This window comes from Streptomyces sp. NPDC054961 (assembly GCF_053609145.1).
This window is the reverse complement of record NZ_JBSGWY010000017.1, coordinates 1-46523: the sequence shown is the minus strand read 5'-3', so window position 1 is coordinate 46523 and position 46523 is coordinate 1. Positions and strand designations below refer to the sequence as shown.

42 protein-coding genes, 1 tRNA gene and 1 pseudogene are annotated in these 46523 nt (G+C 69.4%); 11 read left to right on the top strand and 33 right to left on the bottom strand.

From position 1 onward, the window contains the following. Positions 1-170 precede the first annotated feature (170 nt). From ACWF9Z_RS17390 to ACWF9Z_RS17380, 3 genes are all read right to left on the bottom strand, one after another. Positions 171-2666: an ATP-binding protein gene (locus ACWF9Z_RS17390; protein WP_453603005.1), complete on the bottom strand. Its 2496-nt coding sequence runs from the start codon at positions 2664-2666 to the stop codon at positions 171-173. Between the two features lie 193 nt (positions 2667-2859). Continuing rightward, positions 2860-3183 carry an STAS domain-containing protein gene (locus ACWF9Z_RS17385; RefSeq protein WP_030708167.1) on the bottom strand — a complete coding sequence of 108 codons (324 nt, stop codon included), beginning with the start codon at positions 3181-3183 and terminating at the stop codon, positions 2860-2862. Between the two features lie 194 nt (positions 3184-3377). After that, complete coding sequence (locus ACWF9Z_RS17380) at positions 3378-4226, bottom strand: 3-hydroxyacyl-CoA dehydrogenase family protein (RefSeq protein ID WP_453603003.1); 849 nt, start codon at positions 4224-4226, stop codon at positions 3378-3380. A 232-nt stretch (positions 4227-4458) separates the two neighbouring features. Here ACWF9Z_RS17380 and ACWF9Z_RS17375 point away from each other — a divergent pair, with 232 nt between their 5' ends. The 4 genes from ACWF9Z_RS17375 to ACWF9Z_RS17360 all read left to right on the top strand — a co-directional run bounded on the left by ACWF9Z_RS17375 (position 4459) and on the right by ACWF9Z_RS17360 (position 9266). Then, on the top strand, positions 4459-5031 hold the full coding sequence (locus ACWF9Z_RS17375) for a cob(I)yrinic acid a,c-diamide adenosyltransferase (RefSeq protein WP_453603001.1): 573 nt from the start codon (positions 4459-4461) through the stop codon (positions 5029-5031). 287 nt (positions 5032-5318) lie between these two features. Continuing rightward, positions 5319-6542: a sensor histidine kinase gene (locus ACWF9Z_RS17370; RefSeq protein ID WP_453602999.1), complete on the top strand. Its 1224-nt coding sequence runs from the start codon at positions 5319-5321 to the stop codon at positions 6540-6542. Next, positions 6539-7186, top strand: a complete 648-nt coding sequence (locus ACWF9Z_RS17365; RefSeq protein WP_453602998.1) for a response regulator — start codon at positions 6539-6541, stop codon at positions 7184-7186. The genes ACWF9Z_RS17370 and ACWF9Z_RS17365 overlap by 4 nt, the downstream gene beginning before the upstream one ends. 268 nt (positions 7187-7454) lie before the next feature. Further along, positions 7455-9266: a glycosyl hydrolase family 18 protein gene (locus ACWF9Z_RS17360; protein ID WP_453602996.1), complete on the top strand. Its 1812-nt coding sequence runs from the start codon at positions 7455-7457 to the stop codon at positions 9264-9266. A 122-nt stretch (positions 9267-9388) separates the two neighbouring features. Here ACWF9Z_RS17360 and ACWF9Z_RS17355 read toward each other — a convergent pair whose 3' ends face one another. The 25 genes from ACWF9Z_RS17355 to ACWF9Z_RS17235 all read right to left on the bottom strand — a co-directional run bounded on the left by ACWF9Z_RS17355 (position 9389) and on the right by ACWF9Z_RS17235 (position 35762). After that, on the bottom strand, positions 9389-9835 hold the full coding sequence (locus ACWF9Z_RS17355; protein ID WP_356649328.1) for a DUF2550 domain-containing protein: 447 nt from the start codon (positions 9833-9835) through the stop codon (positions 9389-9391). Between the two features lie 157 nt (positions 9836-9992). Next, positions 9993-10367, bottom strand: coding sequence for a F0F1 ATP synthase subunit epsilon (locus ACWF9Z_RS17350; protein ID WP_356649329.1), 375 nt, complete (start codon positions 10365-10367; stop codon positions 9993-9995). Positions 10368-10495: 128 nt separating this feature from the next. Further along, positions 10496-11938, bottom strand: coding sequence for a F0F1 ATP synthase subunit beta (atpD, locus tag ACWF9Z_RS17345; RefSeq protein ID WP_356649330.1), 1443 nt, complete (start codon positions 11936-11938; stop codon positions 10496-10498). Further along, a complete protein-coding gene (locus ACWF9Z_RS17340) occupies positions 11938-12855 on the bottom strand; it encodes a F0F1 ATP synthase subunit gamma (protein ID WP_453602994.1) in 918 nt (305 codons plus the stop codon). Before ACWF9Z_RS17340 ends, atpD begins: the two co-directional genes overlap by 1 nt. Before the next feature lie 20 nt (positions 12856-12875). Next, positions 12876-14471 carry a F0F1 ATP synthase subunit alpha gene (gene atpA, locus ACWF9Z_RS17335; RefSeq protein WP_453602992.1) on the bottom strand — a complete coding sequence of 532 codons (1596 nt, stop codon included), beginning with the start codon at positions 14469-14471 and terminating at the stop codon, positions 12876-12878. A 127-nt stretch (positions 14472-14598) separates the two neighbouring features. Further along, entirely contained in the window at positions 14599-15414 is an 816-nt protein-coding gene (locus tag ACWF9Z_RS17330) for a F0F1 ATP synthase subunit delta (protein WP_453602990.1), read from the bottom strand. Then, on the bottom strand, positions 15411-15923 hold the full coding sequence (locus ACWF9Z_RS17325; RefSeq protein ID WP_453602988.1) for a F0F1 ATP synthase subunit B: 513 nt from the start codon (positions 15921-15923) through the stop codon (positions 15411-15413). The genes ACWF9Z_RS17330 and ACWF9Z_RS17325 overlap by 4 nt, the downstream gene beginning before the upstream one ends. A 69-nt stretch (positions 15924-15992) precedes the next feature. After that, entirely contained in the window at positions 15993-16226 is a 234-nt protein-coding gene (atpE, locus tag ACWF9Z_RS17320; protein ID WP_030857147.1) for an ATP synthase F0 subunit C, read from the bottom strand. A 77-nt stretch (positions 16227-16303) separates the two neighbouring features. Next, positions 16304-17143 (bottom strand): F0F1 ATP synthase subunit A, encoded by an 840-nt coding sequence (gene atpB / locus ACWF9Z_RS17315; protein ID WP_453603133.1) that lies wholly within the window; start codon positions 17141-17143, stop codon positions 16304-16306. Positions 17144-17353: 210 nt separating this feature from the next. Further along, entirely contained in the window at positions 17354-17791 is a 438-nt protein-coding gene (locus ACWF9Z_RS17310; RefSeq protein ID WP_453602986.1) for a hypothetical protein, read from the bottom strand. A 274-nt stretch (positions 17792-18065) separates the two neighbouring features. Further along, positions 18066-19400: an MraY family glycosyltransferase gene (locus tag ACWF9Z_RS17305; protein WP_453603132.1), complete on the bottom strand. Its 1335-nt coding sequence runs from the start codon at positions 19398-19400 to the stop codon at positions 18066-18068. 101 nt (positions 19401-19501) lie between these two features. After that, on the bottom strand, positions 19502-20737 hold the full coding sequence (locus ACWF9Z_RS17300) for a serine hydroxymethyltransferase (RefSeq protein ID WP_453602984.1): 1236 nt from the start codon (positions 20735-20737) through the stop codon (positions 19502-19504). 103 nt (positions 20738-20840) lie between these two features. After that, the gene (locus tag ACWF9Z_RS17295; protein ID WP_453602982.1) at positions 20841-21500 is read right to left on the bottom strand and encodes an arsenate reductase/protein-tyrosine-phosphatase family protein; all 660 of its coding nucleotides are present in this window, start codon (positions 21498-21500) and stop codon (positions 20841-20843) included. Next, entirely contained in the window at positions 21497-22144 is a 648-nt protein-coding gene (locus ACWF9Z_RS17290) for an L-threonylcarbamoyladenylate synthase (RefSeq protein WP_356649338.1), read from the bottom strand. Before ACWF9Z_RS17290 ends, ACWF9Z_RS17295 begins: the two co-directional genes overlap by 4 nt. Before the next feature lie 58 nt (positions 22145-22202). After that, positions 22203-23048, bottom strand: coding sequence for a peptide chain release factor N(5)-glutamine methyltransferase (prmC, locus tag ACWF9Z_RS17285; protein WP_254384242.1), 846 nt, complete (start codon positions 23046-23048; stop codon positions 22203-22205). 67 nt (positions 23049-23115) lie between these two features. Continuing rightward, a complete protein-coding gene (gene prfA, locus ACWF9Z_RS17280; protein WP_453602981.1) occupies positions 23116-24195 on the bottom strand; it encodes a peptide chain release factor 1 in 1080 nt (359 codons plus the stop codon). 114 nt (positions 24196-24309) lie between these two features. Then, the gene (gene rpmE, locus ACWF9Z_RS17275) at positions 24310-24525 is read right to left on the bottom strand and encodes a 50S ribosomal protein L31 (RefSeq protein WP_453602980.1); all 216 of its coding nucleotides are present in this window, start codon (positions 24523-24525) and stop codon (positions 24310-24312) included. Between the two features lie 184 nt (positions 24526-24709). Further along, positions 24710-25813: an LCP family protein gene (locus ACWF9Z_RS17270; protein ID WP_453602978.1), complete on the bottom strand. Its 1104-nt coding sequence runs from the start codon at positions 25811-25813 to the stop codon at positions 24710-24712. A gap of 353 nt (positions 25814-26166) precedes the next feature. Beyond that, the gene (gene rho / locus ACWF9Z_RS17265) at positions 26167-28281 is read right to left on the bottom strand and encodes a transcription termination factor Rho (protein ID WP_453602976.1); all 2115 of its coding nucleotides are present in this window, start codon (positions 28279-28281) and stop codon (positions 26167-26169) included. Between the two features lie 460 nt (positions 28282-28741). Further along, entirely contained in the window at positions 28742-29668 is a 927-nt protein-coding gene (gene thrB, locus ACWF9Z_RS17260; RefSeq protein WP_356649343.1) for a homoserine kinase, read from the bottom strand. A 390-nt stretch (positions 29669-30058) separates the two neighbouring features. Then, positions 30059-31129, bottom strand: coding sequence for a threonine synthase (gene thrC, locus ACWF9Z_RS17255; RefSeq protein WP_453602974.1), 1071 nt, complete (start codon positions 31127-31129; stop codon positions 30059-30061). Positions 31130-31135: 6 nt separating this feature from the next. Further along, positions 31136-32440 carry a homoserine dehydrogenase gene (locus ACWF9Z_RS17250; protein WP_453602972.1) on the bottom strand — a complete coding sequence of 435 codons (1305 nt, stop codon included), beginning with the start codon at positions 32438-32440 and terminating at the stop codon, positions 31136-31138. Positions 32441-32565: 125 nt separating this feature from the next. Then, a complete protein-coding gene (gene lysA / locus ACWF9Z_RS17245) occupies positions 32566-33957 on the bottom strand; it encodes a diaminopimelate decarboxylase (protein ID WP_453602970.1) in 1392 nt (463 codons plus the stop codon). A 75-nt stretch (positions 33958-34032) separates the two neighbouring features. After that, positions 34033-35223, bottom strand: a complete 1191-nt coding sequence (gene nrtL, locus ACWF9Z_RS17240; protein ID WP_453602969.1) for an ArgS-related anticodon-binding protein NrtL — start codon at positions 35221-35223, stop codon at positions 34033-34035. A gap of 116 nt (positions 35224-35339) precedes the next feature. Next, on the bottom strand, positions 35340-35762 hold the full coding sequence (locus tag ACWF9Z_RS17235) for a response regulator (protein WP_453602967.1): 423 nt from the start codon (positions 35760-35762) through the stop codon (positions 35340-35342). Positions 35763-35914: 152 nt separating this feature from the next. Between ACWF9Z_RS17235 and ACWF9Z_RS17230 the strand changes: the two genes are divergently transcribed. Next, positions 35915-35986 (top strand) — tRNA-Arg (locus tag ACWF9Z_RS17230). Positions 35987-36121: 135 nt separating this feature from the next. Here ACWF9Z_RS17230 and ACWF9Z_RS17225 read toward each other — a convergent pair. The 3 genes from ACWF9Z_RS17225 to ACWF9Z_RS17215 form a co-directional block, all read right to left on the bottom strand. Next, the gene (locus ACWF9Z_RS17225) at positions 36122-36679 is read right to left on the bottom strand and encodes a hypothetical protein (RefSeq protein WP_453602965.1); all 558 of its coding nucleotides are present in this window, start codon (positions 36677-36679) and stop codon (positions 36122-36124) included. A 130-nt stretch (positions 36680-36809) separates the two neighbouring features. Then, entirely contained in the window at positions 36810-37097 is a 288-nt protein-coding gene (locus tag ACWF9Z_RS17220; protein ID WP_453602964.1) for a hypothetical protein, read from the bottom strand. 960 nt (positions 37098-38057) lie between these two features. Beyond that, the gene (locus ACWF9Z_RS17215) at positions 38058-38573 is read right to left on the bottom strand and encodes a hypothetical protein (protein ID WP_453602962.1); all 516 of its coding nucleotides are present in this window, start codon (positions 38571-38573) and stop codon (positions 38058-38060) included. A 464-nt stretch (positions 38574-39037) separates the two neighbouring features. On the opposite strand from ACWF9Z_RS17215, the pseudogene ACWF9Z_RS17210 reads away from it, so the two are divergent. The 6 genes and pseudogenes from ACWF9Z_RS17210 to ACWF9Z_RS17185 form a co-directional block, all read left to right on the top strand. Further along, positions 39038-39190, top strand: a pseudogene (locus ACWF9Z_RS17210) (helix-turn-helix domain-containing protein); the annotation flags it as partial. Positions 39191-39385: 195 nt separating this feature from the next. Next, positions 39386-40393 carry a DNA-binding protein gene (locus ACWF9Z_RS17205; protein WP_453603131.1) on the top strand — a complete coding sequence of 336 codons (1008 nt, stop codon included), beginning with the start codon at positions 39386-39388 and terminating at the stop codon, positions 40391-40393. A 41-nt stretch (positions 40394-40434) separates the two neighbouring features. Further along, positions 40435-41118 carry a RibD family protein gene (locus tag ACWF9Z_RS17200; protein WP_453602961.1) on the top strand — a complete coding sequence of 228 codons (684 nt, stop codon included), beginning with the start codon at positions 40435-40437 and terminating at the stop codon, positions 41116-41118. Beyond that, a complete protein-coding gene (locus tag ACWF9Z_RS17195) occupies positions 41115-41567 on the top strand; it encodes a deaminase (protein WP_453602959.1) in 453 nt (150 codons plus the stop codon). The genes ACWF9Z_RS17200 and ACWF9Z_RS17195 overlap by 4 nt, the downstream gene beginning before the upstream one ends. 337 nt (positions 41568-41904) lie before the next feature. Continuing rightward, on the top strand, positions 41905-42114 hold the full coding sequence (locus ACWF9Z_RS17190) for an effector-associated constant component EACC1 (protein WP_453602958.1): 210 nt from the start codon (positions 41905-41907) through the stop codon (positions 42112-42114). A gap of 4 nt (positions 42115-42118) precedes the next feature. Then, a complete protein-coding gene (locus tag ACWF9Z_RS17185) occupies positions 42119-42514 on the top strand; it encodes a hypothetical protein (RefSeq protein WP_453602956.1) in 396 nt (131 codons plus the stop codon). Positions 42515-43015: 501 nt separating this feature from the next. On the opposite strand, the gene ACWF9Z_RS17180 is transcribed toward ACWF9Z_RS17185, so the two are convergent. After that, on the bottom strand, positions 43016-45010 hold the full coding sequence (locus ACWF9Z_RS17180; protein ID WP_453602954.1) for an NB-ARC domain-containing protein: 1995 nt from the start codon (positions 45008-45010) through the stop codon (positions 43016-43018). 784 nt (positions 45011-45794) lie between these two features. Then, positions 45795-46457 (bottom strand): beta family protein, encoded by a 663-nt coding sequence (locus ACWF9Z_RS17175; RefSeq protein WP_453603129.1) that lies wholly within the window; start codon positions 46455-46457, stop codon positions 45795-45797. Between the last annotated feature and the right edge of the window lie 66 nt (positions 46458-46523).

Here is a 46523-nt window from a genome sequence, read left to right as displayed (position 1 = left end):
TCGGGCCCGGGGATTGCCTTGTTTCGTCCTCCACTAAAACCCATGGGGCGCCATCGCGCACCAAATGCACCGCTTTTTGTGCCGGGGACCGGGCACGGACCCGGGTCCGTCCCCGGGTCCGTGTTCGTATCCGTGTTCGTATCCGTGTCTGCGCCCGGGCCGGCTGCCGGTCAGGCCGGCGACCCCACCGTCCCCGTCGGTGTCGTCGGCGTGGTCGCCGTGGCGGTCGGGGCCGTCGGGGTCGGCGGTTCCGGCTGGCTCGGCGTCGGCGCGGACGGGCTCGAGGACGACGGCGGCGGGGACGGGTTCCCCGGAGTCGAGGAGTGCGGAGTCGGCGAGGGCTTGCGCGACGGGGACTTCCGCGGCGACGGGCCGGCGCTCGGCTCCGCCGCGGCGGGAGCCGAGGTCTCCGGATCCGGCGCGGCAGGATCGTTCCCGCCCGTGCCCGGGTCGCCGGGCGACGCAGGCGCGTCCGGCGTCGTCGGGGTGGTCGAGACGCCCGGGCCCTGGACCGGGGGCAGCGCTTCCTCGGACGCGTTCATGGCCAGCGCGACCACGGTGCCCAGCACCGCCACCGTCAGCGCCCCGGCCGCGGCCAGCAGGACCGGCCTGCGGCGGGACTCCCGCCGCGGTGAGGGCTTTTCGGGGGCCGGGACCGGGCCCGGCTCCGGGCTGAGGGGGAAGGCGTCCTCGAACACCTCCGCCAGGGTCGCGGGCGAGACCGAGCCCGGCGGCGCGATCGCCGGTACGACGGTGGTCACCGCCTCCGAGGTCCCCGGAACCCGCTGGGCCCCCTGGGCCCCGGTGCTGACCGGGCCGCGCGGAACCGGCAGGCCCCCGGGGCCCTGCGGAGCCACCCCGCCCGCGGGCTTCACCAGGGCTCCGGCGGAAGCGGGAACCGAGACCGGACCCGCGGCCCCGGGGACGGACCCGGCCCCCGGAACGGTCCCGGCACGGGGCCCGGACGCCGGCAGGGCCGCGGACGGGTTCGCGGTCGAAGTCGTGGCCGGGGTCCCGGCCACGCCCGGCGCGGCCAGCCGCAGCGGCGGCGAGACCTCCACCCCCGCCTTCTCCCGGTCGGTGACCAGCGCGAGCGCACGCCGGCCCGCCACGGTCCCCCGCTTGTCGGCGAGGGCCCCGCGCAGCCCGATCGAGGCCTCCAGCTCCGCCCGCGCCCGGTCGAGCCGTCCCTCGCACAGGGCCAGTACCCCGAGTTCGTGGTGGAAGTACGCCTGCTCCGCGACCTCTCCCGCCTTGCGCGCGGCCTCCGCGCCCGAGCGCAGCACCCGCTCCCACGCCTCCCAGTGCAGCGAGGCCGCGAACGCGGGGGCCGCCGTGCGCGCCAGCAGGACCGCGGCCACCACGTCGGCCCCGGCCAGCGCCGCGAGCACCGCGTCGGCCTCCGCCGCGACCCGCTCCGGGGTCACCGAGGTGTGCCCGGTCCACCAGGCGTAGTGCCGGGCGGCCGTACGGGCCCCCTCGGCCGCCGTGTCCCCGTACCCGGCCTCCTCCAGCTGCCGGGCGACCCCGGCGGCGAGCCGGTAGCGCGTCCCGACGGGGGTCAGCAGCCCGCAGCCGAGCAGCTCGCCCACCGCCAGGTCGGCGTGCGTGTCGCCGACCAGCGCCGGCAGGTGCGCGTGGTGCGGCAGCTCCCCGCCCAGCGCGCAGGCGATCCGCAGGGCGGCCCGCGCCGACTCGCTGACCCGCGAGGCCAGCAGTTCCGCCGGGGCCGCGCCCTCGGCGCGCGTGGGCAGCGGTATGAGGGACGCGTCGCGCGGGCGCTCCTCGAAGACGCCGGGCTCCTCGTCCTCGTCCTCGCCGTCCGCCCGGTTCAGTTCGTCGCGCCGGCGCAGCAGGGCGGCGGCCTGCACGAAGCGCAGCGGCAGCCCCTCGGAGGCGAAGCACAGGTCGCCCGCCCAGGCCGTCTCCTCGTCGGTCAGGGGGCGCCCGATGCCCGCCTCGAGCAGGGCCGCGCAGTCGGCGCGGGCCAGCCCGGCGAGGAACACCTCTTCGAGGTGCGAGTCGTCGGAGGGGGACCGGGTGTCGGGGGTGGCGGCCAGCAGGTAGGCGCACTCCGGCGTGGCCCGCAGCAGCTCGTCGAGCGCGGGGCCTCCCATGTCGAGGTCGTCGAGGAGGACGACGGCTCCGATCTCCCTGACGCGGGCGAGGAGTTCGGCCCGGTCCAGCCGCTCGGCCGGGGCCTCGTAGACGGCGGCGTACAGCGCGTGGAGCAGCTCGCCGGCCTGCTGGTGCCCGTGCGCGGAGAGGCGTACGACCCCGTCGGGGGCCATGTCCGCGCAGACTTCGGCGACGGAGTCGAGCAGCGCCGTACGGCCGGATCCGGGAGGACCGGTCAGGCGGACGGAGCGGCCGCGCCCGAGGAGCCGTACGAGGCGCTCGCGCTCCTCCGCGCGGCCGAGCAGCCGGCGCGGGCCCGCCGGGGCACCCGGCGGTACGGGGGGCCGTGCGGCGGCCGCGGCCGAGGTGCGGGCGGCGGGGGTGCGCTTGGCGGGGAGACGGGCGGGATCGCCGCCGGGCCGGTGAGTCGGCTCGATCTCGCTGCCGTCGACGGGGTTCACCGTGAGGGTGAAGTCCCCGGCGGTCAGCGTCACGACCCGTGCCGGTGCCTCCGCCGTCCCGGCAGCCTGCCCCTGAGTGCGGTCCATGACCAAGTCCCCCGATCGCGCCCTGCGCCGTCGTTGCCGTCTGTCGCCCGGCCTTCGCTCACGCCGCTGTCGCTACTGGTCCGGTTTCCGCCCGAACCCTAGACCGTGCCCGGCCGTGCCGGAACCTCAGGGGGTGTCTTCACCACCGGACCGTTACGTTTCTGCAGAGGGTGTACACCCGAGGTCCGCAGGATCAGACGCGCGGCAGGGACTCCGCTTCGAGGCCGCCCTCGATCGCGAGGATCCGGTGCAGGCGGGTGGCGACGAGCAGCCGCTGCATCTGCGGGGGGACCCCGCGCAGGACGAGCCGCCGGCCGGTCCGGCCGGCCCGGCGGTGTGCGCCCATGATCACGCCCAGGCCGGTCGCGTCCCAGGAGTCGAGCCCGGTGAGGTCCAGCACGAGGTCGCCGCGCCCGTCGTCGAGGGCGGTGTGCAGGGCCGTCCGGGCGTCCGCCGCGCTGCGCACGTCGAGGCGGCCCCCGACAGCGAGTTCGGCATGGTCGCCCCTGATGTGCATGTGTGCTCCCGGCAGTGCGGTACTGCGTACATATGGTCCGACTGGTCCGTGGTCGGCAACTCTCAATGCAACTGACTGCCTCAGGGGCAGGGAAGTTGCCGACCGTGAGCGAACCGATACCAAATTCACTCCGAGGGGTGAAGAACGGTGTTCGAACGCACCGTCCCGGCCCGGCGCCGCCGCCGGCCCCCGGTTCAGTGCTTGTAGAAGCCCTGACCGCTCTTGCGGCCGATGTCGCCCGCGTCCACCATGCGGCGCATGAGCTCCGGCGGCGCGAACTTCTCGTCCTGGCACTCGGTGTAGATGTTGCTGGTGGCGTGCATCAGGATGTCGACGCCGGTGAGGTCGGCGGTGGCCAGCGGGCCCATCGCGTGACCGAAGCCGAGCTTGCAGGCGATGTCGATGTCCTCGGCGGACGCGACGCCCGATTCGTACAGTTTCGCGGCTTCGACGACCAGCGCGGAGATCAGACGGGTCGTCACGAAGCCGGCGACGTCGCGGTTGACCACGATGCAGGTCTTGCCGACGGACTCGGCGAACGCCCGGGTGGTGGCGAGGGTCTCGTCGCTCGTCTTGTAGCCGCGCACGAGCTCGCACAGCTGCATCATCGGGACGGGCGAGAAGAAGTGCGCGCCGACGACCCGCTCCGGACGCTCCGTCACGGCCGCGATCTTGGTGATCGGGATGGCCGAGGTGTTGGAGGCGAGGATCGCGTCCTCGCGCACGAGCTTGTCGAGCGCGCGGAAGATCTCGTGCTTGACCTCCAGCTTCTCGAAGACGGCCTCGACGACGATGTCGGCGTCGGCGACCGCCTCGAGGTCGGTGCTGGTCGTGATGCGGGCCAGCGCGGCCTCGGCGTCCTCGGCGGTCAGCTTGCCCTTCGAGACGAACTTGTCGTACGAAGCCTTGATCCCGTCGGTCCCCCGGGTCAGCGCGGCGTCGGTGACATCGCGCAGCACGACGTCCCAACCCGCCTGAGCGGAGACCTGCGCGATTCCGGAACCCATCAGTCCGGCACCGATGACGGCGAGCTTCCCTGCCACTGCACACCCCACGCTCTTCAATACGGCACGGCCTTCAGTACGGCACGGCCTTCGATACGGCACGGTCTCGTACCTTCTCCGGCGGAGACTAGCGCCCGTGAGGGGTGGTGTGACCGCGAAGTAACACGCGTCACGTCTCAGATGACGGACATCACACCGGTACGGCCCAGCAGTGCGCCAGGGGGCCCCAGTTGGCCCGCGGGCTCCTCCGCCCCCAACTACGCTGGCGGGCATGGTGAACCTCACGCGCATCTACACCCGCACCGGCGACCAGGGCACGACGGCCCTCGGCGACATGAGCCGGACCGCCAAGACCGACCTGCGGATCTCGGCCTACGCCGACGCCAACGAGGCCAACGCGGCCATCGGGACGGCGATCGCGCTCGGCGGACTGTCCGCTGATGTCGCGAAGGTCCTGGTCCGGGTGCAGAACGACCTGTTCGACGTCGGCGCGGACCTGTGCACGCCCGTCGTCGAGAAGCCGGAGTATCCCCCGCTGCGCGTCGAGCAGTTCTACATCGACGCGCTGGAGGCGGACTGCGACCGCTTCAACGAGGAGCTGGAGAAGCTCCGCAGCTTCATCCTCCCCGGCGGCACCCCCGGCGCGGCCCTGCTCCACCAGGCCTGCACGGTGGTCCGCCGCGCGGAGCGTTCCACCTGGGCGGCCCTGGAGGTGCACGGCGACGTGATGAACCCGCTGACGGCCACCTACCTCAACCGCCTCTCCGACCTCCTGTTCATCCTGGCCCGAACGGCCAACAAGGAGGTCGGAGACGTGCTGTGGGTCCCGGGCGGCGAACGCTGACACCCGTGCGCCTGCGGCCGGACCGCCGCGGGCGCCCGTTTCGGCCACGGCGCGCACGGGGCGGATCGGGGTGACGCGCACGGGCCCCCTTCCTTCCCGCGGCGGTGGGGGACGGCTCCCGGCTTCCCGTCCCCTTCGCCCCTTCGCCCCCTTCGCCCCCTTCGCCCCGTTTCCCCGTCGCCGGTGACGAAGGGCGGCGGGCGGCGGGGCGCGCTGCATCCTTCGATGTACCGGCCCTCGGCCTCGGTGGCGATGTCCGCGCCCACCGCGTCCTGTTGGATGGGGAAGTGACCCCGAAGAGAGCCGCCCCCCACCGCCACGACGTCCTCCTGGCCGTCATCAGCCTCGCCGCGGGCCTGCTCCTGTGGTCGCTCGGGGTGTACAGCTCCCCCTCCCGCAACCTGCTCCCCGACTGGGCGGCCCTGGTCCCCCTCGCCGCCCTCGGCGCGATGGAGCCGCTGCGGCGCAGCGCGCCCCGCGTGACCCTGGCCGTCGGCACCGCCGGGGTGATCGCCGACCAGTTCACGGTGGGAAATCTGGCCACCGTCCTGATCTTCACCGACCTGATGTACTCGGCGGTCGTCTACGGCAAGCCCGCCATGGCCCGCCGCCTTCCGGTCACCACCGGCATGATCACCATCGCCGTCACCATCGCGTCCGTGGCCTGGCTGCGCACCCCGCAGGCCCTGATGATCGGCATGGTCACCGGCATCGTGTGCTTCGGGCCGGCCCTGACCGGAGCCACGCTGCGCAACCACCGCGAGGCCGCCGAGGCCGCCCGGCTGCGCGCCGGGCAGACCGCGCTGCTCGCCGAGATGGACCGCGCCCAGGCCGTGGTCGCGGAACGCGCCCGGATGGCCCGCGAGCTGCACGACATGGTGGCCAACCACCTCTCCGCCATCGCCATCCACTCCACGGCCGCGCTCTCCATCGACTCCCCCGCCACCAGCCGCGACTCCCTCGCGGTGATCCGGGAGAACAGCGTCCAGGGGCTGGCCGAAATGCGCCGGTTGATCGGGCTGTTGCGGGACGCGGGCGCGGGCTCCGGGCAGGAGCCGGCCGCCATGCCCTCGCTGGACGGGCTCGACGCCCTGCTGGAGCAGGCCCGGACGAACGGAGCGGCGAGCGGGCTGGACTTCGTCCTCCTCGACGGCCGCTCCCCCGGGCCCGGGAGACCCGGGGATCCCGGCGAACCGCCGCCGGCCCCAGTGGGGATGGCGGCGTACCGGATCGTCCAGGAATCGCTGACGAACGCCCTCAAGCACGCCGCCCCGGGCACGGTCACCGTCCGCCTGACCCACGACCGCGCCGAAGGGGGCCTGCTGACCGTGGAGGTCGACTCCCCCTACGGGGACCGGCCCGGGCCGCGCGCCCCGGGCTCCGGGGCCGGCCTGATCGGCATGCGGGAACGGACGGAACTGCTGGGCGGCCGGTTCGAGGCGGGCCGCCACGGCGCGGCATGGCGGGTGCGGGCAGCGCTGCCCGCCGAGGAGAAGGCGGTACGGGCATGACGGCGATCAGGGTCGTGGTGGCGGAGGACCAGAGCGCGGTGCGGGCCGGGCTGGTGCTGATCCTGCGCAGCGCGGGCGACATCGAGGTGGTGGGCGAGGCCGCCGACGGGGAGGAGGCGGTGCGGCTGGCCCGGGAGCTGCGGCCGGACCTGGTGCTCATGGACGTGCAGATGCCGCGCCTGGACGGGGTGTCGGCGACCCGCCAGGTGGTGGCGCAGGGACTGGCGGACGTTCTCGTGCTCACGACCTTCGACCTCGACGCGTACGTCTTCGGGGCGCTGCGCGCCGGCGCGGCGGGCTTCCTGCTGAAGAGCGCGGAGGCGGCCGAGCTGATCGAGGCCGTACGGACGGTCGCGCGCGGCGAGGGCCTGATCGCCCCGGCGGTGACCCGGCGGCTGATCGCCGAGTTCGCGGCTCCCCGGCCCGTACGGGTTCCCGTGCCCGCGGCGGTGGAGGCGCTGACCCGGCGGGAGCGGGAGGTGCTGGGCTCCCTGGGCGCGGGGCTGTCGAACGCGGAGATCGCGGTGCGCCTGGAGATGGCGGAGGCGACGGTGAAGACGCACGTCAGCAGGGTGCTGGGGAAGCTGGAGCTGCGCAGCCGGGTACAAGCCGCGGTGCTGGCACGGGAGTTGGGGATCCAGTAGCGGCGCGGTGGAGGCCCGGTGGGGAGCGGGGGCGGGAACGGGCCGGGGGCTTCTCCGGGAGGTCTGGACCTCTTGACGCTTGGTCCAGACCTTTCTACCCTCCAACCCAACTGTGGTGAGCGTGCCATGACAAAAAGATCATGTCGGGCACGCTCACGGGCGGCGCAGGTCCCACCCCCATGCCGCGGCCGTCCCCACGGCCGCGACGGACCTCGGAGGAGCACCCTTGAGCACAGCACCCCCTCGACGCGCACCGTTTTTCCGAAGAGTGGCGGCCACCCTGGCCGTCCTCGCCCTGCCCGTCGCCGGGCTGGTGGCCATCGCCGCCCCCGCCGAGGCCGCCGCATCGGCGACCGCGACGTACACCAAGGTCTCCGACTGGGGCTCCGGCTTCGAGGGCAAGTGGACGGTGAAGAACACCGGCACGACCACCCTCAGCAGCTGGACCGTGGAGTGGGACTACCCGTCCGGCACCGCCGTCACCTCCGCATGGGACGCCACCGTCACCAGCTCCGGCACCCACTGGACCGGCAAGAACGTCGGCTGGAACGGCACCCTCGCGCCGGGCGCGACCATCAGCTTCGGTTTCAACGGCACCGGCTCCGGCGCACCCAGCGGCTGCAAGGTCAACGGCGGCACCTGCGACGGCGGCACCACCCCCGCCGACAGCCCGCCCGGCGCCCCCGGCACCCCCACGGCCAGCGGCGTCACGGACACCGGACTGACGCTCGGCTGGTCCGCGGCCACCGACGACAAGGGCGTCAAGAACTACGACGTCTACCGCGACGGCGCCAAGATCGCCACGGTGACCACCCCCTCGTACACCGACTCGGGCCTGACCAAGGGCACGACCTACGGCTACACCGTCACCGCCCGCGACACCGCCGACCAGACCGGTCCCTCCTCCGGCAGCCTGTCGGTGACCACCACCGGCGGCACCACCCCGCCCGACCCGGGCAACCCCGGCTCCGCCGTCAAGCTCGGCTACTTCACCGACTGGGGCGTCTACCAGCGCAACTACCACGTGAAGAACCTGGTCACCTCGGGCACCGCCGCGAAGATCACGCACATCAACTACGCCTTCGGCAACGTCCAGGGCGGCAAGTGCACCATCGGTGACGCGTACGCCGACTACCAGAAGACCTACGACGCCTCCTCCAGCGTCTCCGGCGTCGCCGACACCTGGGACCAGCCGGTCGCGGGCAACTTCAACCAGCTGCGCCAGCTGAAGAAGAAGTACCCGAACATCAAGGTCCTGTACTCCTTCGGCGGCTGGACCTGGTCCGGCGGCTTCGGCCAGGCCGCGGCCAACCCCGCCGCCTTCGCCCAGTCCTGCTACGACCTGGTCGAGGACCCGCGCTGGGCCGACGTCTTCGACGGCATCGACATCGACTGGGAGTACCCGAACGCCTGCGGCCTGTCCTGCGACACCAGCGGGGCCGCCTCCCTGAAGAACGTGCTCTCCGCGCTGCGCGCCAAGTTCGGCGGCAGCAACCTGGTCACCGCCGCGATCTCCGCCGACGGCTCCAACGGCGGCAAGCTCGACCTCGCCGACTACGCGGGCGCGGCCCAGTACGTCGACTTCTACAACGTCATGACGTACGACTTCTTCGGCGCGTGGGACGCCAAGGGCCCGACGGCCCCGCACTCCCCGCTCACCTCCTACGCCGGCATCCCGATCGCCGGCTTCAACTCCGAGGCCGCGATCACCAAGCTCAAGGGCAAGGGCATCGCCGGTTCCAAGCTCAACCTCGGCATCGGCTTCTACGGCCGCGGCTGGACCGGCGTCACCCAGGCCGCCCCCGGCGGCGCCGCCACCGGACCGGCCCCCGGCACCTACGAACAGGGCATCGAGGACTACAAGGTCCTCAAGAGCAGCTGCCCGTCGACCGGCACCGTCGCCGGCACGGCGTACGCCAAGTGCGGCAGCAACTGGTGGAGCTACGACACCCCCGCCACCATCGCGGGCAAGATGAGCTGGGTGAAGCAGCAGGGCCTCAGGGGCGCGTTCTCCTGGGAGTTCAGCGGCGACACCGCCAACGGCGAGCTCGCCACCGCGATCCACACCGGCCTGCAGTAGCCCCCCGCGCCGGCCGGTGAAGGACGAAGCCGGGGAGACGGGTCCGCCCCCGTCTCCCCGGCTTCTTCACGTGCTGCGCGCCCGCGCGGTACCGCGGCCCGCGCGGTGAGCCCCGCGGGGCCTCAGGCCACGTTGACCCGCTGCCCGGGAGGCGCGGCCTCGAGCCAGGCCAGGAAACCGGTCAGCGCGTCATCGCTCATCGCCAGTTCCAGGCGGGTCCCCCGGTGGCGGCAGCAGAGCACCACGGCGTCGGACAGCAGGGCCAGCTCCTCCTCGCCCTCGGGGGCGCGGCGGGCGATGACCTCGATGGAGGACCGCTCCAGCAGCCGGCGCGGCCGGGGGGAGTAACTGAAGACGCGGAACCAGTCGACGCGGTCACCGCTGTAGCGCGCGACCCCGTACACCCAGCCCTTGCCGGAGATGTCGAGCTCTTCGGCCACGCCCCAGCGCAGGCTGCAGTCGAAGGTGCCACCGGAACGCTGGATCAGCCTGCGGCGCAACGCGAAGACGAACAACCCGATCACCACCAGGGCTACGACCAGGCCGCTCACAAGCAGAGCGAGGAGCATCTTTCACCGACCTCCTCGCTCATCGAATACCTCGTACGACGGGGACGCCTCCCGGACGGAGTCCGGGAGCGACCTGCATCGCCTCAGCCGCGACCCGGTCTGGAATGTTCCAGACCGGACCGCGGCTGAGGTTTCACACTCTTACCGGTACCGGGGTTCAGCGCCCCGAAACCGCGCGCAACCGGACATCGGCGCGACGTTCGGCGGCCCCATCGGTCTCCGACTTCGCGCGCTCCAGTGCCCGCTCCGCCCGCTCGACATCGATCTCGTCGGCAAGCTCGGCGATCTCGGCCAGCAGGGACAGCTTGTTGTCCGCGAACGAGATGAATCCGCCGTGCACCGCGGCGATGACAGTGTCGCCACCGACGGTACGGATGGTCACCGGGCCCGATTCCAGCACACCGAGAAGCGGCTGGTGACCGGGCATGACGCCGATGTCGCCGGACGTGGTGCGGGCGACAACCAGGGTGGCCTCGCCGGACCAGACACTACGGTCCGCCGCGACCAGCTCGACGTGCAGCTCAGCAGCCAAGGTGGCTCCTCGGGTCACCACCCGGCGGGAAAGCCGGGTGTTGGGTCAAATTCTAATGGGCGTGGGGAGAGGGACGGGACACACCCGCCCCTCTCCGTCATTCAGCTGTGCTCGCGAGGAGCGCGGCTTCAGGAGACGCCCAGCTCCTTGGCGTTGGCCTTGAGGTCCTCAATGCCACCGCACAGGAAGAACGCCTGCTCGGGGAAGTGGTCGTAGTCGCCGTCGCAGATCGCGTTGAAGGCGACGATCGACTCGTCGAGCGGAACGTCCGAACCGTCGACGCCGGTGAACTGCTTGGCGACGTGCGTGTTCTGCGACAGGAAGCGCTCGACACGACGGGCACGGTGGACAACGAGCTTGTCCTCCTCGCCCAGCTCGTCGATACCGAGGATCGCGATGATGTCCTGGAGGTCCTTGTACTTCTGGAGGATCCCCTTGACGCGCATCGCGGTGGCGTAGTGGTCCGCCGCGATGTACCGCGGGTCGAGGATGCGGGACGTCGAGTCCAGCGGGTCCACGGCCGGGTAGATGCCCTTCTCGGAGATCGGACGGGAAAGAACCGTCGTCGCGTCGAGGTGGGCGAAGGTGGTGGCCGGCGCCGGGTCGGTCAGGTCGTCCGCGGGGACGTAGATCGCCTGCATCGAGGTGATCGAGTGACCGCGGGTCGAGGTGATGCGCTCCTGCAGCAGACCCATCTCGTCAGCCAGGTTCGGCTGGTAACCCACGGCGGACGGCATGCGGCCCAGAAGGGTCGACACCTCCGAACCGGCCTGGGTGTAACGGAAGATGTTGTCGATGAAGAAGAGCACGTCCTGCTTCTGCACATCGCGGAAGTACTCCGCCATGGTCAGACCGGCCAGGGCGACGCGAAGACGGGTGCCCGGGGGCTCGTCCATCTGGCCGAAGACGAGCGCCGTCTTGTCGATGACGCCGGAGTCGGCCATTTCCTCGATGAGGTCGTTGCCCTCACGGGTACGCTCACCGACGCCCGCGAAGACCGACACACCGTCGTGGTTGTTGGCGACGCGGTAGATCATTTCCTGGATCAGAACGGTCTTGCCGACACCGGCACCACCGAACAGACCGATCTTTCCACCCTTGACGTACGGGGTGAGAAGGTCGATGACCTTGACGCCGGTCTCGAACATCTCGGTCTTCGACTCGAGCTCGTCGAATCGGGGCGCCTTGCGGTGGATCGGCCAGCGCTCGGTGACGTTGGCGTTCTCCTCCGGGTAGTTCAGCACCTCACCGAGGGTGTTGAACACCTTGCCCTTGGTGAAGTCACCGACGGGGACGGTGATGCCCTCGCCCGTGTCGGTCACCGGGGCCTGGCGGACCAGACCGTCGGTGGGCTGCATGGAGATGGTGCGGACCAGGCCGTCACCCAGGTGCTGGGCGACTTCCAGGGTCAGCGTCTTGAGCGCGCCGTCCTGGGCCGGGTCGGCCACCTGGACCTTCAGCGCGTTGTAGATCTCGGGCATGGCGTCGACGGGGAACTCCACGTCGACGACCGGGCCGATGACCCGGGCGACGCGGCCCGTGGCGGCGGCCGTCTCAACAGTGGTCGTCATTACTTGTCACTCCCCGCGGTCGCGTCAGCCATGGCGCTCGCGCCACCGACGATCTCGCTGATTTCCTGGGTGATTTCGGCCTGGCGGGCCGCGTTGGCAAGCCGGGAGAGGCTCTTGATGAGATCCCCGGCGTTGTCGGTAGCCGACTTCATCGCACGACGGCGGGCGGCGTGCTCGGAAGCGGCCGACTGCAGCAGTGCGTTGTAGATGCGGCTCTCGACGTAGCGCGGCAGGAGGGCGTCGAGGACGTCCTCCGCCGACGGCTCGAAGTCGAACAGCGGAAGGATCTCGCCCTTCGTACCGCTCTCCTCCGCAGCCTGGTCGAGGCTGAGCGGCAGCATCCGGCCGTCCACCGCGTTCTGCGTCATCATCGACACGAATTCCGTGTAGACGATGTGCAGCTCGTCGACGCCGCCCTCGGCCGTGTCCGTCTGGATGGCCTCGATCAGCGGCGCCGCGACGCGCTTGGCGTCGCCGTAGGCCGGGCTGTCGGTGAAGCCGGTCCACGACTCCGCGACCTTGCGCTCGCGGAAGGCGTAGTAGGCCACACCCTTACGGCCGACGATGAACGTGTCGACCTCCTTGCCCTCGCCGCGGAGCCGCTCGGAAAGCTGCTCCGCCTGCTTGATGGCGTTCGAGGAGTAGCCGCCGGCCAGACCACGGTCGCTCGTGATGAGCAGGACCGCGGCACGGGTCGGCGCCTCGACCTCGGTCGTCAGGGCGTGCTTGGTGTTCGAACCGGTCGCCACCGCGGTCACCGCACGGGTGAGCTCGGTCGCGTACGGCATCGATGCCGCCACCTTGCGCTGCGCCTTGACGATGCGCGAGGCGGCGATCATTTCCATCGCCTTGGTGATCTTCTTGGTCGCCGTGACGGCACGGATGCGACGCTTGTAGACCCGGAGCTGCGCTCCCATGAGTCAGGTCCCTTCCGTCGTCACTTGGAGACGTTGACGGCCGGCGCGTCCTCGCCCAGGAGCTTGCCGTCCGAGGTCTCGAACCCACGCTTGAAGTCCGCGATGGCGTCAGCGATGGAGGTGAGGGTGTCGTCCGACATCTTGCCGCCGTCGGCGATGGAGGTGAGGAGGTCCTTGCGCGTGACGCGCAGGTGCTCCAGCAGCTCCGACTCGAAGCGACGGATGTCGTTGACCGGGACGTCGTCCATCTTGCCGGTGGTACCGGCCCAGACGGAGATGACCTGCTCCTCGACGGGCATCGGCTGGTACTGGCCCTGCTTCAGCAGCTCGACGAGGCGCTTGCCGCGCTCCAGCGAGTTCTTCGAAGCGGCGTCCAGGTCGGAACCGAAGGCGGCGAACGCCTCCAGCTCGCGGTACTGGGCGAGGTCCAGGCGCAGACGGCCGGAAACCTGCTTCATGGCCTTGTGCTGGGCCGAGCCACCGACGCGGGAGACCGAGATACCGACGTTCAGCGCCGGGCGCTGGCCCGCGTTGAACAGGTCGGACTCGAGGAAGCACTGGCCGTCGGTGATGGAGATGACGTTGGTCGGGATGAACGCCGACACGTCGTTCGCCTTGGTCTCGACGATCGGAAGACCGGTCATCGAACCGGCACCCATGTCGTCGGAGAGCTTGGCGCAGCGCTCCAGCAGACGGGAGTGCAAGTAGAAGACGTCGCCCGGGTAGGCCTCGCGGCCCGGCGGACGGCGCAGCAGCAGCGACACGGCGCGGTAGGCGTCGGCCTGCTTCGACAGGTCGTCGAAGATGATCAGGACGTGCTTGCCGGCGTACATCCAGTGCTGGCCGATGGCCGAACCGGTGTACGGCGCCAGGTACTTGAAGCCGGCCGGGTCGGACGCCGGGGCGGCGACGATCGTCGTGTACTCGAGCGCGCCGGCGTCTTCCAGGGCGCCGCGAACGGACGCGATGGTCGAGCCCTTCTGGCCGATGGCGACGTAGATGCAGCGGACCTGCTTGTTCACGTCGCCCGAGCGCCAGTTGTCGCGCTGGTTGATGATCGTGTCGACGGCCAGAGCGGTCTTGCCGGTCTGACGGTCACCGATGATCAGCTGACGCTGACCACGGCCGACCGGCACCATCGCGTCGATCGCCTTGTAGCCGGTCTGCATCGGCTCGTGGACCGACTTGCGGACCATGACGCCGGGGGCCTGCAGCTCGAGGGCGCGGCGGCCCTCGGTCGCGATCTCGCCGAGGCCGTCGATCGGGTTGCCGAGCGGGTCGACGACGCGGCCGAGGTAACCCTCGCCGACGCCGACGGAGAGCACCTCACCGGTGCGCTGCACCGGCTGGCCCTCCTCGATACCGCTGAACTCGCCGAGGACGACCGCACCGATCTCGCGCTCGTCGAGGTTCAGGGCGAGACCGAGGGTCCCGTCCTCGAACTTCAGCAGCTCGTTCGCCATGGCGGAGGGCAGGCCCTCCACCTTCGCGATGCCGTCGCCGGCAACGCTGACCGTACCGACCTCCTCGCGCGAGGCCGCGTCCGGCTGGTACGACTGGACAAAGTTCTCCAGTGCGTCCCGGATCTCCTCCGGCCGGATCGTGAGCTCCGCCATCTGGGTTCCCTGCTCTCCTTGTTGGGCCTGAAGCTTCTTAGGGGTCTGGGGGCTACCCCCAGGAATCTTCTGCAAGTTCTGCACGGCCCAACCGGGCCGCTAGGAATGCTTTGTTATAAGTGGCTGGTCAGCCGGCCATGCGGCGGGACGCCTCGGAAAGGCGCTCCGCGATGGTTCCGTCGATGACCTCGTCGCCGACACGCACCGAGATCCCGCCGAGGACCTCGGGGTCCACGTCCAGGTTCAGGTGCATCTCGCGGCCGTACAGCTTGGCCAGGACAGCACCGAGACGCTGCTTCTGCACGTCGCTGAGCGCAATCGCGGTGGTCACCGTGGCGACCATGCGGTTGCGGCGCTCGGCGGCGAGCGTGGAAAGGGACTCGAGGCCCGCTTCCAGGCTACGTCCACGCGGGTGCGTGACGAGACGCGTGACGAGGCGCTCCGTGACGGCGTTCGTCTTGCCGCCGAGCAGGCTGCGCAGCAGCGCGCTCTTGGCGGCGACGGTCGCCGACCGGTCGGTCAGTGCCGCCCGCAGCTCGGTGCTCGAGGTGACGATCCGGCCGAAGCGGAACAGCTCGTCTTCCACGTTGTCGAGTGCGCCGGTGCTCTGGGCCGCCGTGAGGTCGGCGGTGGCCGCCAGCCTCTCGAGCGAGTCGACCAGGTCACGGGACTGCGACCAGCGGGACCGGACCATGCCGGACACCAGGTCGAGGGTCTCCCCGCCCACCTGTCCGCCCAGCAGCCGGTTGGCCAGCTCGGCCTTGGCCTCGCCGGACTGCGCCGGGTCCGTGATGACCCGACGCAGCGAGACCTCACGGTCGAGCAGCGCGGTGACGGCCGCCAGCTCGCCCGCGAGCTTCGCCGCGTCCACGGACGTGTTGTCCGTCAGCGCGTCGAGACGCTCACGAGCGGCGGCCAGCGCGTCGCGGCTCGCTCCGTTCATCGGGCCGCCTCGGCCTTCTCCTCGAGCTCGCTGAGGAAGCGGTCGATCGTGCGGCTCTGCCGGGCGTGGTCCTCGAGGGACTCGCCGACGAGCTTTCCGGCCAGGTCGGTGGCGAGCTTGCCCACGTCCTGACGGAGCGCCGAAGAGGCGGCCTTGCGGTCGGCCTCGATCTGGGCGTGACCGGCAGCGATGATCTCCTCACGCTGCCGCTGGCCCTCTGCGCGGAGTTCTTCCTTGAGCGCAGTGCCCTGCTCCAGGGCGTCCTGGCGCAGGCGAGCGGCCTCGTGCCGGGCTTCGGCGAGCTGGGCCTTGTACTGCTCCAGCACGCTCTGAGCCTCGGTCTGAGCGGCCTCAGCCTTTTCGATACCGCCTTCGATGGCCTCGCGGCGCTCGTCCAGAACCTTGTTGATGTTCGGGAGGAGCTTCTTCGCGAGGAAACCGAAGACGATGACGAAGGCGATCAGACCGATGACGAGCTCGGGGATCGGCGGGACGAGAGGGTTTTCCATCTCAGCCGCGAGAACCATGAGGTTCACATCAGTGCCTTTCGTCGTTTCGGACTAGTCGTCGGGTTCGTCTTAGTAGACGAACGGCATGACGAGACCGATGAGGGCGAGCGCCTCACAGAAGGCGAAGCCGAGGATCTGGTTGGCGCGGATCAGACCGGCAGCCTCGGGCTGACGGGCGAGAGCCTGCGTACCGTTACCGAAGATGATGCCGACGCCGACGCCGGGGCCGATGGCCGCGAGGCCGTAGCCGACAGAGCTGAGGGAGCCGGTGACGCCTTCGGCGGCAGCGAGGATCTGGGACATGCCAGTTCTTCCTTCTCTTTCACGGACCGGTGGGGGTTGGCCACCGGACGACAGGGGGTTTGTGGGGCGAGCCTGGCTCAGTGGTGCTCGGCGAGCGCGCCCTGGATGAAGCTGCAGGCCAGGAGGACGAAGACGTACGCCTGGACGGCCTGGATGAAGAGCTCGAAGGCGGTCATCACGATGACCATCACGAACGAGACTCCGGCGTAGGCGATGCCGATGCCGTTCAGCAGGTACCAGCTGGCGATCGTGAAGAGCAGCAGCAGGGTGTGACCGGCGAACATGTTCGCGAACAGTCGGACCGCGTGGGTGAACGGGCGCACCAGGACGTTCGAGAAGAACTCGATGACCATGACGAGCGGCAGCACCGGGCCGAGGCTCTTGTCGTATCCGGTGAGGTTCTTGAAGCCGCCGACGAAGCCGTGGCGCTTGAACGTCACGGACATCCAGATCAGGTAGACCATGATCGCCAGGATCGCCGGGTACGCGATGATCGAGGTCACCGGGAACTGGGCCAGCGGGACGATCGACCAGACGTTCAGGACCCAGACGAAGAAGAACAGCGAGACCATGAAGGGGACGTACTTCTCGCCCTCCTTCTTGCCCAGCGTCTCGTAGACGATGCCGCGACGCACGAAGTCGTAGCCGGCCTCCGCGGTCATCTGAAGCTTGCCCGGTACGACCTTCGGCTTCCGGAACGCGGCCCAGAAGAACGCGACGATGATCAGCGAGCCCAGCAGGGCCAGCAGCATCGGCTTGTTGAAGTACGTACTCGTGGTGCCGGGTTCGCCCCACAGCGGCTCGAAGAGGAACGAGTGCAGGCCCGGGCCGGGGAAGCCACATCCGTCGAAGATGTGACAGTCGGTCTCGAAAGCGAGCACCTGCGTCAGGTCAGCACTCACCGCGGGCTCCTTCAGCGTGGCGCATAGGTACGGCAACCTCGTTGTGTCGGCGCGGCGGACAGCCGCTGTTCGGCACTGGACTGGTATTTCGGATGGGGGGGCGGCGATCAGGCATCGAGCCTCGCGATGGAACAGGCGTCAGCTCAGATGCCCGCGCCCGCATTGCCGCAGTTGGAACCGGACGATAGCAGGATCCCGAACACCCGCTTATCCCGCCCCTACCCTTCACGGCTTCGGTCCCGAATTTCCGGGCTTGTCGCCCTTGCTCGATTCCGGTTCGACGTAAAGGATCTTGGCCTTCATGTGAGCACGCGCCTGTGCGCCGATCCACACGAGGGTGGTGGCGACGAGCGTGAGCGCGAAGGCCTTGGGGTGGAACAGCGTCGTGTTCTTGAACACGGCGAGAAAGACGAAGAGCAACAGGATCTGGACCGTGTAGAGCAAGAGCCCCATGGCCTGGAACAGGTTCGGCATCGATCTCGCGGTGCGCTGCAGCACGAGGAACCCCCCGCCCATGAACAGCAACACCAGCACGGTTGCCACGAGGGCGCCCACGGCCCCCTTGCCGCCGACCGTGACACCGCTGATGACGGCGGCTACCGCGCCGGCGACAGCAGTGGGTACGGCGGCTTGCAGAAGGGTTCGGACGTCATCTGACCGCATGGCGGTTTGCTCCGCGTGGTGGTGGGGGCAAGGGACTCGTACGGGACGAGCGTAAGCCCGGTCCGAGAGGGGACCTCGGGCCAATGGACCGTCGCACTACGGTCCTTCGGCTCTGTCGCCGGGTTTAGTGAACGGTATCACAAAGTATTTGATGAGAGCTTTACCTGGTGAGTGTGCTGACTGTCACACATGAGGGCTAACCCGCCCGTGTGTGCACGACAGGCAACCGCCTTGTCTGGTAAAGGGGGTTCATGTCCGACATGAGCCCGCGCCGTCAGCGCGAGGATCCGGCCTTACGCCGGTCGGGGAAGCGCGAACGGGGGCCCACCGCGGTCGCCCCGTTGACGCCGGACACCCCGGCCGCGATCGGCCGCGCCGGTTCCGGCTCCACCGCGGAGGCGTCCTGCACGGCCGCCTCGGCCGCCCGCTCCGCGTGCCGGTAGCGCGGCGGGACCAGTCGCTCGGCCCACTGCGGGGCCCGCGGCGAGAAGCGCGGCAGGAGGAGCAGGAGCAGCCCCAGCGCGCTCAGCGCGGCGATGGCCAGCACGATCCACATCGAGGTGGAGTGCACCGAGTACGCCACCGCGCCGAAGGCGATCAGCCCCGACCAGAAATACATGATCAGCACCGCGCGGCTGTGCGAGTGCCCGAGCTCCAGCAGCCGGTGGTGGAGGTGTCCGCGGTCCGCGGCGAACGGCGACTGCCCGTTCCAGGTGCGCCGCACGACGGCCAGGACGAGGTCCGCCATCGGGATCGCGATGATCGTCAGGGGCAGGATCAGGGGGATGAAGACCGGCAGCATCGCGTGCGTCGCGTTGCGCTCGCCGCCCGCGAAGAGCGCCATCGCGTCCGGGTCCACCTGACCGCTGATGGAGATGGCGGCGGCGGCCAGCACCAGGCCGATGAGCATCGAGCCCGAGTCGCCCATGAAGATGCGGGCCGGGTGCATGTTGTGCGGCAGGAAGCCGAGGCACATGCCCATCAGGATCGCGGCGAAGAGGGTCGCGGGGGCCGCCGCCTCGATGCCGTAGCCGAACCAGATCCGGTACGCGTAGAGGAAGAAGGCGCCGGCCGCGATGCAGACCATGCCGGCGGCGAGGCCGTCGAGGCCGTCCACGAAGTTCACCGCGTTGATGGTGATCACGACGAGGGCCACGGTGAGCAGGTTGCCCTGCCACGGGGTGAGGGCGACCGTCCCGATCCACGGGACCGGGATCCACAGGATGGTCAGGCCCTGCATGCACATCACGCCGGCGGAGATCATCTGGGCGCCGAGCTTGATCAGGGCGTCCAGCTCGAACTTGTCGTCGAGGACGCCGACCAGCCAGATCAGGGCCGCGCCGGAGAGCAGGGCGCGCGGCTCGTTCGACAGCTCGAAGACGCCGTTGAGGTTCTGCAGGTGGTCGGCCACGAGCAGGCCCGCGCACAGCCCGCCGAACATCGCGATGCCGCCGAGCCGCGGAGTCGGCTCGCGGTGCACGTCGCGGGCACGGATCTCCGGCATCGCACCGACCGCGATCGCGAACTTCCGCACGGGCCCGGTGAGCAGATAGGTCACCGCGACCGTGACGCAAAGCGTCAGCAGATATTCACGCACGGGCTGCCCCAGATGTATCGCCGGCCATCTCAGCCCCACACACTAGCTGCGAAGTACTCACTGTCGGGGACGCACGGTGGCCGTACCCCGGTTGCGGTACCTCCTGCTTGCCCCTATTCGTCCCCGTACGGCGGAAAATCGACCACCAGCTCATTGACGTCCCTGCGGATCTTCGTGGACTCCCCGCCGCCCAGCGCGGCGGAGAACAGCGCGGCGATCCGGCCCATCTCCGCCTCCCCCATCCCCTGCGTGGTCACCGCCGCCGTGCCCAGGCGGATCCCGCGCTGGTCCCCGTAAGGAAGGGCGCAGGTGTCCAGCACCATCCCGGCGGCGGCGAGCCGGCCGCGCGCGGTCGGGCCGTCGACGCCCAGCGGCGCCGGGTCGGCGGTGATCAGGTGCGTATCGGTCCCCCCGGTCGTAACGGCGAACCCGCGGTCCGCGAGCGCGTCGGCCAGGGTCCGCGCGTTGGCGACCACGCGGTGGGCGTAGGAGGTGAACGCGGGCCCCGCGGCCTCCCCGAAAGCCACCGCCTTGGCGGCGATCGTGTGCATCTGGGCGCCGCCCTGCGTGAAGGGGAACACCGCGCGGTCGATCCGCTCGGCGAACTCCTCGCCGCACAGGATCATCCCGCCGCGGGGGCCGCGGAGCACCTTGTGGGTGGTGGCGCACACGATGTCCGCGTAGGGCACGGGGCTGGGCGCCGCGCCGCCCGCGACCAGCCCGATGGGGTGGGCGGCGTCGGCGATGAGGTAGGCCCCGACCTCGTCGGCGATCTCGCGGAAGGCGGAGTACTCGAGGTGCCGGGGGTAGGAGATGGAGCCGCACACGATGGCCTTGGGCCGGTGGGCGTGCGCGAGCTCCTGCACCTGCTCGTAGTCGACGCGTCCGGTCTCCGCGTCCACCCCGTAGGGCACGAAGTCGAACCAGCGCCCGGAGAAGTTGGCGGGCGAACCGTGCGTGAGGTGTCCCCCGGAGGTCAGCCCCATGGCCAGCACCGTGTCCCCGGGCCGCAGCAGCGCGGCGTACGCGGCCAGCACCGCGGCGGAGCCGGAGTGCGGCTGCACGTTGGCGTGCGCGGTCCCGAAGAGGGCGCAGGCCCGCTCCGCGGCGATCCGCTCCGCGAGGTCGGCGTACTCGCAGCCACCGTGGTAGCGGGCGCCGGGGTACCCCTCGGCGTACTTGTTGGCGAGCGCGGAGCCGAGTGCGGCGAGCACGGCGGGAGAGGTGAAGTTCTCGGCGGCGATCAGCTGCAGGGACCCGGCCTGTCGCTGCGCCTCACCGGCGAGCACGTCGGCCATCTGCGGGTCCTGCCTGCGCAGCAGGTCCGTCGGCTCGGTGATGACGCTCATGGCGCGACTCCAGGGGGTACCGGGTACCAGCCACTGTAGGCCGCGGCCGCGCTTCGCGCCTCGCGGCAGGCCGCCCGTCGGGGCCCGCGGGGCACCGGCGGGGTCAGCGCGCGGCGGTGACGCCCGTCAGGGCCGTGACCACCGGGTCCAGCGCCTGGTTGATCTCGTCGCCGATCGACCGGAAGAACGTGATCGGAGCACCGTACGGGTCGTAGACCTCGTCGGCGTCCGGCGAGGGCGCCAGCAGCCAGCCGCGCAGCGCGGCGGCGGCCCGCACCAGGGACCGCGCCCGCTCGGCCATCCCGTCCTCCAGCGGAGGCAGCGTCGCCGGGTCTATGGCGCGCACCAGCCGCGTGAACTCCTTCAGCGTGAAGGTCCGCAGTCCCGCCGAGTGCCCCATCGAGATCACCTGCGCCCGGTGGTCCCGCGTGGCGGTCAGCACCAGGTCCGCCCGTATGACGTGCTCGTCGAGCAGCTCCCGCCCGGTGAACCCGGTCGCGTCCGCTCCGAAGTCCGCCAGCACCGCGGCCGCGTTGGCCTCCATGGGCGCACCCTCGTGTCCCCAGGTGCCCGCGCTCTCGACGATGAGGTCCCCGGTCACGAGACCGCCCAGCCGGTGCGACAGGGCATGCCTGGTCAGCCGCTCGGTGATGGGCGAGCGGCACACGTTGCCGGTGCTGACGTGGAGTATGCGGAAGGAGCTGCTTCCCCCAGCTACCGCTGGGAGGTACCCCCCGGCTATGCCACGCCCCTCAGGGCTCACGGGGCCACCTCGAGGTCGGGTACGACCTCCCGCAGCTGCTCGGCGGTCAGCGCCCCCTCGCGCAGCAGGACGGGAACCTTCCCGGTGACGTCGACGATCGACGACGGCTGCATGCCCGGGGTCGGTCCGCCGTCCAGGTACACGGACACGGAGTCGCCCAGCATCTCGCGCGCGGCGTCGCAGTCCTCGGGCGCCGGGTGCCCGGTCAGGTTCGCCGAGGACACCGCCATCGGGCCGACCTCGGTCAGCAGCTCGATCGCGACGGGGTGCAGGGGCATGCGCACGGCCACGGTCCCGCGGGTCTCCCCCAGGTCCCAGGCCAGCGACGGCTGGTGCTTGGCGACGAGGGTCAGCGCGCCCGGCCAGAAGGCGTCGACGAGCTCCCACGCCTGCTCGGAGAAGTCCGTGACCAGCCCGTGGAGGGTGTTCGGGGACCCGATGAGGACGGGGGTGGGCATGTTGCGGCCGCGGCCCTTGGCGGCGAGCAGGTCGCCGACGGCCTCGGCGCTGAAGGCGTCCGCGCCGATCCCGTACAGGGTGTCGGTGGGCAGCACGACGAGCTCGCCGCGGCGCACGGCGGATGCGGCTTCACGCAGGCCCGTCTTGCGGTCCGTCGCGTCGTTGCAGTCGTATCGCCGGGCCATCAGCGGGCCTCCTCGTGCAGCAGGGTGGTGGCGGAAGTGCTCTCGCAGGTCACGCCGGTCACGGCAGGGCCTTGCGAGCGGTCGCGAAGCGCGGGCGGTTGTTCAGGTCGGGGTGGTCGGCCGCGTCGGCCCAGCCCCGCTCCTCGGCGAAGATCCAGGGGACCTGGCCGCCCTGGGTGTCCGCGTGCTCGATGACGACGATGCCACCGGGCCGCAGCAGCCGGTGGGCGGTGCGCTCAATGCCCCGGATGGTGTCGAGGCCGTCCTCACCGGAGAACAGCGCCATCTCGGGGTCGTGGTCCCGGGCCTCGGGGGCCACGTACTCCCACTCGGTGAGCGGGATGTACGGCGGGTTGGAGATGACCAGGTCGACCTGGCCGTCCAGCTCCGGCAGGGCACTGAGCGCGTCGCCCTGGTGGACGGTGACCCGCGAGCCCTCGGCGTTCTTGCGGGTCCACCGCAGGGCGTCCTCGGACAGCTCCACGGCGTGCACGCGCGAGCGCGGCACCTCCTGCGCCATGGCGAGCGCGATGGCGCCGGAGCCGGTGCACAGGTCCACGATCAGCGGCTCGACCACGTCCATCGCCCGGACGGCCTGTATGGCCCAGTCCACGACCGACTCGGTCTCGGGCCGGGGTACGAAGACCCCGGGCCCGACCTGGAGCTCCAGGTACCGGAAGAAGGCGCGGCCGGTGATGTGCTGGAGCGGTTCGCGCGCCTCGCGGCGGGCGACGGCCTCCCAGTACCGGGCGTCGAAGTCCGCGTCCTTGACGTGGTGCAGTTCCCCCCGTTTGACGCCGTGCACGAAGGCGGCGAGCTCCTCCGCGTCGAAACGCGGTGAGGGCACGCCGGCGGCGGCCAGCCGCTGGGTGGCCTGGGCCACCTCGGCAAGCAGCAAGTTCACGCTGGTCCTCCGGGCTGCTGTCGTACGGGGGTGGTGCGGGGGGTACTGCGGCGCGGTTCGGGCGGGGTCAGTGCGCGGACGCGAGCTTGGCGGCGGAGTCCGTGTCGACGCACGCCTGGATGACCGAGTCGAGGTCCCCGTCGAGCACCTGGTCCAAGTTGTACGCCTTGAAGCCCGTCCGGTGGTCCGAGATCCGGTTTTCCGGGTAGTTGTACGTCCGGATCTTCTCGGAGCGGTCCACGCTGCGCACCTGGCTGCGGCGCACGTCGGAGGCCTCCTGCTCGGCGGCCTCCTGGGCGGCGGCCAGCAGGCGCGAGCGCAGGATGCGCATCGCCTGCTCCTTGTTCTGGAGCTGGCTCTTCTCGTTCTGGCAGGAGGCGACCACACCGGTCGGGACGTGCGTGATGCGCACGGCCGAGTCGGTGGTGTTGACGGACTGGCCGCCGGGGCCCGAGGAGCGGTACACGTCGATGCGGAGGTCGTTCATGTTGATCTCGACCTCCACCTCCTCGGCTTCCGGGGTGACGAGCACGCCGGCGGCGGAGGTGTGGATGCGGCCCTGGGACTCGGTGGCCGGAACGCGCTGGACGCGGTGCACGCCGCCCTCGTACTTCAGGCGCGCCCACACGCCCTGGCCGGGCTCGGTGGCCCCGTTGCCGCCCTTGGTGCGGACGGAGACCTGGACGTCCTTGTAGCCGCCGAGCTCGGACTCGGTGGCGTCGATGATCTCGGTCTTCCAGCCCACGCGCTCGGCGTAGCGCAGGTACATGCGCAGCAGGTCGCCGGCGAACAGGGCCGACTCGTCGCCGCCCGCGCCCGCCTTGACCTCGAGGAGCACGTCCTTGTCGTCGCTGGGGTCGCGCGGGACGAGCAGCAGGCGGAGCTTCTCGGTGAGCTCTTCGCGCTGGGCGCTCAGTTCCTTGACCTCGGCGTGGAAGTCCGGGTCATCGGCCGCGAGCTCCTTGGCCGTCTCGATGTCCTCGGTCGACTGCTTCCAGGCGCGGAAGGTCGCGACGATCGGGGTCAGCTCCGCGTAGCGCTTGTTCAGCTTGCGCGCGTTGGCCTGATCCGAGTGGACCGAAGGGTCGGCGAGCTTCTTCTCAAGATCGGCGTGCTCGCCGATCAGTTCCTCGACCGCCTCGAACATCGGGGGCTCCTGAAGATGGTGAATGTGAAGAAAAGGGCTGCGGGACGAGAAAGGCGCCGGTCCGGCTGCCCCCGTGGAAACAGGGTGCAGCCGGGAACCGGCGCCCGAAGCTCGCTACTTCTGTGCAGCCTTGCCGAAGCGGGCCTCGAAGCGGGCCACGCGGCCACCGGTGTCGAGGATCTTCTGCTTGCCCGTGTAGAACGGGTGGCACTCGGAGCAGACCTCGGCACGGATGGTGCCCTCGGTCAGGGTGCTACGGGTGGTGAACGCCGCGCCACAGGTGCAGCTGACCTGGGTCTCGACGTACGTGGGGTGAACATCGCGCTTCAAGGTGTCTCCTAGATTCGGGAGGGCGCCGGGTCGCAGGAGCCGAATTGCGCGCTGCGTGAACCGGGGCCGACAGACCAGTCTGCCAGGACCGGGCTGCCTGTCAAAATTCTGAGGACGCCTCCCTCAACGGAGGGGGGCCGCCATCTATTCCGCCGGGGTGCCCCGGGCGTTCCACCGGGGTCCGCTACCGCACGATCTCGCCCGCCGCGCCCTTGTCCCCGGCCGAGCCCGCCGTGGCCTCCGCGGGGATGTCCCGGTCGGCCAGCAGGGCGTCCCAGACCATCTGGGACTCCTGGGTGAGCGCGACGACGCGGTTGGGGTCGCGGACGTCCGCGGTCACCGGCAACGTGATCATCTTCATGTTCTCGGGGCCGACGCCCTGGAGGCTCTGCGCGAAGGCCATGAGGGACTTCACGTCGCCGAGCGGCTTGTCGGTGGTGATCGCCTTGGTGGCGGTGTCGGCCAGGTCGAGCATCCGCTTCGGGTTGTCGAAGACGCCGATGCCCTTGACCTGGTGGAGCAGGGCCTTGATGAAGGCCTGCTGGAGCTGTATCCGGCCCAGGTCGCCGCCGTCTCCGACGCTCTTGCGGGTGCGGACCAGGCCGAGGGCCTGTTCGCCGTCGAGCTTGTTGGTGCCGGCCGGCAGGTCGAGGTGGCTGAAGTCGTCCTTGATCGGCTTGGTGGTCGTCACCTCGACGCCGCCGAGATTGTCGATGATCTTCTTGAACCCGGTGAAGTCGACCTCGAGGTAGTGATCCATGCGGATCCCCGACATCTTCTCCACGGTCGCGACCGCGCAGGCCGCCCCGCCGACGGTGTACGACTCGTTGAACATCACGCGCCGGCCGCCGGGGTCGCTCTTGCCGTCCGTCGTCTTGCACGCGGGCCGGGTCACGAGGGTGTCGCGGGGTATCGATATGACGTCGGCCCTGGTGTGGCCCTCGTTGAGGTGGACGATCATCGCCGTGTCGGAGCGGGCGGAGCCGCCGTCGTCCTGGCCGTACTCGCCGTTGGCGCCGCCGCGGGAGTCGGATCCGAGGACGAGGATGTCCATCGAGCCGTTGTCCACGTCCTGCGGCCGGTCCGTGCCGAGGGCCGCGTCGATGTCGACCGTCTTCAGGTTCCCGTTGAGCTTGGAGTAGAAGTAGCCGAGCCCCCCACCGCCCAGGAGGACCACCCCGGCCGCGGTCCACGCGGCGATGACGACGGCTCTGCGGCGCCCGGCCGGCCTCCGTCGCCGTCCGCCCGCGGCGGACTCGCCGCCCCGGCCCCTGTTGTCCTGGCTCATGCTTTCCTCTGCCTGCCTGCCTGTCTCGGTCCGGTTCCCCATTCCCTCTGACACAGACGGGCGGACGCACGTCGGGGTTCCACGGCCCCCGGGGCGCCGGGACCGTCGCGCGGGAGCGGGCCGATCGGCACGGACGGCGTGTCACGCCGCGCCCACCTGCGCTTTTCACCGGACACGCGGAGTGACTCCGGGCGGGGATCCGGGTACGGAGTGTGGTGAAGGTCGCACGGCGCGCGAAGCCCGTACGGACTCCGCGCCATCGCGCCCACCTGACACGACCGCCCCCGTCGCGGGTGCGGCGGGGGCGGTCGGGTGCGCGGAACGCGCGGTCAGGCAGGTGCCTCGAGGAGACGTCAGTCGTCGTTCTTGCCCGACGGGGTCGTCTTCGCGATCTGCATGAGGAACTCGGCGTTCGACTTCGTCTGCTTCATCTTGTCGAGGAGCAGCTCGATGGCCTGCTGCGAGTCGAGCGCGTGCAGCACCCGGCGCAGCTTCCAGACGATGGCGAGCTCCTCGCTGTTGAGGAGGATCTCCTCCTTGCGGGTGCCCGAGGGGTCCACGTCCACGGCCGGGAAGATGCGCTTGTCGGCGAGCTTCCGGTCGAGCTTGAGCTCCATGTTGCCGGTGCCCTTGAACTCCTCGAAGATCACCTCGTCCATGCGCGAGCCGGTGTCGACCAGCGCGGTGGCCAGGATGGTCAGCGAGCCGCCGTCCTCGATGTTGCGCGCGGCACCGAAGAAGCGCTTCGGCGGGTACAGCGCGGTCGAGTCGACACCACCGGACAGGATGCGGCCGGAGGCGGGGGCCGCGAGGTTGTACGCGCGGCCCAGGCGGGTGATGGAGTCCAGCAGGACGACCACGTCGTGGCCGAGCTCGACGAGACGCTTGGCGCGCTCGATGGCCAGCTCGGCGACGGTGGTGTGGTCCTCGGCCGGGCGGTCGAAGGTCGAGGAGATGACCTCGCCCTTGACCGACCGCTGCATGTCGGTGACCTCTTCCGGACGCTCGTCGACCAGGACGACCATCAGGTGGCACTCGGGGTTGTTGACGGTGATCGCGTTGGCGATCGCCTGCATGATCATGGTCTTGCCGGTCTTCGGCGGGGCCACGATCAGGCCTCGCTGGCCCTTGCCGATCGGCGACACGAGGTCGATGATGCGGGTGGTCAGCACGCCCGGGTCGGTCTCCAGACGGAGCCGGTCCTGGGGGTAGAGCGGGGTCAGCTTCTGGAACTCCGGGCGGCCGCGGCCGGATTCGGGCGCCATGCCGTTGACGGAGTCCAGACGCACGAGCGCGTTGAACTTCTCGCGGCGCTCGCCGTCCTTGGGCTGGCGGACGGCTCCGGTGGTGTGGTCGCCCTTGCGCAGACCGGCCTTGCGGACCTGGGCGAGGGAGACGTACACGTCGTTCGGGCCGGGCAGGTAGCCCGAGGTCCGGATGAACGCGTAGTTGTCGAGGATGTCGAGGATGCCCGCGACGGGGATCAGGACGTCGTCGTCGGCGACCGGCGTCTCCGCCGGCGCGAACTCGTCGCGGCCACGACGGCCGCGGCGGTCGCGGTAGCGGCCGCGACGGCCGCGACGGCCGTCCTCGTCGAAGTCGTCCTGCGGGCCGTTGTCCTGACGGTCCCGGTCCTGACGTCCGCCCTGCTGGCCCTGGCCCTGGCCGCGGCCGCCCTGCTGCTGGCGGTCCTGACGGTCGGCCCGGTCCTGCCGGCCGCCGCCCTGGTTCTGGCCCTGGCCGGCCTGGCCCTGGCCCTGACCGGCCTGGCCCTGACCGGCCTGACCCTGGCCGGCCTGGCCCTGGTCGTCGGCCTTGGCACCGCGCTCGCGGCGGTCGCGCTGGCGCTCGCCCCGCTCGGCGCCGCGCTCACGGCGGTCACGACGGCCGCGGCCTTCGCCTTCCTGGCCCTGCGCCTGGCCGGAGACCGCGGTGGCGGCCTCCGCCTTGGCGTCGGCCTGCGCGGCCGGGGCGGTCTCGGTCTTCTGCTCGACCTGCACGGCGGCGGCGGGAGCCGCGGCCTCGGGGCTGCCGGAGGGGGCGGTGGCCCGACGGCGGCGACGCTCGCCGACCGGGGCGTCCTCGCTGGCCGGCTGGCCCGGGATGTCGATCTGCGCCTGCGTGGCGGTCTTCTCGACGGGGGCCGGGGCGGCCGTCTCGCCCGTGCGGGCCTTGCTGGTGGCACGGCGCTTCGGCTTGGCCTCGGCACTGTCACCGGCAGGGGCGGGCGCGGAGGCCGCGGCCTTGGGGGCGCCGCCTCCCGCCTGCGCCTCCTTGATGACCTCGATCAGCTGGCCCTTGCGCATCCGCGCGGTGCCCCTGATGCCCAGGCCCGACGCGACCTGCTGCAGCTCGGCCAGGACCATGCCATCAAGGCCGGTGCCGGAGCGGCGACGCTTGGTCGCGGCGGGGGCACTGGTGTCGACATTGGTGTCGGCAGCGCCCATCAGATCGGTGGTGTCGCTCACGAAGGGTCCTTCCCTGGAGCGGACGTCGGCCTGTCTGGCTCGGCGACCGGTTGTGCTGTCCGACGGCAGTCCGGGATTGGTGGACTGTGCCGGGGCGGTGGTCCGCCGGTAGAGATACGGCGGAGAGAAACGTGCATGTGCGTGGGTGGTTCCGGCGAGAAGCCCCCGAGCTGGAAGCGTGGGAATGTCACGCCGATTCCGGAGCGTGCTCGAAACTGCTGGAAGCGATCAAAGCAGTCGGGGAGGCTCCCGGAAGAAAGGTGGTCCCTGATAGGGACACTGAGCACCAAGCCATGGCGGCTTCGGATGCGCACTTGAGACTAACACTACCGGATCCAATAGATATTCCCCCTCTCCATCACCGGCAAAAGAGCCCTTCCGCGCGGACGGCCTGCCCTGGCCGCCCGCCCCGGGCCGGGTGACGGTGTTTATTCCTGCACTACTGCGCGTACGGCATGGGTCAGCCGCCCTGGGTACCCAGCGGAAGTACGCTCGCACCCGCGGCGTCGAGTGCGAGCCGGTTGGCCGCCCACCCCTCGCCCGCGAGCCGCGCGACCTTGTCGGCCGCGCCGTTGTCGACCAGCGCGAGGACCGTGGGGCCCGCGCCGGAGATCACCGCGGGGATGCCGTCCGCGCGCAGCCGGGCCACGAGCGCCACGCTCTCGGGCATCGCCGGGGACCTGTACTCCTGGTGGAGCCGGTCCTCGGTGGCCGGCAGCAGGAACTCGGGACGCCTGGTCAGGGCCTCGACGAGCAGGGCCGCGCGGCCCGCGTTGAGGGCCGCGTCCACGTGCGGGACGGTGCGCGGCAGCAGGCCGCGCGCGGTCTCGGTCAGGACCGGCTTGGAGGGGACGAAGACCACCGGGACGATCGACTCGGCGGGCTCCATGCGGATCGCCTTGGCGCTGCCGCCGTCCATCCAGGCGAGGGTGAAACCGCCGAGGAGACAGGCGGCGACGTTGTCGGGGTGGCCCTCGATCTCGGTGGCGAGCTCCAGGAGCGCCGCGTCGTCGAGTTTGGCCTCTCCGCCTATGGTCACGGCGCGGGCGGCGACGATGCCGGCGCAGATGGCGGCGGAGGAGGAGCCGAGCCCGCGGCCGTGCGGGATGCGGTTGGCGCAGACGACCTCGAGGCCGCGCGGCTGGCCGCCCAGCAGGTCGAAGGCGGTGCGCATGGAGCGTACGAGGAGGTGGCTCTCGTCCCGCGGGAGGGTGTCGGCGCCCTCACCCGCGATGTCGATGTTCAGGCCCGTATCGGCCACGCGGACGACGACGTCGTCGTAGAGCCCCAGGGCCAGGCCGAGAGCGTCGAAGCCCGGGCCGAGGTTGGCACTGCTGGCGGGAACGCGCACCCGTACGGCGGCGGCGCGGAATGCTGGACCGGCCATCGTCCGATGACACTCCTTGTGACTGTGCGAGACGAGATGTTCTGCTGGCTCGCTGTGAATGTACTGGAGAACGTACGACACCCGAAGGCCCTGTGGGCAGCACCGCGGTCATATGCGCGGCGGCGGATGTAAGTACAGCCTATCGAAGGAAGGTTCTCCTCCGACATAGGGCGCACAGCAGGCGCACGATGCGTGTCGCGGGCGTCCGCCCGCCGGCGCGGGTTCCGGCCGGTCTTTTGGTGCCGTACGGCCCGAGTTGCCGGATTCCTCAGCCTTCGAAGACGTCGAAGGAATTCCGGAATCCGGCGACTCGGTCGATTGCCGGACGTCCCGAACGAACAGGACCGGTCAAAAGGGACCGATCGCACGGGACGGGTCGGGCGGGACGGGTCAGATGAGACCGAGGCGCCCGGCCGCGGCCTCGGCGTCCACCGGAATGACGACCGGCTGCGGAGCGCCGGCGACCGCCCAGTCAGGGTCCTTCAGGCCGTTGCCGGTGACCGTGCACACGATCTTCTGGCCGGGGTCGACCAGACCGAGCTCGGCGGCCTTGAGCAGGCCGGCGACCGAAGCCGCCGAGGCGGGCTCGACGAAGACGCCCTCCTGCGAGGCCAACAGGCGGTAGGCCGCCAGGATCTGCCGGTCCGTCACCTCGTCGATGAAGCCGCCCGACTCGTCTCGGGCCTGCAGGGCGAAGTCCCAGGAGGCCGGGTTGCCGATCCGGATCGCGGTGGCGATGGTGTGCGGCTCCTTGACGACCTCGCCGCGCACGATCGGCGCGGAACCGGAGGCCTGGAAACCCCACACGCGGGGCGTACGGGAGGCCAGGCCGTCGGCCTTGTACTCCTTGAACCCCTTCCAGTACGCGGTGATGTTGCCGGCGTTGCCGACGGGCAGCACATGGATGTCGGGAGCGTCGCCGAGCGCGTCGACGATCTCGAACGCGGCCGTCTTCTGCCCCTCGATGCGCACCGGGTTGACGGAATTGACCAGCGCGACCGGGTAGTTGTCGGACAGCGCGCGGGCGAGGTCCAGGCAGTCGTCGAAGTTGCCGTCGACCTGCAGGATCTTCGCGCCGTGGATCAGCGCCTGGCCCATCTTGCCGAGCGCGATCTTGCCGCGGGGCACGAGGACCGCGCAGACCATCCCGGCGCGCACCGCGTAGGCGGCGGCGGAGGCCGAGGTGTTGCCCGTGGACGCGCAGATGACGGCCTTCGCGCCGTCCTCCTTGGCCTTGGTGATCGCCATGGTCATGCCGCGGTCCTTGAAGGACCCGGTGGGGTTCGCGCCCTCGACCTTGAGGTGTACCTCGCAGCCGGTGCGCTCCGAGAGCACCTGCGCGGGGACGAGGGGAGTTCCGCCCTCGCGGAGCGTGACCACGGGAGTCGCGTCCGTCACCGGCAGGCGGTCCCGGTACTCCTCGATGATGCCGCGCCACTGGTGGGTGCGATTGCTGCTCATGGGTCCTTACTCCCCTTCAACACGCATGATGCTGGCCACACCGCGCACGGTGTCCAGCTTCCGCAGTGCCTCGACGGTCCCGGAGAGGGCGGCGTCGGGCGCACGGTGGGTGACGACGACGAGGGAGGCCTCATTGCCGACCCCGTCCGGACGTCCTTGCTGTCGTACGGTATCGATGGACACACCGTGCTCGGCGAAGGTCGTCGCCACCTGGGCGAGGACGCCCGGCTTGTCGGCCACATCGAGGCTGATGTGGTACCGGGTGACGACGTCCCCCATGGTGCTGACGGGCAGCTGGGTGTACGCCGACTCGCCGGGCCCCGTTGCCTCGGCGAGCTTGTTGCGGCAGACGGCGACCAGGTCGCCGAGCACCGCCGAAGCGGTCGGCGAACCGCCCGCGCCGGGCCCGTAGAACATGAGCCGCCCGGCGGCCTCCGCCTCGACGAAGACGGCGTTGTACGCCTCGCGGACGGAAGCGAGCGGGTGGGTCAGCGGGATCATGGCGGGGTGGACCCGGGCGGTGACGGACTCCCCGTCGGCGGCCCGCTCCAGGATCGCCAGGAGCTTGATGGTGCAGCCCATGCGCCGGGCCGACGCGAAGTCGGCGGCGCTGACCTCGGTCATCCCCTCGCGGTAGACGTCGTCGAGGCGGACCCGGGTGTGGAAGGCGATGCCGGCCAGGATCGCGGCCTTGGCGGCGGCGTCGTAGCCCTCGACGTCGGCGGTGGGGTCGGCCTCGGCGTACCCGAGGGCGGTGGCCTCGTCGAGGGCCTCCTGGTAACCCGCGCCGGTGGAGTCCATCTTGTCGAGGATGAAGTTCGTCGTGCCGTTGACGATGCCCATCACCCGGTTGATCTTGTCGCCCGCGAGGGACTCGCGCATCGGGCGGACCAGCGGGATGGCGCCGGCGACGGCGGCCTCGTAGTACAGGTCCAGCCCGTGCTGCTCGGCCGCGGCGTGCAGCGCGGCGCCGTCCTGGGCGAGCAGCGCCTTGTTGGCCGAGACGACGGAGATCCCGTGCTCGAAGGCGGTGGTGATCAGGGTGCGGGCCGGCTCGATGCCGCCGATGACCTCGATGGCGATGTCGATGTCGCCGCGTTTGAGCAGCGCCGTCGCGTCGGTGGTGATCAGCGCCGGGTCGATGCCCTCGCGCACCTTGGAGGGGCGGCGTACGGCCACGCCGGCGAGCTCCACGGGCGCGCCGATCCGGGCCGTCAGATCGTCGGCGTGCGTCGTCATGATGCGGGCCACCTCTGAGCCGACCACTCCACAGCCCAGCAGCGCCACCTTCAGCGGACGCGTACGCATCATTCGACCTACGCCTTTCGATCTTCCATCGCTACCCGGCCCGCGGTTTTGCGCGTCAGGTGTAAACCAGTCTCACTCAATGGACAGCAGTTTCCATCCTCGGTCCATTGAGTGAGACACCAATTTCATTATCCGAGGTCGAGGCGCAGGAGATCTTCCTCCGTCTCGCGGCGGACGATGACGCGTGCCTGTCCGTCGCGCACGGCGACGACCGGCGGACGCAACGCGTGGTTGTAGTTGCTGGCCATCGAGCGGCAATAAGCGCCGGTGGCGGGGACCGCGAGCAGGTCCCCGGGGGCGAGGTCCGCCGGCAGGAACGCGTCCTTCACCACGATGTCACCGCTCTCGCAGTGCTTGCCCACGACACGGACGAGCATGGGTTCGGCGTCGGAGGTCCGCGAGACGAGGGTGACGGCGTACTCGGCGTCGTAGAGGGCGGTACGGATGTTGTCGGACATGCCGCCGTCCACGGACACGTACGTCCGCAGCCCCTCCAGCGGCTTGATCGTCCCGACCTCGTAAAGGGTGAACGCGGTCGGCCCGACGATGGCGCGGCCGGGCTCCACGGAAATGCGCGGCGCGCGCAGCCCGGCGCTCTCGCATTCGCGGGCGACGATCTCGTGCAGGGCCTTGGCGATTTCGTGGGGCTCGCGGGGGTCGTCGTCGGAGGTGTAGGCGATGCCGAGTCCGCCGCCGAGGTCGATCTCGGGGAGTTCGACCCCGTGCTCGTCGCGCACGGCGGCGAGCAGCCGGACGACCCGCTTCGCGGAGACCTCGAAGCCCGCCATGTCGAAGATCTGCGAGCCGATGTGCGAGTGGACGCCGAGCAGCTCCAGGCTGTCGTGCCCGAGGGCGCGGCGTACGGCCTCGGCGGCGGAACCGTCCGCCACGGCGATGCCGAACTTCTGGTCCTCGTGCGCGGTGGCGATGAACTCGTGCGTGTGGGCCTCGACGCCGACGGTCACGCGGATCTGCACGGGCTGGCGCACGCCGAGCTCGCGGGCGATGTGCGCGACGCGGGCGATCTCCTGGAAGGAGTCGAGCACGATCCGCCCGACGCCGGCCTCGATGGCACGGGTGATCTCGGCGTGGGACTTGTTGTTCCCGTGGAAGGCGATGCGCTGGGCCGGCATCCCGGCGGCGAGCGCGGTGGCGAGCTCCCCTCCGGAGCACACGTCCAGGTTCAGCCCCTCCTCCTTGAGCCACTTCACGACGGCCTTGGAGAGGAACGCCTTCCCGGCGTAGAACACGTCGGCGTCCGGCCCGAAGGCGTGGGCCCAGGCCCGGCAGCGCGCCCGGAAGTCCTCCTCGTCGAGGAAGTAGGCGGGCGTGCCGAACTCCTCGGCGAGCTGGGTCACTTCGATCCCGCCGACGGTGACGACCCCGTCGGCCGTCCGGCCGACGGTCCGTGCCCAGACCTTCTCGTCCAGGGCATTGAGGTCGGCGGCCGGCGGGGAGTAGTGCCCCTCGGGCAGTACGTCGGCGTGGCGGGGCCCGGCGGGGTGCGCGGAACGGCTCATCGAGATTCTCTCTTCACAATCATCCGGATCGTCCGGATCGCAGGCGAAACACAACGGATCACGTGCGCATCCGCATCACAGGCGGTCGGGCGCGTCTATACCGAGGAGGGCCAGGCCGCCGGCCAGCACCGTCCCGGCGGCTTCGGTAAGGGCCAGCCGGGCACGATGGGCGGCCGAGGGTTTCTCGTCCCCCTTGGGCAGGACGGGGACGGCGTACTGGAAGTCGAGCAGCGCGTCGCCCAGCACGACGAGGTGCCGCACGAGCCGCTCGGGCGCACGGTGGTGCGCGGCGGCTTCGAGGACGAGGGGGTAGTCGGCGAGGGAGCGGAGGAGGAGGGTGGCGGGGGTGGGGGCGGTGGGGTTGCCGGTCGCGGGGGCTGGGGCCGGGGTGGCTGGGGCTGGGGTGGCTGGAGTGGCCGCTGTGGCGGGGGCGGCTTCGCGGGGACCGCTCGGCTGGCTGACCTCACCGGGCTCTGCGAGATCGCCGGGCTCCGCGTGGAACCCCAGCTGTTCGGCGTTGCGGCTGAGCGCGCAGGCCCGGCTGCAGGCGTACCTCACCCGGAAGAACTCACTGGACTCGTCCTGCACCGGCAGCCACACGGGAAACACGGGCGTCTCATGGGCGGGGACACTGAGCATCGCCCAGGCGGCGGCGTCGCCCCCGTAGACGCCCACGACGTCCCCGTCCCGCCTGGCCACGGGCGCAACGCCGGCCGACCCCTGCCCCTGGCTGTATCCCGGCCCGTGCCCCTGGCCCTGGCCCTGGCCCTGGCCCTGGCCCTGGCTGTGAAGGATCCGCAGGGCGGCCTCCCGCACGACCCGGTCCCTCAGCTCACCGTCGGAGGGCAGGGCGGCGTCCCGCACGACCAGCCCCGCCACATCCCCCAGCTCACCCAGCTCACCCAGCGCACTGTCGGGGGCGAACCCGTACCGCGCGCCGCGCGCGCGAATGCCCCGTACGAGCTCGGCAACGGGACTCTGGACGAGTACGAAGTTCAGGAACCCGGCGCCGGTGATCTCCACGCGCTCGATCCCGGGTACGGACCCCAGCCGGCCGGCCAGCATCTCGGCCACGTCCCGCGGCGCGACGCCGGCGTCCTTGCCCACCCGGAAGGCGACGGGAGACGCGTAGTCCCCCACTCCCCCGGGCCGGCTCCGCTCGACGACGACCCGCTCGGGCACGACCGCGCCGACGGGCAGTTCCCCGTCCTCGACGGCGCAGCGCACGGCGCGCACGACGACACGGGAAAGATCAGCGGGGGTCACGTGCCCAGCCTAGGCGAGAAGGCCCGGGGTCACGCGAAGGGTTTCGCCATGTGAACAGAGGCCTGCCGGACCGCGAACCAGGCCCTCCGCCCGGCCGTGCACCCGCACACCCGAATTCACCCCCGGCCCCTCCCGGCGGGTGCCCCTCTCCTCTCCCTCCGATCGCGGCGCTCGATGAGCCGCCGCACGACCCGCACCAGCTCGGCGGGCTCGAAGGGCTTGGCGAGGAAGGCGTCCACGCCGTTGGCGATGCCGGCTTCCACCTCGTACTGCGTACAAGCGCTCACGATGGCCACGGGCAACTGCCGCGTCCGCGGATCGGCCCGCAGCTGCGCGACCGCACCGAAACCGTCCAGGCGAGGCATGACCACATCAAGGGTGATCACATCGGGCAGCACGTGGTGCACGACGTCCAGGCACTCGGCACCATCGTTCGCGGTCACGACCTCGAAGCCCTCCAGCTCGAGATTGACCCTGATCAGCTGCCGGATGACCTTGTTGTCGTCGACAACAAGCACCCGGCCCGAGGCGCCTGACACAACTCGAGAGTAGGTCGGCCGGGACCCCCGCGTCCGGGTTTTTGCCACTTCCACCCCCACCGAGCGACGCACCCCCCTCTCCCCCTCAATCCGTTCCTGATCACCGTCCGGAAGCTGGTAGTGTTCAACCCGTCGCCGCAACGCGACGACGCGCCCCCGTAGCTCAGGGGATAGAGCAACGGCCTCCGGAGCCGTGTGCGCAGGTTCGAATCCTGCCGGGGGCACTCCAGCTGGTAGGTGTGCAAGTGTCGCTGACCAGCTGAAGTGCCAAGCATGAAGGCCCGGACTCAGTCCTACTGAGTCCGGGCCTTTGTCGTTGCTACTCACTGATCCCGTGTGAGGGGCGTGTGGGCCGCGCGTCAGCCTGACGCATCGCTGATCACCCGTCGGGCGCGCTCGTAGAACTGCTCGCGCGTGCCGTCCAGCCCAGCGGCATCCGGTCGCCTCGTGAGATTCGACAGCGCCTCAGCAGTGCCGGCCGCCCAATCCCCGTAGGCCTCGAAGACGGCGTTGGCCCGCTGCCGGAGCTCAAGGTCCGGCATGACCTCGATGACCGGCAGAGCGTCGTCATGGTGTCGGCGGACGGCGGCGGAGCACGCGTCGTACAGGAGCGTGGCAGCCAAGGTGTCCGCGGCCTCCGTCGCCTCACCGATCTTCGTCCGGAAGTCCTGGAGCATCTTCGAGATGGTCGTGGAGGTGGCGATCACCTGCTCCCGCACACGTTGCTCGTGCGCCAGTCTCGCCTCGTGCTCGCGCTTCGCCGCGTCCTGGGTGTCAGCGTGCTGCTGCCTCCTGCGCTCCGTCCGTCCGGTGAAGTAGTGGGTGATCCAGGCCGCGGCGGCCGAGCTGATGAGCACGGCTCCGGCTGAGATCGCGGCCGTGACCCACTGGCTGTCCTGCATCACTGTCGTGGTCACATCGCCCGTGGTGGTCGTCGTCTGCCGGCCACTGCACCCGGATATGACCACCAGGAGCCCTAACAGCCCTAATCGGCTCGCCACTTGTCGCATGAGCGCAGATTAGTGTGAGCCATTCCGCGTCCGGTGCTCACGGGGGTTCTGCCCATCCCATGACTTTCGCGATCTTCGGGTTGTCCAGCTCCTCGTGGCCGTCGATACGGCCTTCGTAGCGCCCATGAATCACCTCAGGCGAGTTGCCGGCGCGGCAGGCGACCTCGGCGACCGGGACCCCGGCGTTCAGCCTCCGCCGGCCGCATCGCCGCGTAGAGCTGGCAGGCGAAGAACGCGACGATTCGCCGCCCGCGGTTGCGGTGAACAGAGCCGAGCCGGCGTAGGAGACGGCGGTCAGGAGCTGGCTTCCCTGGACGGCATTCACAGCGCCCCGGGGTCCACCGCGTCACCGCCCTTGGGCCCAGCTCGTTTCACCCCGGCCAGAGGATTCGCGTCCAGGTAGCCTGACTCGATCGCGTACTCCATGGCCCAGCGACGATCCACCACAGCTGGCTGCCCGCAGGGGGAGAACGGAGGCGTAGTGATCTGACTCGGGTTCGCGTTCGGGTTCGGGTGTCATGCTGGTGGTCTCCTGTTTCTGTCGAAGGGACGGAGAACCGGGGCGGTCGCGGTCTTTGGCGCGAGGCGACCATCCCGGGCGTTTCTCAGGCCACGCTCCAGTTGCTGCCACAGCCGGTACCGCATTCGTCGAACTGCAGGGGAGCCGCCCCGTTCGGGACACGCAGACCCGGGGGATTCGAACCGGGCCACGGGGGTACAACCGGGCCGCAGAGATGGGGAGAGCGCGCGTTGGAGTTCTTAACGGGAGTCATCGCCATTGCTGGCACGCTGCTGGGTACGGTTGTCTCCCACGCGCTCCAGTCCCGGACCGCCACTCGACTGAACTCTGGGGCCCAGAGCGCAGAGCTCCGGCGCGACCTACGCCAAGCAACTGCTCGTCTCCTCGCTGCCGAGACGGTATTTCGCCGCCTCCAGTACGACCGGTGGGGCTTGCGCGACGCTCCCGGACCCGAGAAGGACACGGCAACCGCCGCGGCCCTGGAGGCTCGCTCAGAGGTGATCGCAGCTCTGGCAGAGGTCGAACTCCTGACCGAGGCGACCGAGATACGCACACGGCTAACCGAGTTGGCCGAGGCGACGTTCACCCTGCACAACGCGGTCGACGAGCAAGACCTGGCAGCCCGATCCACTCGCACCCGTGCCGCAGCCAGCGCCGTGGTCGACGTAGTGGGCCGTGTTGTTCGCTCCTGACATGGTGCCGAAGGGACGGAGAACCGGGGCGGTCGCGGTCTTTGGCGAGAGGCGGCGACCGCCTCGGGCGCAGCTAGTGGTGCCGCTTCCAGAGGGCGTACTCCTGGCGGACGTAGCCGCGGGGGTCGCGGGTGCTCTCCGGGTGGTCCGGGGTGTACGGGGTGTCCGGGCCGTCGGCGTACCCGCCGGGGCCTGGGCCGGCTGTCTGGTCGATGTCCATCAGACGCCGGGCCGCTTCCACGGCGGGGGTGGCGGCGCCGCCGCTCACGGGGTTGTCGTCGGTGAGGGCGATCCGGTCCAGGAGCGCGGCCTTGCGGAGCCAGAACTCTCGGACGTGGACGTCGTGCAGGCAGTCTCGGACGCCTCGTGCGGTCCACCCGATCTCGCTGATGATGCTCGGCGCGGTGGCATAGGCCGTCTCGGGAGCGGGCCAGTGGCTCGGCTGCTGCTCGGCGGTGACGTACAGGCGGACCCGGTCGCCGTCGCGGGTGGGGTGTCGGCGGACCGGCCCGGTCGTGAACGTCTCGGCCAGGGCCTTGGTGATCTCGGGCGCCTCGGTCGGGCTGCAGATGACGCGGATCTCGAACATGGATGGCTCCTTCACCTTCGGAAGGGAGCATTCCTGACCGTCGGCGCCTCGGAGGCCGCCAAGCTGGCCGGCCTTGAAGCCGCCACCGCGGAGCTCCAGGAGCAGGACGCGCGGCTCCAAGGCGGGGTCATCGACCTCCGCGAGCGGGGTTCGGAGCTGGAGGAGAAGGAGCTCCTGCACCACACCGCCCCGGGCGTCACTGCCGCGACGCGTAACGGATCACGACCAGGTCCCGTTGCCACAGATCTGTCCCCTTCGCTCGGATCGAATGGAGGGCCCCGACCTGCGCCGCTAGGCTGGTACCGCCCTCTGCATCCTTTGTAGAGCAGGAATTTGATGGGCCGACAGATCCACCATGTGGCCGCCCGAGGGCGGCCACATGCGCCGCATGAGGGGGACGAGTGGGGCAGCGACCGAACGATCTGACACCGCATGCAAGCCCTCAGCACTACCTCGGCGCCGAGATGCGCGCCTGGCGCACACAGCGGGGCTTATCACTGGGCAAGCTCAGCCGATCCATCCTGTTCAACACCAGCTACATGGCACGCGTGGAGCGCGGCGGGCAGGCCGCATCCGCTGATCTGGTCCGGGCGTACGACGATGCCCTCGGCGCGAGCGGCTCGCTGGTCCAGCTCCACGCGACGATCCTCGAAGGAGCCCGCGTTGAGGCCCTCCCCACAGGGGATGTGGCTAATCGAGTGCCCCATGTGGCCAACGGCTCTGTGGCCCTGGCTGAGGAACCGGAGCCTCAGGCACCGTCGGAGGAGGGGATGTCCATCCCCGTACGTTCCGATGACGGAAGGATCATCTTCGTGTCCCTGTCTCGAAGGGCTCTGATCGGCGCGCTCGGCGCTGGTGCCGCGATCGCTGCGACCTCCGACCTTTCAGCGGCCGCGAGCCCTGCCCCACGATCCGATCTCATCGCCTCAGGGGCCGACCCCATCGAGCTGCTCCAGGCAACGCGACGGGTGCTGATCGACAACGACAACCTGTTCGGTCCCCATCGGGTGATACCGACGGTCCAGCAGCAGATCGCCGCCATCAAGGAACTCCGCGCGGATCGCCGTGGCACCGATCGCCGGCAGCTGCTCCAGCTGCAGACCCAGTACTCCGAGCTGTGCGGCTGGCTCTACCAGGACCTCGGGGACTTCCGTACCGCCCAGCACTGGATGCGAGAGGCCCTGGAGGCCTCCCACATGGCGGGCGACGACGAACTGACCACGTACATCCTGGCGCGCCGCAGCCAGCTGGCCGGCGACATGAAGGATCCGATCGAGGCCGTCGACGTCGCCGAGGCCGCGGAGGACCGAGCGGCACCGAGGAGTCGCCTCGCTGCGGTGGCCGCTACGTACGGCGCCCACGGTCACGCTCTGCGGAAAGACCCGCTCATGGCCCAGCGAGCGTACGAACACGCGCGGGAGCTGCACGCCACGATGGATCCGGATCCCTCCTCGCCGTGGGGTGTCTGGCTCGACGGCGCGTACATAGACGTGCAGCGAGCACACAGCCTCGCCGCCCTCGGGGACCACCACGGAGCAGCTGCAGGCTTCCGGAACGCCATCAGCCGACTGCCCGCCGGCTTCCACCGAGACCGCGGGGTCTACCTGGGGCGCGAGGCCGTCTCACTGGCCCACGCGGGCGAGGCCGAACAGGCAGCCTCCATCGGACTGCAGGCCTTGGCCATCGCGAAGGAGACCGGCTCCGACCGTATCTCGCGCGAGCTGGCCCAGCTCGATGGCGCACTTGATCAATGGCGTACGGTCCCTGGCGTGAGCGACTTCAAGGACGCTCTGACTGAGGCAGTACTGCGCCAGGCCTGAACAGGCTCCCTCCGCCCTGACCAGCATATGAAGGAGACCCAATGCCCCGCCCGTACGTCCTCCTGAGCGTGGCCACGTCCGTGGACGGCTACATCGACGACACCAGCACCGAACGTCTGCTGCTGAGCAACAGCGAGGACTTCGACCGGGTGGACCAGGTGCGCGCCGAGTCCGACGCAATCCTGATCGGCGCCGGCACGATGCGGTCCGACAACCCCCGGCTCCTGGTGAACAGCGAGGAGCGGCGCGCGGCACGGGTCGCCTCCGGCAAGCCCGCGTACCCCTTGAAGGTCACCATTTCCGCGAGCGGAGACCTGGAGGCCGACCTGAAGTTCTGGCACCACGGCGGCGAGAAGCTCGCCTACACCACGGACGCGGGCGAGGAGAAGCTCCGCGAGCGCCTCGCCGGCCTCGCGGACGTGGTCTCCACGGGCGCCGCCATCGACTTCGGCGCCCTGCTGGACGACCTCGGTGCCCGCGGCATAGAGCGGCTGATGGTGGAGGGCGGCGGACAGATCCACACCGCATTCCTCTCCCAGGGCCTGGCCGACGAGATTCACCTCGCCATCGCCCCCCTGGTCGTCGGCGACCCGGGCGCCCCCCGCTTCCTGAACCCAGCCACCTACCCCGGAGGCTCCACCCGCCGCATGCACCTTGCTGAGGCCAGCACGATCGGCGACGTGGTTCTTCTCCGCTACCTGCCCAAGCAGGAGGGCTCCGCATGACGCACGCCGACGATGTGACCTGGATGGAGCGGGCCATCGAACTCTCTCGCAAGTGCCCGCCGGCGGAGGGCGCCTTCTCGGTCGGCGCCATCATCGTAAGCGCCGACGGCGAGGAACTCGCCCACGGCTACTCCCGCGAGACGGACGCCCACGTCCACGCCGAAGAATCAGCCCTGGCCAAGCTCCCGGCGGATGACCCCCGCCTGACTGGCGCCACGCTCTACAGCACCTTGGAACCCTGCTCGGAACGCAGGTCCCGCCCCCTCACGTGCACCCAACTGATCCTCCGCTCCCCCATCCGCCGCGTGGTCATCGCCTGGCGCGAGCCGAGCCTCCTGGTGGCCGACTGCATCGGCGTCGAGACCCTGAAGGAGGCAGGCGCCGAGGTGACGGAACTCCTCAACCTCGCCGAGGCGGCCCGCGCAGTGAACGCCCACCTGCTGACGTAATAGCAGTGTCCCAGCGGTCCCACCTGTCCGGTTGAGCCGCTGACCAGCAAAACTGCCCGGACAGCTCCACGGTGAGCTGTTCGGGCTGTCCAGTGACAGGGCGTCTCGGCACCCCGCCCGTGATCGCAGCGGCCAAGAACTCCGCGTCGACCGCGTGGGCAGGGGCCCGCGTGAGCACGTAGCCCTCGGTTTCGACCAGATACCGCCGAAACAGTAAAAGACGGGTTGCACGGCTGCCGATGCGACAAGATGAGACTTGATTGCTGTGGCGCATGACTGTTTGTCCCTGTATATGCCGTGCCGAGATATTCGGCATCCATAGCCGCAAGGGGAGGAAATGGACGTTGAAGGCCTGCTCGCCGCATTCGGAGCCGCAAGTGCCGCCTCCGCACTGGTTCGCGCACTCACAATCTGGGTGCGGTCCCGCCATCCAGGGAGAGCAAGACTGAAAATCGGAGGGGACGAGGTGAGCCTCGACCTGTCGAACCCAAGCGAAGCGGTGCGGTATTTGAAGGCCCAAACTAACTCCGATCCCAGCGGTAGGTGATCCTGTGACCACTCAAAGCACGGGAACGGCTAGCTCCAGCGGGATCACTATCTTGGCTGCTCAGCCAAGACGGGTCTTTAATGCTGATCAGCTGAGCGCTTCCTTCGGGGGCGCAGGAGGCGGAATCGGCTTGGTTGCCATCGGTAGCCACATGGATCCGAACGGGATCTGGAGTGACGTATTTTTGTATCTCGCTCCAGTTGTGGCTATTGGCTTCACCGTTTCAATGAGTTGGGTCTTTGCGAAACTTGAGCAGCGGGAAATTCGCAACCAGAATGCTAAAGCAATCAACACGGTCCAGTCAGAAATTGACGATCCGGAAACTTCGCTTGAGCGCAAGGAGGAGCTGAAGGTAATCCTGAAGTCCCTACGAGACGAACGGATCGCCTACCGACTCTGAGCCGCGCGAGCTCGCGCGGCTTTATCTCTCCATCGCCAAACACAGAGCCCCGGGCCGGGGCAACCAGTGTCGCGCTGAGCTGACAACACCGAGAAAGGGAACCCGCCGGCGCTTCAGCGCGCGGATTACATGTGGGATCCGCTCCAGCCTCGCCGTCCCTTGCCTGCCACGCCCAAGGCCAAGGCCAAGGCCAAGGCCAACAGCATCGCGCCCGCGGCAACAGCGTTACGACACCGGCGAGGTTCTCCTCGAACGACGCTCTGACAATGGTTGTAGGGACGTGCCTGGTGGAGCTCAGGGGGTAGGGGAGAACATCGCAGGCACGGTCACACCTGTTCCTGCTGTTCCTGCGCGGCAGAGAGTCGGCTCCGCCGCCGCACGCCCACCGCCAGCTTCACCGAACTCCCCGATCTCCGCTCGGACGGCAACCCATCGGCGTAGCAGCCAGCAGCGATCCTCACTTGCCAGCCGGCATCCAATCCAAGCGACTCACCTGGCACGTTAATCGAGCGGCTCGACTTCCGCCAGCATTTCATTCAGCTTCCGACGCGAGTTCTGAGTTCGGGGATGATTTACACCTAGAAACCGTTCACGCCTCACGACCACATCGCTCATTTCAGAGATTGCGCGACACGAATCCCCAGCTTCGTGGCGAAACTCTGCGAGATTGTGCCGCGTGAGAAGTACATCATGATGATCAGGGCCAAGCGTTCTGAGCTCAACTTTCAAGATGCCCTCTAAAGCCTTTACCGCACCCTCAGGGTCCCCAGCGTCACCCTTCAACGAGGCTATATGGTGCCTGATTATGCAAACCAATTCACTTTCAGGTCCTATGTGGTTCGGAAGCTCGGCGAGGATACCCTCAAGGGTTTCAATACCAGCCAAGCTATCGCCAGCTCTGGCACTCCAGTAGGCCACCTGACATCGGGCATCGATCACCCGGCGGTGCTGTCGACCGTGATCCACTAGGAGCGATTTGAGGATGTACTCGAACGTTGAGGCGGCTTGCGCGAAATCTCCGCACAGGCCTGCCAACATCGCCAGATCCCCCAAGGCGAGTAGAGTGTCCGGGTCGAGTGGCCCCTTGGTGTTTCGCAGCCCATGAAACGCCTCCAGCGAGGCGTCCGCGGCGTTGTCGACGTCACTGTTCCTTGAATGCCACCACCCTAACTGCAAAGTGCATTTAAGAGTGTCTGGATGGTCAACACCCAGGACCCTGATAGCCGACTCCTTGAGTGCAGTCCATTGGGTAATAGCCCGTGTAAACATCCCAGCCTCGCCGTAACTGTCGGCTCCACGGAACAGCACATGATGAGCATCGAGATCCCAAAGGGTGTCATAGAAGTCACGCGAGAGTTTATCGACGCTGTCGCGGAGCATCTGGTGGGCCATCCGATCACCACTAGGGCTCGGCCACGTCTCCAACAAGCAGTATGCCGCAAAATATGCAAGCTCTCCACGATGGGTTTCATCCACATAATCCCGCGTGATGCGCTGAATCAGCGGATGAACACGCACGATCTGATGGCAACTCTCCGGATGATGCGTTACAAGGCTCAATCGATGCAAGGAGCGCAGGGCAGAAGTAATGTCATCGTCGGAAATCGACGATGCGATGTCATCTACGGGAATTTCGTTTTGATCCAGCACATGCTTGATAATTGCAAGGTAGGAACGGGCGCCTTCGCCAACCAGGAGCGCCAGCGGAAATCCGTTGGGCTCGAACATTGCCGCTAGCTCCAGCAATGACCTGGCCAGCCCAGCTGGGCGTAACATATCAGCATGCGCAATGGATATATCCCAAACAGCGGCTAAGGTCTCCCGGTGATCGTCCGGCAATCCGCCGCTTTCAGGAACAAGGTCTGCCAATAGCCGCCGCTGATCCTTGAGGGCATTTCTATAACGCGAAATCCCCCACCCCTGATCGACAATATACGCAGCCGCCTGCGCCATTGCCAGTGGCAGGTAGCCAAGATCGGCGGCGAGGTTCGCGATTTCGCCACTCGAATAACTGCGGTCATGGGATGTGAATTTCGCGGCTAGATATGAGGCTGCTTCCCCGGCGGAGAACGTGTCGACGTCGATAAGGGCACGACCCTGACCATGCAGGGACGCATCCCGGCGTCGCGTGGTCACGATCACTTGACAATTGTCTCGACAGGGCGGCCAAAGCCCGCGCATGTCCGATGGATCGGCGAGGTCATCCAAGATCACCATACAATGGCGCTCGGTTGCCTGAAGCCACGCTAGGAAAAGCCGGGCACCCTCGCCCGGCGTATCCTCTGGGGGATTCCAGATATCCCTGGCCGCTTGAGCATAGGAAAGCTCGATTGCCTCTCTGCTGGTCGCGGTGACCCAGATGATCAGGTCAATCTTCCCCGTATCCCACGCCCGCCGTGCGCAGCGCGCCGCGAGTTGAGTCTTCCCTACGCCGCCCATCCCTGAAAGGATCCGGGTAGGTTGCGATACCGAGAGCACGAGGTTCGAGCGCTCCACAAAACAATGTGCCTCGGGAGGTAAGTTGCCTATTTGATGCGGCCAACGGCTCCTGACTGACCTACCAGAGCTTGTATGGAAGTTCTCGACTCTACCGATTGCGAACCCGCCCGAAGCTGCCAGGATCGACGTTTCTGCGGTAACAACTGGGCTTGCAGCGCCGGGCTCAGTCAGCCTCTCCCCGAACCCGGCCGCAGAGGGTTTTCGATGTGGATATCTCCATTGAAGAAGACTCCTGCGACCGAGCCTTGGGTAGCTCTTACGGAGACATCGCCGCTAATACTCCGATGGTCCGAGGCACATCCGGACTGGCGTATCTGTTCGATCACTTCGTGAAGCTGGACTACAGCTAGCCGCTGCTGCTCAGCCGCCAGGCTGTTGAGCAGCTCCTCAAAGCGCACTTGCCAGTAAGCGGCTTGACGAACTCTCACTTGCTCCAGATTGCCGGAAGGGGTGGCGTGCTCCAGGGCGGCGAGGGTGCGATCGAGAGACTCCGTGGCCTGCTGCTCCTGCCCGCGGCCAAACAGGCGACTCACACGGTCCCTGACGCTCGTCCAAGCATCGGTACCAGCCGCCTGCACCACTGCGCCAGCTCCCGCCGCAGCTATCGCTGCCAATCCCTCAGCCAACATGCACGTCCCTCACCCTCGGTAGGTGCCCATTCAAGCGCGGCTGCGCCCAGAACGTGTGGCGCTTCTGCATATCGGGTCGAGCAGATCGCCCGTCGACCCGGATGCTTCGCGACGAGCGGCCCCCACCAGGAGGGTCGCTGTCTCCGCAGATCTCATGGGTGCCCCAGCGCATTGAGATTGGAGGTAACCACTGCCAGATGATGCGAGGTTGCCCATGCCCGCCACTCCGTACCGCCGCCGGCTCTGGACCTTTGGCGCATGGCGCACTCGTTTACGCGGGCATCGCCCCATGAGGTTCGCGCCCCTGTCGCAGGCCAGTACGGAGACGCGACCAGGTCAGCGCTCAGGGTGAAGAAATCATCGTTGCCGGAGCGGACTCGCGGATAGACGTAGACCTGCCAGGCATCTGGGGTTGTGTAGCGCATGTTGGGATCTGGCGTCCCACGGGACTTCGTCGGGATCCGAGGATGCGTCACACCGAAGTCGCCGAAGTCTGGCGACTTTCCGTGGCATCCGTTCAGGACTCGCCGCCAGAGCTGCGCATCACGCCGAGCCACCGGCGTCGCCCGCCCCCTCGGGAACCCGGTCAGGTTGACGGGAAACGCTCCGGCGGCAACACACTCACGCCTCCAGCGCCACGGAGAGAGTGTCGTGAGCGCAGCCAAAGCACGGTCGGCCAATCGATCTCTCACGATGCTGGAATCCACCGGACCAGCATCAATGAGCAGGTCGACCTCTTCCGGATCCAGGTGCAGCACCTTAAGAAGCCTCCCGATCTGTCCATGACTAAGGGTTGTCCCGCAACTGCTGGTCACGGGTGAGATGATCTTGCAGTGGCTGGTGTGATCACGGCGTCGGAGCCGTCCTGGATAGCCCCGTTC

Coding starts and splice junctions, on each gene's coding strand:
- ACWF9Z_RS17330 (WP_453602990.1), bottom strand. CDS start 15,414: ATGAACGGAGCGAGCCGCGACGCGCTGGCCGCCGCTCGTGAGCGTCTC.
- ACWF9Z_RS17215 (WP_453602962.1), bottom strand. CDS start 38,573: ATGTTCGAGATCCGCGTCATCTGCAGCCCGACCGAGGCGCCCGAGATC.
- ACWF9Z_RS17190 (WP_453602958.1), top strand. CDS start 41,905: ATGGACGTTGAAGGCCTGCTCGCCGCATTCGGAGCCGCAAGTGCCGCC.
- ACWF9Z_RS17250 (WP_453602972.1), bottom strand. CDS start 32,440: ATGATGCGTACGCGTCCGCTGAAGGTGGCGCTGCTGGGCTGTGGAGTG.
- atpD (WP_356649330.1), bottom strand. CDS start 11,938: ATGACGACCACTGTTGAGACGGCCGCCGCCACGGGCCGCGTCGCCCGG.
- atpA (WP_453602992.1), bottom strand. CDS start 14,471: ATGGCGGAGCTCACGATCCGGCCGGAGGAGATCCGGGACGCACTGGAG.
- ACWF9Z_RS17195 (WP_453602959.1), top strand. CDS start 41,115: ATGACGCACGCCGACGATGTGACCTGGATGGAGCGGGCCATCGAACTC.
- ACWF9Z_RS17200 (WP_453602961.1), top strand. CDS start 40,435: ATGCCCCGCCCGTACGTCCTCCTGAGCGTGGCCACGTCCGTGGACGGC.
- ACWF9Z_RS17365 (WP_453602998.1), top strand. CDS start 6,539: ATGACGGCGATCAGGGTCGTGGTGGCGGAGGACCAGAGCGCGGTGCGG.
- prfA (WP_453602981.1), bottom strand. CDS start 24,195: ATGTTCGAGGCGGTCGAGGAACTGATCGGCGAGCACGCCGATCTTGAG.
- ACWF9Z_RS17300 (WP_453602984.1), bottom strand. CDS start 20,737: ATGAGCGTCATCACCGAGCCGACGGACCTGCTGCGCAGGCAGGACCCG.
- ACWF9Z_RS17290 (WP_356649338.1), bottom strand. CDS start 22,144: ATGGCCCGGCGATACGACTGCAACGACGCGACGGACCGCAAGACGGGC.
- ACWF9Z_RS17340 (WP_453602994.1), bottom strand. CDS start 12,855: ATGGGAGCGCAGCTCCGGGTCTACAAGCGTCGCATCCGTGCCGTCACG.
- ACWF9Z_RS17310 (WP_453602986.1), bottom strand. CDS start 17,791: ATGCGGTCAGATGACGTCCGAACCCTTCTGCAAGCCGCCGTACCCACT.
- lysA (WP_453602970.1), bottom strand. CDS start 33,957: ATGAGCCGTTCCGCGCACCCCGCCGGGCCCCGCCACGCCGACGTACTG.
- thrC (WP_453602974.1), bottom strand. CDS start 31,129: ATGAGCAGCAATCGCACCCACCAGTGGCGCGGCATCATCGAGGAGTAC.
- thrB (WP_356649343.1), bottom strand. CDS start 29,668: ATGGCCGGTCCAGCATTCCGCGCCGCCGCCGTACGGGTGCGCGTTCCC.
- ACWF9Z_RS17325 (WP_453602988.1), bottom strand. CDS start 15,923: ATGGAAAACCCTCTCGTCCCGCCGATCCCCGAGCTCGTCATCGGTCTG.
- ACWF9Z_RS17355 (WP_356649328.1), bottom strand. CDS start 9,835: ATGCTCCTCGCTCTGCTTGTGAGCGGCCTGGTCGTAGCCCTGGTGGTG.
- ACWF9Z_RS17390 (WP_453603005.1), bottom strand. CDS start 2,666: ATGGACCGCACTCAGGGGCAGGCTGCCGGGACGGCGGAGGCACCGGCA.
- ACWF9Z_RS17375 (WP_453603001.1), top strand. CDS start 4,459: ATGGTGAACCTCACGCGCATCTACACCCGCACCGGCGACCAGGGCACG.
- ACWF9Z_RS17385 (WP_030708167.1), bottom strand. CDS start 3,183: ATGCACATCAGGGGCGACCATGCCGAACTCGCTGTCGGGGGCCGCCTC.
- ACWF9Z_RS17270 (WP_453602978.1), bottom strand. CDS start 25,813: ATGAGCCAGGACAACAGGGGCCGGGGCGGCGAGTCCGCCGCGGGCGGA.
- atpE (WP_030857147.1), bottom strand. CDS start 16,226: ATGTCCCAGATCCTCGCTGCCGCCGAAGGCGTCACCGGCTCCCTCAGC.